The organism is Citrobacter sp. Cpo015 (assembly GCF_030333035.1).
GTDB lineage: Bacteria > Pseudomonadota > Gammaproteobacteria > Enterobacterales > Enterobacteriaceae > Citrobacter > Citrobacter portucalensis.
Window position 1 is genome coordinate 112,270 of sequence record NZ_JAOWGS010000034.1, and the last position, 45,088, is coordinate 157,357.

Sequence of the window (45,088 nt, forward strand, 5' to 3'; positions counted from 1 at the left end):
TTTCCGGTATTATTATCGGCCTGGTGGTCGCGGAAATGTTCACTTTTGTGGTTCGTCGCAATTGGGTCATTAAATTACCTGATAGCGTACCGACGTCCGTATCGCGTTCCTTCTCTGCGCTGATTCCTGGCTTCCTTATCCTCTCCATTATGGGGATCATCGCCTGGGCGCTGAACACCTGGGGTACCAACTTCCACCTGATCATTATGGATTCCATTTCAACGCCGCTGGCATCGTTGGGCAGCGTGGTGGGCTGGGCCTACGTGATTTTTGTTCCGCTGCTGTGGTTCTTCGGTATTCACGGTTCACTGGCGCTGACTGCGCTGGACAGCGGTATCATGACGCCATGGGCGCTGGAAAACATCTCTATCTACCAACAGTTTGGTTCCGTAGACGCCGCGCTGGAAGCCGGTAAGACGTTCCACGTCTGGGCGAAACCGATGCTCGACTCCTATATTTTCCTTGGGGGTAGCGGAGCAACGTTGGGTCTGATTATCGCTATCTTCCTGGCATCGCGTCGTCCTGACTATCGTCAGGTAGCTAAACTGGCACTGCCGTCAGGTCTGTTCCAGATTAACGAACCTATCCTGTTCGGTCTGCCGATCATCATGAACCCGGTGATGTTTATCCCGTTCATTCTGGTACAACCGATTCTGGCGGCGATTACGCTGGCAGCTTACTACTCAGGCATTATTCCACCGATTACCAACATTGCACCGTGGACTATGCCAACCGGTTTGGGCGCGTTCTTTAACACCAACGGTAGCGTCGCTGCTCTGCTGGTCGCGCTGTTCAACCTCGGTATCGCAACGCTGGTTTACCTGCCGTTCGTGGTGGTAGCCAACAAAGCGCAGAACGTTATTGACCAAGAAGAAAGCGAAGAAGATATCGCTAACGCATTAAAATTCTAAATTTAATCCGGCATGGCTTTACGGTCATGCCGGACTGAACCAGAGGAAAAAAGTATGTTGGATATCGAGAATATCGTCGACACGCAGTCAGAAGCAGAAGAACTTGAAGAAGTGGTGATGGGCCTCATCATCAACTCCGGTCAGGCGCGTAGCCTGGCGTACGGGGCACTCAAAATGGCCAAGCAAGGTGATTTTGAGTCGGCCAGGGCCATGATGGACCAGTCTCGTCTGGCGCTGAACGAAGCGCACCTCGTGCAAACGAAATTGATTGAAGGCGATCAGGGTGAAGGTAAAATGAAAGTCAGCCTGGTGCTGGTCCACGCACAGGACCACCTGATGACATCAATGCTGGCGCGTGAGCTGGTGACTGAACTGATTGAGCTTCACGAAAAGCTGAAATAGCGAGGAGTGCATAATGCAGCTACAGATTAACGCACCGGAAATCAAAACCGTTTATGAACAGCAGCTGTTTAATGGCAAAAATTTCCATGTGTTCATCTATAACAAAACTGAGAGCATCAGCGGGCTGCATCAGCATGACTACTATGAGTTTACCCTGGTTTTAACCGGGCGCTATTATCAGGAAATCAACGGTAAACGCGTACTGCTAGAACGTGGAGACTTTGTCTTTATCCCGTTGGGATCGCACCACCAGAGTTTTTATGATTTTGGTGCGACAAGGATCCTTAACGTCGGCATCAGTAAACGTTTTTTTGAACAGCACTATCACCCGCTGCTGCCATTTTGTTTCGTTGCATCGCAGGTCTATCGGGCGAATAACTCGTTTCTTACCTACATTGAAACGGTTATTGCATCACTGAACTTTCGCGAGAGCGGGCTGGATGAATTTGTAGAAGTGGTCACCTTCTATATTATTAATCGGTTACGCCATCATCGCGAAGAGCAGGTGCTGGATGATATTCCGCAGTGGCTTAAAACCACCGTCGAGACCATGCACGACAAACGGCAGTTTAGCGAGAATGCGCTGGAAAATATGGTACACCTGTCCGCGAAATCCCAGGAGTATCTGACCCGCGCAACCCAGCGTTATTACAGCAAAACGCCGATGCAGATTATTAATGAAATCCGCATTAACTTTGCTAAAAAACAGCTGGAAATGACGAACTATTCTGTAACGGATATTGCTTACGAGTCTGGCTACAGTAGTCCAAGCCTGTTTATTAAAACGTTTAAAAAGCTGACGTCATTTACACCGAATAGCTACCGTAAGAAATTAACTGAATTTAATCAGTAGATATTATTTGCCAATAACCCATTTTTTATAGCTTGCCCAAAATAGCGTCGGGACAGCCACGCTATACCTGACAAACGGGTTGAGCATAATACACGTCAGTGTTTTTACACTGAAGGGAGAAAGTATGAGCCAGAAATTAAAAGTCGTCACTATCGGTGGCGGGAGCAGCTACACCCCTGAATTACTTGAAGGCTTTATTAAGCGCTATCATGAATTACCGGTTTCTGAGTTGTGGCTGGTTGATGTCGACGGTGGAAAAGAGAAGCTGGACATTATTTTTGACCTTTGCCAGCGCATGATCGACAAAGCCGGCGTACCGATGAAGTTGCTTAAAACGCTGGACCGCCGTGAAGCACTGAAAGATGCTGATTTCGTTACCACCCAACTGCGCGTAGGGCAACTGAAAGCCCGTGAAAAGGATGAACGCATTCCGCTGAGCCACGGTTATCTGGGACAGGAAACCAACGGTGCGGGTGGGCTGTTCAAAGGTCTACGTACCATTCCGGTTATCTTTGACATTATTAAAGATGTGGAAGAACTGTGCCCGAATGCCTGGGTGATTAACTTTACTAACCCGGCAGGGATGGTGACTGAAGCGGTTTATCGCCACACGAATTTTAAGAAATTCATCGGTGTGTGTAATATTCCTGTCGGCATGAAAATGTTTATTAGCGATGTGCTGGCGCTGAAAGAGAGCGATGATTTATCCATCGATCTGTTCGGTCTGAACCACATGGTCTTTATTAAAGACGTGCTGGTGAACGGTACATCGCGCTTTGATGAACTGCTGGACGGCGTGGCTTCTGGACAACTGAAAGCTTCCACCGTGAAGAACATTTTCGACCTGCCGTTCAGCGAAGGGTTGATTCGTTCGCTGAAGCTGCTGCCGTGCTCGTATTTGCTGTACTACTTTAAGCCAAAAGAGATGCTGGCGATCGAAATGGGCGAGTACTATAAGGGCGGCGCACGTGCCCAGGTAGTACAAAAAGTAGAAAAACAACTGTTTGATCTCTACAAAAATCCTGAGCTAAACGTTAAGCCGAAAGAGCTGGAGCAGCGCGGTGGCGCGTATTACTCCGATGCGGCCTGTGAAGTGATCAACGCCATCTACAACGACAAACAGACCGAGCACTACGTCAACATTCCACATCATGGACATGTTGATAACATTCCTGCGGACTGGGCGGTTGAGATGACCTGCACGCTCGGACGTAACGGTGCTACGCCGCACCCACGTATTACCCATTTTGATGAGAAAGTGCTCGGCCTTATCTACACCATCAAAGGCTTTGAGGTTGCGGCGAGCAATGCGGCATTGAGCGGCGAGCTGAATGATGTGCTGCTGGCGTTAAACCTGAGTCCGCTGGTGCATTCTGACAGCGATGCCGAAATTCTGGCGCGTGAGTTAATTCTGGCACATGAAAAATGGTTGCCAAACTTCGCCGGGTGCATTGAGAAACTCAAAAGCGAACAACACTAACTGAGGTCGGCTATGGAACGCGTACTGATTGTTAATGCGGATGATTTTGGCCTGAGTAAAGGACAAAACTACGGCATTGTTGAAGCCTGTCGTAATGGCGTTGTCACCTCGACAACGGCGCTGGTTAACGGTGCGGCGATTGACCATGCGGTACAGCTGAGTCGCGACATACCTGCACTTGCCGTCGGGATGCATTTTGTTCTGACGCTGGGTAGGCCGTTGACGGCAATGCCGGACCTTACCCGTGACGGATTACTGGGGAAATGGATCTGGCAGATGGCAGAGGAGGACACTTTGCCGCTGGATGAAATTTCTCAGGAGCTGGCCGCGCAGTATCAGCGTTTTATTGACCTGTTCGGGCGGGAGCCGACGCATCTGGATAGCCATCACCATGTGCATATGTTCCCGCAAATTTTCCCTATCGTAGCCGGGTTTGCTGCCCAGAAGGGGATTGCATTGCGTATCGATCGTCAGACCGTGTTCCAGGCGTCTGATTTTCCGGAAACGTTACGTACCTCCCAGGGATTCAGCAGCGAGTTTTACGGCGAAGCGATTTCCGAGGCTCTGTTTTTACAGACGCTGGACGCGTCAGCCGATCGAGGCGAGTCCTCGCTGGAAGTGATGTGTCATCCGGCCTTTATCGATGACATTATTCGTCAAAGTGCCTACTGTTACCCCCGCTTAACTGAGCTCGACGTGCTGACGTCTTCGTCACTGAAATATGCAATTGCGGAGCGCGGTTATCGTCTTGGCAGTTTTCTGAACGTGTAATTCCTGAGTTTGCGGCGCAATCGTGCGCCGCATTTTTTTGCTTGTGGCACAAATAGCACCTGCAACCCGTCTGCGATCCCCGATATAGTCATTCCCTTCATGAATACGCTGTTTTTGCACCGCCCAGTGGCAAAATCGGCTAAGATAGCGGTTTTCTGATTTTTAGAATTTGTCTTTAGTGAAGCAACTGATTATGAAACCTCTTCGCCAACAAAATCGTCCGGTTATCAGCTATGTTCCTCGCGTGGAGCCCGCGCCGCCAGAGCATGCGATTAAAATGGATGCGTTTCGTGACGTATGGATACTACGCGGAAAATATGTCGCTTTTGTCTTAATGGGGGAGGCGTTTCAACGTTCGCCTGCATTTACGGTCCCGGAATCAGCACAGCGCTGGGCTAATCAGGTTCGCCAGGAAAATGAACTAAGGGATTAATGGATATAAAAAAACCGCCGGAGCATGATACTCCGGCGGTTTTTTGTTTTTTAGCTGACAGACTTAGCGATGCGCCAGTTCGGCGTTATCGTCGCTGTCCAGAATCGTTTTATCAGTCTGCTTGAGCCATTGGCTGGTCAGCGTACCGGCAGTCATGGAACCGCTTACGTTCAGCGCGGTACGACCCATATCGATCAGCGGCTCAACGGAGATCAGCAGCGCAACCAGCGTGACCGGCAGACCCATAGCGGGCAGGACGATCAGCGCGGCAAATGTTGCACCGCCACCCACACCCGCAACCCCTGCGGAGCTCACGGTCACGATACCAACCAGCGTGGCAATCCACATTGGGTCCAGTGGGTTGATACCGACGGTCGGTGCAACCATTACTGCCAGCATTGCCGGGTACAGGCCCGCACAACCGTTCTGACCAATCGTGGCACCAAACGAGGCGGCAAATGAGGCGATGGATTCAGGCACGCCCAGACGACGGGTCTGCGCTTCAACGTTCAGCGGAATTGAGGCTGCGCTGGAACGGCTGGTGAAGGCGAACGTCAGCACTGGCCATACCTTGCGGAAGTATTTTAATGGGCTAACGCCGTTCACACCCAGCAGGATCCCGTGTACCACGAACATAATGCCCAGACCGAGATAAGAGGCCACGACGAAGCTACCCAGCTTGATGATGTCCTGCAGGTTGGAACCCGCAACCACTTTGGTCATCAGCGCCAGAACACCGTACGGCGTCAACTGCATCACCAGACGAACCAGTTTCATCACCCAGCTTTGCAGGGTATCGATAGCGACCAGAACGCGCTCGCCTTTTGGTGCATCATCTTTCAGCAGTTTCAGTGCGGCTACACCCAGGAATGCGGCGAAGATAACCACGCTGATAATCGACGTCGGGTTCGCGCCAGTCAGATCGGCAAACGGGTTTTTCGGAATAAACGACAGCACCAGTTGCGGAACGCTGAGGTCAGCCACTTTGCCAACATAGTTGGTTTCAATCGCGTTCAGACGGGCGGTTTCAGCACCACCTTGCACCAGACCTTCGGCGGTCAGGCCGAACAGGTTGGTCACCAGAACCCCTACCAGCGCGGCAATCAGCGTGGTAAACAGCAGCGTTCCGATGGTCAGGAAGCTGATTTTACCTAACTGAGAAGCGTTATGCAGACGAGCAACGGCGCTGAGAATAGACGCAAATACCAGCGGCATAACAATCATCTGCAGCAGTTGGACATAGCCGTTACCGACAATGTTGAACCACTGTACTGAATCTTTAAGAACCTGGCTGTCGGAGCCATAAATGGTGTGCAGGGCAAGGCCGAACACGACACCCATGACCAGACCGACCAGTACTTTTTTGGCCAGACTCCACTGTTTGTGACGGGCTTGCGCCAGCACGAACAGCAGCACTACGAACACGATAATGTTCGCGATTAATGGAAAGTTCATCCCCGTTCTCCTGATCTTATTATGCGTATCACCGTTTAAAGGTGATTCTGTTGGCGCAAGATTAGCAGAACTGTGACTTGCCTCTTATATTCAAATGGAATTGTTTATACCTAAAATGATTTTTTGGCTGATTTATTAGTCAATCTGATGCGTTATGAAACGATTGAACTGCATTTGTAGCGTATTAATCATCTGCGAAGACCAGCGTACCGCGCTGTTCTCTTGTACGGTTTGCGGCATCCAGATTGCCCACGCGAACAGTGCCATACACAGAAACCGCTCCAGTTGATTGCCTTTTTGCGGCACGAGGATGGGCAGACGAAAACGCCAGCGGCAGGGCCAAAGCAGGGGAACGCCTGCTGGGGTCAGCATGTCGGCCAGAATGTGACTAAGATAGCCGAGTACCATACCTTGTAAGGCATCGGCAGGCATTATCCAGGTATCCGGGACTTTCAGGTAGAACGTGGCCAGCAGGGCAAAAACCGCCAGCAGGCTATGTGTAAACCCGCGATGACCAAATGCCCGGGCAATGGGTTTTGATATCCACTTCAGACGCTGCCCCAGCAGAGATTTGGGATGATCGATATCCGGCAGCAGGCACGTTAAAATGGCTGAAGGAACAATATGCCACCAGTCACCCTGCGCAAGAACGGGCGTTAGCTCGGCATTCTTGGCAAATACCGCACAGGCAATAGAAAAAAGAAGGTGGCCTTCCGCCGTCATGATAAAACCCAATAAACTGTCGATTCATACAGTATAGGGGTTTTATACAGTAGGCGGAAGAGGTGACGTTGTAACCCTTTGTCACAAGTGCGCCTTTACCGCGCCAGCCAACCGCCATCCACCGCCAGCGTATAACCATGAATATAGTCAGAGGCGGGACTTGCAAGGAAAACAACCGGGCCTTTTAGATCATCCGGCGTTCCCCAGCGTCCGGCGGGAATACGATCGATAATCTCCTGATTGCGCTCGCTGTCTGCGCGCAGTTGCTGGGTGTTGTTGGTCGCCATATAGCCGGGCGCGATGGCGTTGACATTAATTCCTTTGGCCGCCCATTCATTGGCGAGCAGGCGAGTGATGCCCAGAACGCCGCTTTTTGATGCGGTATAGGAAGGTACACGGATACCCCCCTGAAAAGAGAGCATCGAGGCAATGTTAATGATTTTTCCGCCATTGCCCTGAGCCAGAAACTGGCGCGCCACGGCCTGCGACAGAAAGAAAACGGATTTTAGATTCAGATTCATCACGTCATCCCAATCTTTTTCACTGAAGTCCAGTGCATCCTGACGGCGTATAGTTCCTGCATTGTTGACCAGAATATCGACCCGGCCAAACGCCGATACCGTTTGTGTCACGATGCTGGTGAGAGCATCTTGTTGACTGAGGTCGGCCTGAATGGCCATAAAGCGTCGACCGAAGGCGTTAATTTTCTCTGCGGTTTCATGCGGTATTTTACGATTCACGCCGACTACATCGCAGCCCGCTTCAGCCAGCGCCACTGCCATACCCTGCCCGAGGCCGGTGTCACATCCAGTGACGATGGCGACTTTACCCTCGAGACGAAAAGCTTCCTGAATCATGTTTACCTCAACTATTTATGTCATTAACGCTTGCGCTATAGGGCAAGGATAGGAGAGGTTAAACAGAAATACAATTAAAAATGAAACGGCGTTTTAAAATAGAAATTCTGAAAAGACGGGCAATACGATCATTGCCCGTTACAGGATTAGCCGCGCAGATGAGCGGCTGTGAGTTCGGTGAGCGAGGTTAGTTTGACGTCGGCAAGCACGAAGCGAGGATCGTCCTGATTCTCATGCGCTGGTACGACGATGGAACGCATACGGGCAGCTTTCGAGGCAATCATGCCGTTCACTGAGTCTTCCAGTGCTACGCAGTTTAACGGGTCAATGCCCAGTTTTGCCGCACAATCGAGGTAAACCTGTGGGTGCGGTTTGCTGTAAGGCAGTTTTTCTGCAGAAGCCAGCGCGTCGAAGTCATCGCGCAGATCAAACATGGTCAGCACTTTTTCCAGCATATGTAGCGGCGAGGCGGATGCCAGTCCTACTTTGATTCCCTGAGATTTGCACATTGCCACAGCTTCACGAACGCCTGGCAGCAGCGGTTTTGTCTCTTCAACCAACGCAATGGCCCGGGTAATGATGCGCTCGGTGACTTCCTGACGTGAGGGGCCGTTCCAGGGTTGCTGCGCAAACCACAAATCAACCACCATGTCGATGCGTAAGCCAAGGGTATCGGGAAGTTCATGGCGGCGGGAGATATCAACGCCTAAACTTGCTATCACATCCAGTTCAGCCTGATCCCAAAGCGGTTCAGAATCGACCAGTAACCCATCCATATCGAAAATTGCAGCAAGAATTTGACGCGGGGTTGACATTACAACCTCTCCTTTACGGTGATAAAAGGGATTAGAGCCAGCCTGGACGGACTCTGAGCGTTCATTATGGCTAATTCAGAAGTATACCGCCTTTAAAGATCAGGCGAAAACGGTAATCAACGGGTAAACTTAGGCCAAAATGACACGTCTTAATCAAGGGGAACTCATGACGTATCAACAAGCTGGACGCATTGCCATCTTGAAAAGGCTGGTGGGATGGGTGGTTTTCATTCCCGCGCTGATTTCAACGCTGGTTTCAGTACTGAAGTTTATGTACGCGCACAGCGAAAAGCAGGAAGGGATTAACGCGGTCATGCTCGATTTTGCCCATGTGATGATCGACATGATGCGGGTGAACACACCTTTTCTTAACGTGTTCTGGTATAACTCGCCAACGCCCGATTTTCAAAGTGGGCTGAATCTCGTTTTTTGGCTGATATTCATCCTGATTTTTATCGGCCTGGCGTTGCAGGACTCAGGCGCCAGAATGAGCCGTCAGGCGCGTTTCTTACGCGAAGGCGTAGAGGATCAGCTAATTCTGGAACAGGCAAAGGGCAGTGAAGGATTATCCCGCGAGCAACTTGAGTCGCGAATTGTGGTACCGCACCATACGATCTTCTTACAAATTTTCCCGCTTTATATTCTGCCGGTGATCGTTATCGTGATCGGCTACTTCTTCTTCTCATTGCTGGGCTTTTTGTAAGTGCCACTCTATCGGGCCTGCCACGTTGCGAAACGGCAGGCCTGATAAGCAACACGGTACGTCGTTAAGCCGCCAGTAATCTATCCAGCGCTTTCTGCGCCACAACCAAATGCTGTCCCCCGAACAGAATTGCCCGATTCAGCAGCGTATAGAGCTGGTAGATTGGCTGCCTGTCAAGAAAGTCCAGCGGCAGTGGCGAGACAGACTGGTAACCGTCATAAATTTGCGGCGGCTGATCGGTATGTAACGGCAGCATTGCCAGGTCACACTCTCTGTCCCCCCAGTAGCAGGCAGGATCAAAGATGTACGGACCGTTAGGACCGAGGGCGCAGTTCCCGGACCACAAATCACCGTGCAGGAGAGACGGCTGCGGCTGATGAGAAGAGAGACGTTGCTGAACGTGTTCGACGATGGCGTCAATATTGCCAAACGCTATGCCTTTTTCAGCGGCGAGTTCCAGCTGCCAGCCTATACGCTGCTCGGCGAAAAAGGTTGACCAGCGACGTTGCCAGGTATTTGGCTGCGGCGTGGTAGAGAGCGCGTTATCGAAGTCGAGACCAAACTGAGGCTGGTCGCTCCATTCGTGCAAATGCGCAAGCTGTTGACCGAGGATAAACGCGTTATGCGCATCAAGCGGACGGGGAGGGAGGAAATCCATCACCAGAAAGCTGTAATCTCTGTCTGCGCCTACTGCCCAGACTTTCGGTACAGATACAGTTTGACTGCGGGAAAGTAGCTCCAGCTGATCGGCTTCTGCCGTAAAGCCGGTTAACAGCTCTCTTTCATCGCATTTGACGAAAAAATCTCGCCCCGCATAGCGTAAATGCCATGCGGCGTGGATCTCTCCGCCGGGCAGTTCATTACGCAGTTCGATTTCGCCTTCACCTAATTGCTCGCTTAAAAGACGACTGATAGCCTGCCACATGATGTCTCTCCCCATGTTGTCTGCCAGATCATAAGGTTAGCGCAAGAATGCGGTTAAAAAACACGAACTGACGCACACCACGGACGCGTCATCGCTGGAAAGGCACTTAATGTTTGTCGTTCTTCTTCACCCCGTACCGTTGTGGAGACACCTGACTGCACATGATTCACTTCTTTGTAATCACGTGATTTTTTAGCATAGACGTATAACCCCCATGCCGACAGTTTTACCGGAACATCCCCCTTCTGTTAAAAGGGGGACGGTGCCATTACTGCGCAAGGTATGCATATATTTTTTGCGTATCGTCCAAAGCGCACAGACGCGTACCCTGATTCAGGGTTGCTGCGCTACCGGCGGCGACACCGTAACGGACAATATCCTCAAAAGGCGCGTTCTCTGCCAGTTTAAGCGTCATGGCTCCGACCATACTGTCGCCCGCGCCTACGGTACTTTGACTTTTCACCGGTGGCGGAACCACCTGAACGCAGGTATCGCGATCTACACCCAGCGCCCCTTGCGGCCCAAGCGATACCACAACGCGGTGCGCTTTTCCGCTTTGCACGATTTCCTGCGCGGCCTTGCGCACATCATCGGGCTGTGTCAGTTCGCGGTTTACCAGCGCACTCAGTTCTTTGAGGTTGGGTTTGACCAGTTCGATATTGCCGATGGCTAACGCCGCCGTCAGTGCTTCGCCTGAACTGTCGACAATACAGCGGATCCCCTGTTTTTGTGCGGTGGTAATGAGTCGGGTCAACTTCTCAAGCTGTACGCCGGGCGGCAAACTGCCGCTGATGACCAGCAGCGCACCAGACTCAATTTCCAGCACCTGATCCTGAAGTTGGTAGAACTCGTCATCGGTCAGCGCAGCGCCTGGCATGACAAAACGATATTGTTCGCCGCTGGACTCCACGTGGACATGAAGATTTTGTCGGGTCCAGTCTTTGGCTTCGACGGTAGATACGGGAACATTTTCGTCGGCGAGCAATGCAACAAGATGCTCTCCGGTTGCTCCCCCCGCGGGGAAAATCGCCGTTGCGGTTCCGCCAAGATGGGCAATTGCGCGAGCGACGTTGATACCGCCGCCGCCGGGTTCAAAAACCGGCGAGGTACAACGAAGCTTACCTTCCGGGTAAATTTGCGGGGTGATTGTTGCGCTATCGAGAGAGGGCGCAAGTGTTAACGTATAGATACGTACCATCTTTACCTCCTGTTAGGCTGAACTCAGTCTGGCACTTAACCTCCCGAAAGTGAAGTAATTAACAACATGATTTTTCATATCTTTATTTAAAATTATCGTCATAAAGATATATAAATAAAATAAAGGTTTAGGAACGCTCTTATTCAAAAAATGAAATAAGAATTTATTGCTATGTTATTCGAGTCTTTTTATAATTTGTTACCTTTCAAGGGTCTTTTGTCATTGATCCATATGAAAGTTTCCGAGACCGTAATGGTCTCTTTTTTTGTTGTACGGACTCTTAATAAATGAAGCTTTTGAAGACAGTGCCCGCAGCATTACTGCTGACGGGAGGCCTGCTTGCGTCAATGCATGCTGTAGCCGATGATTCCGTTTTTACTGTCATGGATGACCCTTCCAGCGCGAAAAAACCCTTTGAAGGTAACCTGAACGCGGGATATCTCGCCCAGTCAGGCAACACAAAAAGTTCTTCTTTAACCGCAGATACCACCATGACCTGGTACGGCCAAACGACGGCATGGTCTCTGTGGGGAAATGCCAGCAATACCTCCTCAAATGATGAGCGTTCATCGGAGAAATATGCCGTAGGTGGCCGTAGTCGTTACAACATGACCGACTATGACTATCTCTTTGGACAAGCAAGCTGGTTGACCGACCGCTACAACGGCTACCGCGAGCGTGACGTGCTGACCGCGGGTTATGGTCGTCAGTTCCTCAACGGACCTGTGCACAGCTTCCGTTTCGAATTCGGTCCTGGCGTGCGCTATGACGAGCACACGGATGGCACCACCGAAACGCAGCCGTTGGGCTATGCGTCCGGGGCTTATGCATGGCAGATGACGGACAATACCAAGTTTACTCAGGGTGTGTCGGTATTCGGCGCTGACGATACCACGCTCAACTCTGAAACCGCCCTGAACGTTGCCATCAACGAGCACTTTGGGTTAAAGGTGGCTTACAACGTGACCTGGAACTCTGAACCGCCGGCAACAGCGCCGGAACATACCGATCGCCGCACGACAGTTTCCCTCGGCTATAGGATGTAGTGACAAGCCGGGTCAAATAAATGACCTGGCTTTCCTAAATTAACGTTAAGTTTAATTAATATTTAATTTGCGTTTTATTTTTTTATCTGGCCATAACTCGCTATTTTCAGACAAATTCGATTAATCGATAAATAAACGAAACCGGAACAGTGGGTGAGCGTCATTTAGCCCCAGATCATCGCAGCCCAGCGCAGCATTAACATGGCCGCACAAATAACGAGCAGAATCACAACCATCTTCCAGTGTTTCTTCGCAAAGCGATTTGTGGGCATTGTTTTTTTCCTGCTCAGGTTAGATGACTTTGTGCAAGTGTAACAAAGACGGTTGGGTGTCAGTGAATTGATTTACATCATAGAGCGCGCGTTGATTGTTGCTTTGATCGACCCGTAATGCCGTGTACACTGTCAAGCGGTGTTATCAAAAAGCGGGTGTAGGTCCAGTGTGGTCTTTAAGGCAACCAGTGACATATTTCGCAGAGTGAAGCGGGAATCAGCCCACACCTTTTTGATAATTTTAAATATTGAATCTTTGTATGTGATCTTACGTGTGGGTCACCACTGCAAATAAGGATATAACATGCCTGTTATTACTCTTCCTGATGGCAGCCAACGCCATTACGACCACGCTGTAAGCCCCATGGATGTTGCGCTGGACATCGGTCCAGGTCTGGCGAAAGCCACTATTGCTGGCCGTGTTGACGGTGAGCTGGTAGATGCTTCCGATCTGATTGAGCATGATGCGAAGCTCTCCATCATCACCGCGAAGGATGAAGAAGGTCTGGAGATCATTCGTCACTCCTGTGCGCACCTGTTAGGGCACGCGATCAAACAACTCTGGCCGCACACCAAAATGGCGATCGGACCGGTTGTTGATAACGGTTTTTACTACGATATCGATCTTGACCGTACGTTAACCCAGGAAGACGTCGACGCGCTCGAGAAGCGGATGCACGAGCTCGCTGAGAAAAACTACGATGTCATTAAGAAGAAAGTCAGCTGGTACGAAGCGCGTGAAACCTTCGTGAAGCGTGGCGAGACCTATAAAGTCTCCATTCTTGATGAAAACATTGCCCATGATGACAAGCCAGGCTTGTACCATCATGAAGAATATGTCGATATGTGCCGTGGCCCGCACGTGCCGAACATGCGTTTCTGCCATCACTTCAAACTGATGAAGACCGCAGGGGCATACTGGCGTGGCGACAGCAATAACAAGATGCTGCAGCGTATTTATGGTACTGCATGGGCAGATAAAAAAGCCCTGAATGCCTACCTGCAACGTCTGGAAGAAGCGGCCAAACGCGATCACCGTAAAATCGGTAAACAGCTTGACCTGTATCATATGCAGGAAGAAGCACCGGGTATGGTGTTCTGGCACAACGATGGCTGGACTATCTTCCGTGAACTGGAAGTATTCGTTCGTTCAAAACTGAAAGAATACCAGTATCAGGAAGTGAAAGGTCCGTTCATGATGGACCGTGTGCTGTGGGAAAAAACAGGTCACTGGGATAACTACAAAGATGCAATGTTCACCACCTCTTCTGAGAACCGTGAATACTGCATTAAGCCAATGAACTGCCCAGGCCACGTGCAGATCTTTAATCAGGGTCTGAAATCCTATCGCGATCTGCCGCTGCGTATGGCTGAGTTTGGTAGCTGCCACCGTAATGAACCGTCAGGTGCGCTGCATGGCCTGATGCGTGTTCGTGGCTTCACTCAAGATGATGCACATATCTTCTGTACTGAAGAGCAGATTCGTGATGAAGTTAACGCGTGCATTCGTATGGTCTACGATATGTACAGCACCTTTGGCTTCGAGAAAATCGTCGTCAAACTGTCCACTCGCCCCGAAAAACGTATCGGTAGTGATGAAATGTGGGACCGTGCTGAAGCTGACCTGGCCGTTGCGCTGGAAGAAAACAACATCCCGTTTGAGTTCCAACTGGGTGAGGGCGCGTTCTACGGTCCGAAAATTGAATTTACCCTGTATGACTGCCTCGATCGTGCATGGCAGTGCGGTACTGTACAGCTGGACTTCTCCCTGCCGTCCCGTTTAAGCGCCTCTTACGTTGGCGAAAACAACGAGCGTCAGGTTCCGGTTATGATTCACCGTGCAATTCTTGGGTCGATGGAACGTTTCATCGGTATCCTGACCGAAGAGTTCGCTGGCTTCTTCCCGACCTGGCTCGCGCCGGTTCAGGTTGTGGTCATGAACATCACCGATTCTCAGTCTGAATACGTTAACGAATTAACGCAGAAACTACAAAATGCTGGTATTCGTGTAAAAGCAGACTTGAGAAATGAGAAGATTGGCTTTAAAATCCGCGAGCACACTTTACGTCGTGTCCCTTACATGTTGGTCTGTGGCGACAAAGAGGTAGAAGCAGGCAAAGTTGCCGTGCGCACCCGTCGTGGCAAAGACTTGGGCAGCCTGGACGTAAATGAAGTGATTGAGAAGCTGCAACAAGAGATTCGCAGCCGCAGTCTTCAACAACTGGAGGAATAAGGTATTAAAGGCGGAAAACGAGTTCAAACGGCACGTCCGAATCGTATCAATGGCGAGATTCGCGCCCTGGAAGTTCGCTTAACAGGTCTGGAAGGCGAAGCTTTGGGTATTGTGAGTCTGAGAGAAGCGATCGAAAAAGCTGAAGAAGCTGGAGTAGATTTAGTTGAAATCAGCCCTAACGCCGAACCGCCAGTTTGTCGTATTATGGACTACGGCAAGTTCCTTTATGAAAAGAGTAAGTCTTCTAAGGAACAGAAGAAAAAGCAAAAAGTTATCCAGGTTAAGGAAATTAAATTCCGTCCTGGCACCGACGATGGCGATTACCAGGTAAAACTCCGCAGCCTGGTACGCTTTCTGGAAGATGGCGATAAGGCTAAGATCACGCTGCGTTTTCGCGGTCGTGAGATGGCCCACCAACAGATTGGTATGGAAGTGCTCAACCGCGTCCGTGACGATCTGAGTGAACTGGCAGTAGTCGAATCCTTCCCTACGAAGATCGAAGGCCGCCAGATGATCATGGTGCTCGCTCCTAAGAAGAAACAGTAAGGCCTTCAAGTAGCAATGTCTGTGGAGCCTACGGGTTCCACAGCCGTTGTTCGCCTACGTTTCGTTTATTAACAATGCGAAGTGGAAGTTATTAAAATGCCAAAAATTAAGACCGTACGCGGTGCTGCTAAGCGTTTCAAAAAAACCGGTGGTGGTGGATTTAAGCGTAAGCACGCAAACCTGCGTCATATTCTGACCAAAAAATCTACTAAGCGTAAACGTCACCTGCGTCCAAAAGGCCTCGTGTCTAAAGGCGATCTGGGTCTGGTTATCGCGTGCCTGCCGTACGCATAAGCCGTTAACGTTTAATTCATTTTTTTACTAAGAATATAGATACAGGAGAGCACATATGGCTCGCGTAAAACGTGGTGTAGTTGCCCGTGCACGTCACAAGAAAATTTTGAAACAAGCTAAAGGCTACTACGGTGCGCGTTCTCGCGTATACCGCGTTGCCTTCCAGGCTGTTATCAAAGCTGGTCAGTACGCTTATCGTGACCGTCGTCAGAAAAAGCGTCAGTTCCGTCAACTGTGGATTGCGCGTATCAACGCAGCAGCACGTCAGAACGGTATTTCTTACAGCAAATTCATCAACGGCCTGAAAAAAGCCTCTGTTGAAATCGACCGTAAGATCCTGGCTGACATCGCAGTATTCGACAAAGTAGCGTTCACCGCTCTGGTCGAAAAAGCGAAAGCAGCTCTGGCATAAGCCGGTGAAAAGAGGGAGCCTGGCTCCCTCTCTTTTATTTGTAGTGCAATCAATTAGTTGACAATTTATCCGTAAGCCTTTTCAATAAAGGTTGTCCGGTTTTTACCACACAAGGTAACGCAAGCATGAATGCTGCTATTTTCCGCTTCTTCTTTTACTTTAGCACCTGAACTCAGGAGGCTTGCGCGTGAAAGAAGAAACGGAAAACAGCGCCTAAAAGCCTCCCTGGTGGAGGCTTTTTTTATACGCGTCATCCTTCAAGTTGTCTCTGTATTGGCTGCATTCGCTCTTTGGCCGCGTTGATACAACTTGAATGATTTTGCGTATATACGAGCGACTAGTGAATATCGCAACATAACGAGGAAAACCATGTCACATCTCGCAGAGCTGGTTGCCAGTGCAACGGCCGCCATTAACCAGGCTTCAGATGTTGCCGCGTTAGACAATGTCCGCGTCGAATATTTGGGCAAGAAAGGGCACCTGACCCTTCAGATGACAACCCTGCGCGAACTGCCGCCAGAAGAGCGCCCGGCAGCAGGTGCGGTGATTAACGAAGCCAAAGAGCAGGTACAGCAAGCGCTGAACGCGCGTAAGGCCGAATTAGAAAGTGCTGCGCTGAATGCTCGTCTGGCTGAAGAAACGATCGATATTTCCCTTCCTGGGCGTCGTATCGAAAACGGCGGTCTGCACCCGGTGACGCGTACAATCGACAGGATTGAAAGTTTCTTCGGTGAGCTGGGCTTTACCGTGGCGACCGGTCCGGAAATCGAAGATGACTATCATAACTTCGATGCGCTCAACATTCCTGGCCATCACCCGGCGCGCGCTGACCACGACACTTTCTGGTTTGACGCGACGCGTCTGCTGCGCACACAGACTTCCGGCGTGCAGATCCGCACCATGAAAGAAAAACAGCCGCCGATCCGTATTATCGCCCCGGGCCGCGTATATCGTAACGATTACGATCAGACTCACACCCCAATGTTCCACCAGATGGAAGGGCTGATTGTTGATACCAACATCAACTTCACCAACCTGAAAGGCACGCTGCACGATTTCCTGCGCAACTTCTTTGAAGAAGACCTGCAGGTTCGTTTTCGTCCTTCCTACTTCCCGTTCACTGAGCCATCTGCGGAAGTTGACGTGATGGGCAAAAACGGCAAATGGCTGGAAGTGCTGGGCTGCGGGATGGTTCACCCGAACGTGTTGCGTAATGTTGGCATCGATCCGGAAATCTATTCCGGCTTTGCATTCGGTATGGGTATGGAGCGTCTTACTATGCTGCGTTACGGCGTTACCGATCTGCGTTCTTTCTTCGAAAACGATCTGCGTTTCCTCAAACAGTTTAAATAAAGGCAGGATAAAACAATGAAATTCAGTGAACTGTGGTTACGCGAATGGGTAAATCCGGCGATTGATAGCGATGCGCTGTCAAACCAAATCACGATGGCGGGTCTTGAAGTTGACGGTGTGGAACCTGTTTCCGGCGCGTTCAATGGCGTTGTGGTAGGTGAAGTGGTTGAATGTGGCCAGCACCCGAACGCTGACAAACTGCGCGTCACCAAAGTGAATGTAGGCGGCGACCGCCTGCTGGATATCGTCTGCGGTGCGCCAAACTGCCGTCAGGGGTTGAAAGTGGCTGTGGCAACCGTTGGTGCCGTTCTGCCGGGCGATTTCAAAATTAAAACCGCGAAACTGCGCGGTGAACCATCTGAAGGCATGCTGTGCTCGTTCTCCGAGCTGGGTATTTCCGACGATCATAACGGGATTATCGAACTGCCTGCCGATGCGCCAATTGGCACCGATATCCGTGAATACCTGAAGCTTGACGACAACACCATCGAAATCAGCGTCACGCCGAACCGCGCCGACTGCTTAGGCATCATCGGTGTGGCGCGTGATGTTGCTGTACTGAACAAAGCCCCGCTGGTTGAGCCGGAAATCGCGCCAGTAGCCGCGACCATTAGCGACGTCCTGCCGATTCAGGTCGAAGCCGTGGAAGCCTGCCCACGCTATCTGGGCCGCGTGGTGAAAGGCATCAATGTTAAAGCGCCGACCCCGCTGTGGATGAAAGAAAAACTGCGTCGTTGCGGTATTCGTTCTATCGATGCCGTGGTTGACGTGACTAACTATGTGCTGCTCGAACTGGGCCAGCCGATGCACGCATTCGACAAAGACCGCATTGAAGGCGGAATTGTTGTTCGTATGGCAAAAGAGGGTGAGACCCTGGTATTGCTGGACGGCAGCGAAGCGAAGCTGAATGCAGATACGCTGGTGATTGCGGACCACAACAAAGCGCTGGCGATGGGCGGCATCTTTGGTGGCGAACATTCCGGCGTTAATGATGAAACACAAAACGTCCTGCTGGAATGTGCATTCTTCAGCCCGCTGTCTATTACCGGTCGCGCGCGCCGTCACGGTCTGCACACCGATGCATCTCACCGCTATGAGCGTGGTGTCGATCCTGCGCTGCAACATAAGGCCATGGAACGTGCAACGCGCCTGCTGATTGATATCTGCGGCGGTGAAGCGGGCCCAGTCATTGACGTGACGAACGAAGCCACGCTGCCAAAACGCGCAACCATTACGCTTCGTCGTAGCAAACTGGATCGTCTGATCGGACACCATATTGCCGATGAGCAGGTGAGTGACATTCTGCGTCGTCTGGGTTGTGACGTGACGGAAGGGCAGGATGAGTGGAAAGCGGTCGCGCCGAGCTGGCGTTTCGATATGGAAATCGAAGAAGACCTGGTCGAAGAAGTCGCCCGCGTATACGGTTATGACAATATCCCGAACACGCCGATTCAGGCGGGTCTTATCATGGGTACGCATCGTGAAGCGGATTTGTCGCTGAAACGTGTAAAAACCATGCTGAATGACAAAGGCTACCAGGAAGTCATTACCTATAGCTTCGTCGACCCGAAAGTCCAGTCGCTGCTGCACCCGGGTGAAGAAGCGCTGCTGCTGCCAAGCCCAATCTCTATTGATATGTCGGCAATGCGTTTGTCCCTGTGGACCGGCTTGCTGTCTACGGTAGTGTATAACCAGAATCGTCAGCAGAACCGCGTACGTATTTTCGAAACGGGTTTACGTTTCGTGCCAGATACGCAGGCCAACCTCGGGATCCGTCAGGATCTGATGCTGGCTGGCGTGATCTGCGGTAACCGTCATGATGAACACTGGAGTCTGGCAAAAGAGACCGTTGATTTCTATGATCTGAAAGGCGATCTGGAAGCGGTTCTCGACCTGACAGGCAAACTGGCAGACATTCAGTTCAAAGCTGAAGCGAATCCAGCACTGCATCCGGGTCAGTCTGCGGCGATTTATCTGAAAGGTGAACGTATTGGTTTCATTGGGGTTGTTCATCCTGAACTGGAACGTAAACTGGATCTGAACGGTCGCACTCTGGTGTTTGAACTGGAGTGGAATAAGCTCGCAGACCGCGTGGTGCCTCAGGCGCGTGAAGTTTCTCGCTTCCCAGCGAACCGTCGCGATATCGCAGTCGTTGTGGCAGAAAACGTTCCCGCTGCGGATATTTTATCCGAGTGTAAGAAAGTTGGCGTAAATCAGGTAGTTGGCGTAAACTTATTTGACGTGTACCGCGGTAAGGGTGTTGCGGAGGGCTATAAGAGCCTCGCTATCAGCCTGATCCTTCAGGATACCAGCCGTACACTTGAAGAAGAGGAGATTGCCGCTACCGTCGCCAAATGTGTAGAGGCATTAAAAGAGCGATTCCAGGCATCATTGAGGGATTGAACCTATGGCGCTTACAAAAGCTGAAATGTCAGAATATCTGTTTGATAAGCTTGGGCTTAGCAAGCGGGATGCCAAAGAACTGGTCGAGCTGTTTTTCGAAGAGATCCGTCGTGCTCTGGAAAATGGTGAGCAGGTAAAACTCTCTGGTTTTGGTAACTTCGATCTGCGTGATAAGAATCAACGTCCGGGCCGTAACCCGAAAACGGGCGAAGATATTCCCATTACAGCACGGCGCGTGGTGACCTTCAGACCCGGACAGAAGTTAAAAAGCCGGGTTGAAAACGCAACGCCCAAAGAAGAGTGATTTAACGATACGCAGAGTATGACGCGTATAACTAAAAAGGCCGCTATGCGGCCTTTTTCCTTTTCACTACCGAATCAGCACCGTAGAATCACCTCCATCTCTTTTCAGCAGAATGGAAAACATGCTGACTTTCGCCCATCAACAACAGCGTCGAAACGTGCGCTGGATACTGTCACTGTCAGTACTGATGCTACTGGCAACGATTCTAAGCTTGTGCGCAGGAGAACAATGGATCGCTCCCGGCGACTGGTTCAGCGCCCGCGGCGATCTGTTCGTCTGGCAAATTCGACTTCCCCGTACCCTTGCCGTTTTGCTGGTAGGCGCTGCATTGGCCTTATCTGGCGCAGTGATGCAAGCTCTGTTTGAAAACCCGCTCGCAGAGCCTGGATTACTGGGCGTATCTAACGGCGCGGGAGTCGGGCTTATCGCGGCGGTGTTGCTGGGGCAGGGGCAACTCCCTGGCTGGGCGTTGGGCCTTTGCGCCATTGCCGGAGCGCTGATTATCACGCTTATTCTGCTACGTTTCGCCCGTCGACATCTGTCTACCAGCCGCCTGCTGCTGGCGGGGGTGGCGCTGGGGATTATCTGTAGCGCGCTGATGACATGGGCTATCTACTTCTCTACCTCGTTTGATTTACGTCAGCTGATGTACTGGATGATGGGGGGCTTCGGTGGCGTAGACTGGCATCAGGCCTGGCTCATGGTGGCGTTGATTCCGGTGCTGGTGTGGATCTGCTGTCAGTCGCAGCCGATGAATATGCTGGCGTTAGGAGAAACTTCTGCGCGTCAGCTAGGACTGCCATTATGGTTCTGGCGCAACCTGCTGGTGGTTGCCACAGGCTGGATGGTTGGCGTGAGCGTGGCTCTGGCAGGGGCGATTGGTTTTATTGGGCTTGTGATCCCGCATATTTTGCGACTGTGCGGCCTCACCGATCACCGTGTTTTACTGCCAGGTTGTGCGTTGGCTGGCGCAATCGCATTATTGTTTGCTGATGTTGTCGCGCGTTTGGTGCTGGCCTCGGCTGAGTTACCTATCGGCGTGGTAACGGCCACCATGGGTGCACCGGTATTTATCTGGCTATTGTTAAAAGCCGCGCGCTAGAACGCGTTGGTTCGGTCTATGATTAAAAACTGAAAATCCACCTGTTGTTCTGGAGATGCTATGCAAAACACTATCCTCGATACAGAAGTGACGACCATCGACGGCGAGGTTACCTCACTGCAGCCGTATTCCGGGAATGTGCTGTTAATCGTCAACGTTGCTTCAAAATGTGGACTGACGCCGCAGTATGAGCAACTGGAAAATCTGCAGAAAGCCTGGCACCAACAGGGCTTCAGCGTTCTTGGTTTCCCTTGCAATCAGTTTCTGGGCCAGGAGCCGGGCAGCGAAGAGGAAATAAAAACGTACTGCAGCACCACATGGGGCGTAACTTTCCCGATGTTCAGCAAAATTGACGTCAACGGCGAGGGACGCCATCCGCTGTATCAGAAGCTGATTGATGCCGCGCCAACGGCCGTTGCGCCTGCGGATAGTGGGTTCTACGAGCGAATGGCGAGCAAAGGTCGTGCGCCGCTCTACCCGGACGATATCCTGTGGAATTTCGAGAAGTTTTTAGTGGGTCGCGATGGAAAAGTGCTGCAACGATTCTCACCGGATATGACGCCTGAGGATCCCATCCTGGTGCAAACCATCAAGCAGGCGCTGGCAAACTAATGTCTCGATTGATGCAGCTACAGGACGTCGCGGAATCGACCCGTCTCGGGCCGCTTTCTGGTGAGATCAAAGCAGGAGAGATCTTGCATTTAGTGGGACCAAACGGTGCCGGAAAAAGTACGCTGTTGGCGCGTATGGCGGGTCTGACAAACGGAGAGGGCAGTATCACTTTTGGTGATATGCCGTTGGAGGAATGGCCGGCCGCCAGGCTGGCGCAATATCGCGCCTATCTCGCGCAACAGCAAAATCCGCCGTTTGCCATGCCGGTCTGGCATTTTCTGACGCTGCATCAACCCGACAAAGCACGCACCGATCTGTTACAGGAGATCGCCGATGCGCTCGGCCTGGGAGATAAACTGGGGCGCGGCGTGAACCAACTCTCCGGCGGTGAGTGGCAGCGTGTGCGCCTGGCTGCGGTTATCCTGCAGATTTGCCCACAAGCGAATCCATTAGGTCAGCTTTTACTGCTGGATGAGCCGATGAACAGTCTGGACGTCGCGCAACAAAACGCACTGGACCGCTTGTTGAGTCAGCTGTGTTTGCAGGGCATAGCGATTGTGATGAGTAGCCACGACCTTAATCACACCTTACGCCATGCGCATAAAGCCTGGCTACTCAAACGCGGGAAACTGCTTGCCAGTGGTTCACGAGATGCGGTGCTGACGCCGGCCAATCTGTCTGCGGCCTATGGCGTCAACTTCCGACGTTTGGATATTGAAGGGCACAGAATGCTCATATCAACCACTTAAGTGAAATGGGTTCTTGAAAATCATATAATTTCCACGCTAAATTGGCATAAAAATAAAATTCAGAGGATTCGTACTGAATGCGCTTTTGGCTACTTTTCATCACAGCATTGTTTTTGGCGGGTTGCAGCAGCCATCGTGCACCTGCGCCAAATGCCCGCTTGTCGGATTCTATTGCCGTTATCGCCGGTCTTAATGATCAGCTACAAACCTGGCATGGCACACCCTATCGTTATGGCGGTATGAGCCGTAGTGGGGTGGATTGTTCTGGATTTGTTTTGATGACGATGCGCGATAAATTCGACCTGCAACTCCCGCGCGATACGCGTACGCAATCAAAGATTGGTACCGAAATTGATAAAGACGATTTGCTGCCCGGCGATCTGGTTTTCTTTAAAACCGGGTCTGGGGAAAGCGGTCTGCATGTTGGTATTTACGATACCAATAATCAATTTATTCATGCTTCAACCAGTCGTGGCGTGATGCGCTCGTCTCTGGATAACGTTTACTGGCGTAAAAACTTTTGGCAGGCACGACGTATTTAATCCCCCGCAACCCCGAGGCTGCCATCGAGTGCGCAGCCTCAACATCACCATTTGAAAGTTAACTTTTATTTCTGCTTTTGGTTAGACAATACCCCTGAACATTAAGAGCGTATCTTGCTAAAAATATGATTTATTCCGAGATATTAAAAAGTGCAAAGCTGGATATTCGCTTATAATCAGGATAAGCTAAAAAAAAGGATTCGATTTACCGGCTAAAAAGGGAAAAATGAAAGGGCCTCTACTTGCATCAGCAGTAACGTATTTCTCCATCCTTTGCTACAGGATGCCGGATAACACCCATGCAGCGGGGCTGGCACGATGATTGTTTCACTGGATAATCTTTACCATTCTGAGTTCTCTTTTCTTCCTGCGAGAAGCGAAAAAGGCGATCTTGAATTCGTCGATATCATCACCAGTTTCGCCAGTGCGCATGGGGATGTGCGTATACCCACCGAGCTGGTCCTACCTCGGATGTCAGACGACGAACAATGTCGTTTATTTGTAGAAAAACTAGAATTAATCGAAACGTGCCAACATTTTTTTATTCAGCGAAAAGTATCCGCCTGGATTAATTTAACGCCATCAGTTGCTAATACTTTATTATCAGATACTGAACTTGCTTCACAAGTTGAACGATTTTCATTTCTGGAGCTGACTATTAATGAAAGCTATCCGGAGTTAAACAAAGGTAAAGATAATCCAATATTGGCCGCACTTGCTGCGCGATTTCCATTAGTCCTGACAAACTATGGTTCTGGCGGTATATCAACCCGGGCAATTTTTGACGGCCTGTTCAAACGCGTCGTGCTGGATAAAAACTTTGTTCAACAAAGGATTGCACATATTTCGTTTGAACCATTTATGCGGGCTATTCTGGCGCAACTATCGCCCAGCTGTGAGTCAATAATCATTAGCGGAATTGATACACAAGAGATGCTGGAGCGCGTCTTACCTGTGGGATTCAGTGCCATGCAGGGAGGATTGTGGCCTGCGGTGCCTCCGGCGCAGATAATTTCGCTCGCTAGGATATAACCCTTTTATTTGCTGGTGTTTAACAGGCTATTAACAGTCTACACTAGAGGCAGGAGGCCCTATGACCCTGTCTTTTACCACTCGCTGGCGTGATGAACTACCAGCAACCTATACCGCGCTTTCACCCACCCCTCTGAAAAACGCGCGCCTTATCTGGCATAACGATGCGCTGGCGGAGCAATTAGCCATTCCTGCGGCGCTATTTGATATTCCGACTGGTGCAGGCGTTTGGGGCGGCGAATCGTTGCTTCCCGGGATGTCGCCTTTAGCCCAGGTTTATAGTGGGCATCAGTTCGGCGTCTGGGCTGGTCAGCTTGGCGACGGACGAGGGATCCTGCTGGGCGAACAACAGCTCGCGGATGGTTCAACGTTTGACTGGCACCTGAAAGGCGCCGGACTCACACCGTATTCCCGCATGGGTGATGGGCGTGCCGTGCTGCGCTCGACCATTCGTGAAAGCCTGGCCAGTGAAGCGATGTACTACCTGGGAATACCGACCACGCGGGCATTGTCGATTGTCACCAGTGACACGCCGGTTTATCGCGAAACGGTAGAAGCAGGGGCGATGCTCATTCGCGTGGCGCAAAGCCATATGCGGTTTGGCCATTTTGAGCATTTTTACTATCGCCGAGAGCCGGAAAAAGTGCGCGAGTTGGCTGACTTTGCGATTCGCCATTACTGGCCGCAATGGCAGGAAGAAGCCGATAAGTATCAGCTGTGGTTTAACGATGTTGTCACGCGTACTGCGACGTTAATCGCTGACTGGCAGGCGGTAGGATTTGCACATGGTGTTATGAACACGGACAACATGTCGATTCTGGGTCTGACGATGGATTACGGTCCATTCGGTTTTCTTGATGATTACGTGCCTGATTATATCTGCAACCACTCTGACAACCAGGGGCGATACAGTTTCGATAACCAACCGGCTGCCGCGTTGTGGAACCTGCAACGTCTGGCGCAAACCCTGTCGCCGTTTATCCAGGTCGAGGCGCTAAATGATGCGCTGGACAGTTACCAGCTGGCGCTATTAACTCGCTATGGTCAGCGGATGCGGCAAAAGCTCGGCTTCTTTAGCGAGCAGAAAGACGATAACGAACTGCTTAGCGAACTGTTTAGCCTGATGGCGCGAGAAAGAAGCGACTATACGCGAACGTTTCGCATGCTCAGCGAAACGGAGCAGCACAGTGCGCAATCTCCGTTGCGCGATGAGTTTATCGACCGCGCAGCATTTGACGACTGGTTCACGCGGTATCGCTCGCGCCTTCAGCAAGACAATATTGCCGATGCAGTCAGACAAACACAGATGAAGGCGGTAAATCCGGCGATGGTATTACGTAACTGGCTGGCGCAACGGGCGATTAGCCAGGCAGAGCAGGGGGATTACGCCGAACTGCACCGGTTGCACCAGGCTTTGCGTACCCCGTTTGCCGATCGCGATGATGACTATGCCAGCCGTCCACCTGACTGGGGCAAACGGCTGGAAGTGAGTTGTTCAAGCTAAGGGGCCAGAAATACCTGCGGGGAGGCGTTGGCCGGATGCTGGCCAACGTGTACCTGAGCACCGTACCAGCGCTTCAGATCATCGGCCTGTAACACAGTTTCCGGTGTTCCCTGCGACACCAGCCTGCCGTTGTGCAGCAGCACTATTCTGTCTGCCCACAGTGCGGCGAGGTTCAGATCGTGAAGCACAATGCACACATGCAGCTCACCCGAAGCGGTTAGCGTTTTTAGCATGCGCAACAGATGCTGCTGGTGGTAAAGATCCAGCGCGGAGGTCGGTTCATCAAGGAATAACCAACCGCGAGGCGCACCGTCGCACCAGAGTTGCGCCAGCGCACGGGCTAACTGCACTCGCTGTTGCTCGCCGCCGGAAAGCGCGGCGTATTGCCGGCCTGCCAGAGGCGTACATCCGGTCATCTCCATTACCTGTGCAATAAGCTCAGGTTCCGGTCGTTGGGTCCAGGGCGCGCGACCCATCGCGATGACGGCCTCTACCGGCCAGTCAAATCCCAGTTGCGTTTGCTGACGCATTACCGCCCGGTGTCGCGACAGCATTTGGGTAGGCCACTCCTCCAGCGGTTTGCCCGCCAGCACACAGCGCCCGGTAGCCGGTTTCAGAAAACCGGTCAGCAAGCGTAGCAGAGTGGATTTCCCCGCACCGTTTGGGCCGATGAGCGCCACCAGTTCACCTTTTGTAAGGGCGAGTGATACGTCGTCGATCACCGCTCTGCCAGCTACGTGATAGTGAAGCCCTTCAGCGATGAAATGTTCAGCCATGCGGTCCTCGCTGACGAAAAATAAGCCATAAAAACCACGGTGCGCCGAGAAGACTGGTCAACAGACCGACCGGCATCTCCGCAGGCGCAACCGCCGTACGGGCCAGTGTGTCGGCAATCAGCAATAAAAACGCGCCCGCCAGCACGGAACCCGGAATAACGGCCCGATGGTCTGAGCCAAGCCACATACGTATTAAATGTGGGATGACCAACCCGATAAAGCCAATCACGCCGCTTACCGCCACGGCTGAGGCAACCAGTAGTGCGCTACAAAGCAGCAAAATACGCTGGATTGTACGCACATCAACGCCGAGATAATGCGCCTCTTCCTCACCCAGTTGCAGAAGATTCAGCGCCGGAGCAAGTCGCCAGATGATCAGCACTGTCGGGATTGTCAGTGAAGTAACAGCCAACAGTGTGGACCACTGCGCGGCCCCCAGACTTCCCATTCCCCATAGCGACAGCTGGCGCAGTTGCGCATCATTACTGACCCACGACAAAACGCCAACCGCCGCCCCACAGAGCGCGTTAATGGCAATGCCGACCAGCAGCAGGCGTGAGAGTGAACCGTCGCGCTGTTGGCTAAGGATAAAAATCACTACGGTTGCCGCCAGCGCGCCGAAAAAAGCGGCCAGCATTGGAGCATACAACATCAGCAGCGCGGGCAAGGAGACAGGCAGCACCACCCACAGGGCCACAGCGCAGGCGGCGCCGCTGCTTATTCCCAGTAATCCAGGGTCTGCAAGTGGATTGCGAAACAGCCCCTGCATCACGCAGCCCGCGAGCGCCAGAGAGCCGCCAATCACCAGCGCCAGCAGGACGCGGGGCAGACGAATCGTGAGCCAGATTTGACGCAGTGCCTCATCGCCATCACGCCAGAGCAGACTTACCGGCAGGCGCAACGCGCCAAAACCGGTAGCCAGAACCGTCATTACAACCAGCATCAATGCCAACATCCACAATGAACAGGTGATCCGCCGGGACATCAGGGCAATTGCTCCGCTTTAGCACGAAGCTGCAAAATAGCCTGTGGCGTGCGAACGCTGAAGCCCAACAGCGCCATATCGTCAACCTGCAATACCTGTTTATTCCTTCCGGCAGGTGTTTGCGCAAGTCCCGGTAGCGCCCACAGGTTTGCCTCGCCACCCATCGCCTTAACACCTTCTTGTGAAATCACTACCAGATCGGGCTGGCTGGCAATGATGCCTTCTTGTGACAGCGGCTGATAGCGATTAACGCCCTGCATCGCGTTGCGTAGACCTGCGGCACGAATCGCCGCATCGGCTCCGGTTTGCTGGCCCGCCGCCATCGCGGTCATCCCGCCATGATTGAGAATAAACAGCACACGTTTATTAAGTTCAGATGACGGGAGCGTCGCCAGTTCCTGACGTAACGTTGCGCGCAGCGTTTCGCCGTCGGCCTCCCGATGAGTAGCCTCGGCGATAACCCGAACTTTTTCATCAATCGCGTTAAGATCGTTGCTTGCTGGGATCGTGACAACCCTGACGTTGCTCTGCTCGAGCTGTTTTAACACCAGAGAAGGCTGCGCCTGCGCGCTGGCAAGGACCAGCGTAGGGCGTGTGGCAAGGATCCCCTCGGCGTTGAGCTGGCGCAAATAACCAACATCAGGTAACGCGGTTGCCGCAGCAGGCCATTGGCTGGTGCTGTCTCTCGCCACAAGGGAGGGTTGTGCTCCCAGTGCGTATACGATCTCGGTGACATCGCCACCGAGGACAACAACTCGTTCCTCGGGCGCAGCCAGTGCGGCGAAGGGCAGCAGCACGATCAGGGCCAGCAGTTTTTTCATGCGGCCAGTCCTTTCGGCGTTAGCGCGTCAATCTGTGTGCGCCATTGCGTCTGTTCCGGCTCGCCTTCCGTACGTTGACCATACAGTTGTGCGATTTGCGTACCGTCGGCAGCAAACAGTTCCAGACTGGTGACGTGGCCATCGACGGTCGGTTTGCGCGTCACCCACGTTTCGGCCACGCTCTCTTCCAGCAGATGCAGGGTAAAGGTTGGGTTGAAGATGTTTAGCCAGCCTTTCATCGGTACCAGTTTTTCAATCACGCCGGTAAAAATCTGTACACAGCCGCGATTACCCACAAAAACCATAATTTCGTTGCCATCCTGACGCGCGGTGTCGAGTAACTGCGCCAGTGCACTATTAGAAACCTTACAGGCCAGATCGTCGCCTACCAGATTAAATGCCTGTTGGCGGGTGAGTTCATGGCGTTTCAGCAGACCGAAGAACTGGTGGACATCGGTCATCGCTCGCCACTCTTGATCAACGGTCTGCGCATCGACCGTGACGGCGGCAGGCGCGGAATTGTTGGCGGGTTGCAGTGCCAGCGGCGGGTTTTCTGCAAAGATGAAACGGGTCAGCAACGCTGCCCATTCCTCAACGAGGGTATTTTGCGTGGTATAGACCTTCAGCAGCGCATCACCCTGATGGTCGAAGAACTGAATGCTCTGACGCTCACCATGGGCGGTTGTTTCGCTGATATGAAAGGTGCTGGCCCACTGACTCAGGAACAGACGCAGATCGAGGGCGCGCGGATTGAGAACCAGCCCAGCATGACCGTTGAGGTGCTGATTGGTAAAAGCACCTACCTGCTCATGTACTGCGTATTCATTGCGGCAAATACATTTGGTTTCGCCAACTGCTTCCAGTGCGCTGAGAATTTCACGCACTTCGCCACGTAAGCGCCAGGCATCGTGACCGACGCGTGCAAAGGTCAGTTCGGCTTCGCTAATATTCATCAACCCCGCAATATCACGTGCGTATTTGCCAGGATTTTCTTTCTTCAGTTCCAGCCAGCGTGTGTAATGATTCATTGTCTCTTCCTTCCAGATTGCGGCCCCGGCGAACCGGGGAAAAGTGATTACCACTGATAACTCACGAAAATTTTGCCATTACGACCATCCTGCGGAATGCCTTGCGGCGACCAGTACTCTTTGTCGAAGGCGTTGCCCAGTACCAGCGTGGTGGTCATGCCTTTCAGCGCTTGTTGGCCCTGATAGCTGACGTAGAAATCGTTTACCGCATAGCCGGGCTGTTTAGCGTAGGTGCTGCTGATATGCGTTGAACGGTCAGCAAATGTCCCTATCCAGCCGACAGAGAAACCGCTGTGCGCAACCGGCACATTCAGTTTGCTGGTGACGGTGTCTGGGTTAATGCTTGAAATGTATTCGCCGGTGTCAGTATCTTTTCCGCGTGTGCGGTTATAGGCCATGTCGAGGCTGAACAGATCGGTGGAATATTTCGCCATCACATCCCAGCCCCAGATTTTGGCGTTGGGTACGTTATAGGACATGGTTGTCGCAGCGGCGAAATCGACGCTGGTGGAGATGTAATCTTTCGCTTTGGTGTCGAAATAGCTGGCTTTAAATTCGAGCGCGTCGCTCGCCATCAGAAGATCGTCAAAGCGCAGGCCAAATCCGTATTCCTGTGTTTCGTTGGTTTCCGGGCGCAGGTTAGGGTTTGGCACCCAGTAGTTGGTGTAAAAACGACCAATCGAAAAGTGTTTCGCATCGTTATACATCTCGCCCATAGTCGGGGCACGGAAAGCCTGAGCGTATGAACCGAACAGCATCAGCCAGTCAGTTGGCGCAACCGTTAATCCGGCGCGGGACGACCATTTATCGGCATCGACATCGTCATAACCGTCGCTGCTGCCGCGATAAGAGTCATAACGGGTACCGCCCAGCAGCGTAACCGGCAGGTCGCGCAGGGTGATTTCATCCTGGAGCCAGCCGGAGCTGAAATCGATCTTAGCCTCCGGGAAACCAGTTGTTGCTCCTCCCGGTTGTTGTTCCTGACGATAGTATTCACCGCCGTAGGTCAACAGGTGAGATGCAAAAGAGTCGGTAAACAGGCGGCTGCGGTTGTCGATCTTCCCGCCTTTGGTGGTTTGCTTGCGAAATTCGCCAGTGTTATCTGCGTTCTGAGCATTAATGCGCGCTTCGGACCAGTAGATACGGGCGTCAGCGTTCAGCCAGTCATTGTCTGCCGGAGCGAGCGAGTAGGTCAGTTGCGCATCACGCTGGATCGTTGAACGGTTGGTCATCGGGTTGCTGGCATCCACCGCGCTGGTCTGCGGGTTTTTAGGTTCCCGGGCGTCATTGTTGTAGTAACGCAGCGAACCGGCCAGCGTCTGGGCGCTGTCAATTTTCCAGCTACCTTTGGCCAGCATATTGTTAATTGCTTCGTCATTCGGCGCAGTAGTACCGTCACTCTGGCGTAAATCACCGCGATCGCGGCTGGACCAGGCAAGCAGTCCGTCCAGCGTATCGGTACGGCCATACGTGCTGGCGCCCATGCCGAGACTGTGATCGCCGGTCGCCGCGGTACCGAACACGCGATAACCACTGTTTTTCCCGACTTCCAGTAGATCTTTGGCATCTGCAGTGTCATAGGCGATCACGCCGCCTAGCGCGCCGCTACCGTACAGTAGTGCGGAAGGGCCACGCACGACTTCGATGCGTTTGATAAGCGCCGGGTCGAGGAAGGTACTGTTCAGGTGTCCGGTGTCGGTTCCCTGACGAACGCCGTCAACCAGTACCAGAACGCCGCGTCGATCGTAGCCGCGCAGATTCACGTCCTGGCCGTTGGTACGGCCCGTACCGTCAAGGGTCAGGCCTGGAACCTTACGTAACAGGTCGGCAGCCGAGCTGGCGGTTTGGTTTTCTGGGGCGGTGGCGTCAATGACGCTGACCATCATTGGCGCTTCAAAGGCGCTACGGGCATTGCCGGTGGCGGTAACGGTCATATCCTCGACCGCCGCCCAGGCGACGGCGGGCAGGTTACTGATAATCGCCAGCGCCAACAGCGATGGGCGCAGGGAAGCGGTGTGCAGGTAAGGCATAGCAACTCTCCATTAGGAAATCGAAAAGCGCTGGCTGCCTGGGTATGACCTGGGTGGCTGGCGAAATGTGTTGTTTATTTAGTCAGAATGAGTTTTCCGGCTTGTGTCTGGCGCAGCAGGTAGTGCTGACCATCATGTTCTATGATCACGCGTCCTTCGTTACCAAGCAGGGTTTTACTGTCAATTCGTCGCTCGTTTGGCGCGACGAAAGGCGGTGTTTTGTCTTTTGCGGGCGTTGCCGTTGTGTTATCCATACGTGACATAGTGTTTAAAAATAACAATCAATGTAACAATGATAATCATTATCATCAAACTACAAATTTGCGGCAAGCGTTTTTGTGAAATAATTGTGACGAGAACGTTTTTTGCGCAATAAGCAAGGGGAAAACAAGGGATTAGCGCCGGGCAAGCTGATATTGCCCGGCGAACAGCATTAAAAACGGCTATCAACCGCAGAGGCGAGTTTTTCAACCAACAGTTCAGTATCTTCCCAGTTCAGGCACGGGTCGGTAATGGACTGACCGTAAACCAGCGGCTGGCCGCTAACGATTTTTTGCGTACCTTCACGCAGGAAACTCTCCGCCATAATCCCGGCAATCGCCGTCGAACCATTGCGAATTTGCTGGCATACATCATCACAAACGTCCAACTGACGGCGATGCTGCTTCTGGCAATTGCCGTGGCTAAAATCGACTACCAGATGCTCAGGCAGAGAAAATTCGTGCAGGGTATCGCAGGCGGCGGCAATATCTTCAGCATAATAATTCGGCTTTTTACCGCCACGCATGATGATATGCCCGTAAGGGTTACCGCTGGTCTGGTAAATGGTCATCTGACCGGTTTTATCCGGCGAGAGGAACATGTGACTGGCGCGGGAGGCGCGAATCGCATCGACGGCGATGCGCGTGTTGCCATCCGTTCCGTTCTTAAAGCCAACCGGGCAGGAGAGCGCGGAGGCCATTTCACGATGGATCTGACTTTCGGTGGTGCGCGCGCCAATAGCTCCCCAACTGATTAAATCAGCAATAAACTGGCCGGTCACCATGTCGAGGAATTCAGTCGCCGTGGGGACGCCCAGTTCGTTGACCTGCAACAGCAGTTTTCGCGCCAGTTCAATACCGTGGTTCACACGATAACTGCCATTCAAATCCGGGTCGGAAATCAGGCCTTTCCAGCCTACGACGGTGCGTGGTTTTTCAAAATAGGTACGCATCACGATTTCCAGACGCGCCTGGTGCTTAGTGCGCAGCGCCTGTAACCGTGTCGCGTATTCCATCGCGGCATCAAGATCGTGAATCGAGCAGGGACCTACGATCACCAGTAAACGGGGGTCTTCACCATTTAAAATTTTTTCTATCCGACGTCGGGAGTCCGTAACATGACGGGCGACGGAGGACGAAACAGGATGCCGTTGCGCAAGCTCTGCTGGAGTGACCAGGTTGTCAATACGCGCAGTACGGAGTTCATCGGTTCTGTTCATTACTTGTCTCAGAAATTTGTTGCTTCAACGGCAGGACTACCGGGAAGTGATGTACATCACAATATCACACTCATCCTGCCTGGTGGCGAGCATAATAACAAAAAATCGAACCAATGCACTAGCATTCTAGTACATGCGGCGATTCAGTCCCATGATATCGAGGATCTTGGTAGCAATCTCTTCTACCGAATAATTGGTACTGTTCAGCCAGGGGATCTGGTTTTTCCGATAAAGCGCTTCCACCTCAGCAACTTCCATACGGCACTGACGCAGCGAGGCGTAACGGCTGTTCTCACGGCGTTCTTCGCGGATGGCCGCCAGGCGCTCAGGGTCGATAGTCAGACCGAACAGCTTATGCTGCAACGGCTTCAGGGAAGTGGGCAGCACCAGATTATCCATATCATCGGCAATAAAGGGGTAGTTGGCCGCGCGGATACCAAACTGCATGGCCAGATACAAACTGGTCGGGGTTTTGCCGCAACGGGAAACGCCGAGCAGGATCACCTGCGCCTGATCGAGGTTGCGCAACGAAATACCGTCGTCGTGGGCGAGGGTGTAGTCAATGGCAGCAATGCGCGCGTCGTACTTGTTGAGGTTACCGGGATTCAGACCGTGCGTGCGGTGGGCGATAGGCGTAGGGTCGAGTTTCATCTCGTGCTGCAGTGGGGCAACCAATGCCTGCACGATATCCTGACAAAACCCTTCGCTTTGCAGAATGATCGAGCGAATTTCCGGCAGGACGATGGAGTAAAACACTAAAGGGCGCACGCCAGTTTGTTGGTAGATAGCGTCAATCTGGTCTTTAACCGCGCGCGCACGACTCTCATTTTCCACAAACGGCAGCGTAATACTGCTGATCGTGACCGGAAATTGCGACATCACCGCGTGACCCAATACCTCGGCGGTGATGGCCGTACCATCAGAAATATAAAATACGTGACGATCAACAGCATTATCCATTTTGCTCATCCTGGGGCAGATATAATTCTCTGAAAGCATAAATTAAAATTCGCCAGAAGCGAATATTGCGGCATCTATTTTATAAAATGAAACGGTATTTTTATATTTAATGAAAAGTACATTTCATTTTTCGGAACAAATGTTTATACCGGTCATTTTTGTGGTGATCCCGTGTGGCTCGCGGGTTTGCGCAAATGCGGAAACAATCTGAAAAAATAAAAAATAAAGTTGCTTGAACGATTCACCGTTTTTTTCGCCGGAGTAAATATGCCAAGATAATTACGCAAAATTGAGTTTCCTAACCTCGTTCATATATAAGGATTGTTCGATGTCCAACAATGGCTCGTCACCGCTGGTGCTTTGGTATAACCAACTCGGCATGAATGATGTAGACAGAGTTGGAGGCAAAAATGCCTCCCTGGGTGAAATGATTACTAACCTTTCAGGTATGGGTGTTTCCGTACCGAATGGTTTTGCAACGACCGCCGATGCGTTTAACCAGTTTCTGGACCAGAGCGGTGTAAACCAGCGCATTTATGAGCTGCTGGATAAAACGGATATCGACGATGTCACTGAGCTTGCGAAAGCCGGGGCACAGATCCGCCAGTGGATTATCGACACTCCTTTCCAGCCCGAACTGGAAAATGCCGTCCGCGATGCCTACGCGCAGCTGTCAGCGGACGATGCCAATGCCTCTTTTGCCGTGCGTTCTTCCGCTACCGCAGAAGATATGCCAGATGCGTCATTTGCCGGTCAGCAGGAAACCTTCCTCAACGTCCAGGGATTTGATGCCGTACTGGTTGCCATCAAACACGTATTTGCCTCGCTGTTTAACGACCGCGCGATCTCTTATCGTGTTCACCAGGGCTATGACCACCGTGGCGTCGCACTTTCTGCTGGCGTTCAGCGGATGGTGCGTTCTGACCTCGCGTCCTCAGGCGTAATGTTCTCCATCGATACCGAATCCGGTTTCGACCAGGTTGTCTTTATCACGTCCGCCTGGGGCTTGGGCGAAATGGTCGTGCAGGGCGCCGTTAACCCGGATGAATTCTACGTGCACAAACCGACCCTGGCGGCTAACCGTCCGGCGATCGTCCGTCGCACAATGGGATCGAAAAAAATCCGCATGATTTACGCGCCGACCCAGGAACACGGTAAGCAGGTGACCATTGAAGATGTCCCGCAGGAACAACGCGACATTTTCTCCCTGACTAACGAAGAAGTGCAGGAACTGGCCAAGCAAGCGGTGCAGATCGAGAAGCACTACGGTCGTCCAATGGACATCGAATGGGCGAAAGACGGCCATACCGGCAAGCTGTTCATTGTTCAGGCGCGTCCAGAAACCGTGCGCTCTCGCGGTCAGGTGATGGAGCGTTATACGCTGCATGCTCAGGGTAAAATTATTGCTGAAGGTCGCGCCATCGGCCACCGCATTGGCGCGGGTCCGGTCAAAGTCATTCATGACATCAGCGAAATGAACCGCATCGAACCAGGCGACGTACTGGTTACCGACATGACCGACCCGGACTGGGAACCGATCATGAAGAAAGCGGCAGCAATTGTCACTAACCGTGGCGGTCGTACCTGTCACGCGGCAATCATTGCCCGTGAACTGGGGATCCCGGCCGTGGTTGGCTGTGGCGATGCGACCGAGCGCATGAAAGATGGTGAGAAGGTAACTGTCTCCTGTGCCGAAGGTGACACCGGTTATGTTTACGCTGACATGCTCGATTTTAGCGTAAAGAGTTCCAGCGTGGAGACCATGCCGGATCTGCCGTTGAAGGTGATGATGAACGTCGGTAACCCGGACCGGGCTTTCGACTTTGCCTGTCTGCCAAACGAAGGCGTCGGCCTGGCGCGTCTGGAATTTATCATCAACCGCATGATTGGCGTACACCCGCGTGCGCTGCTGGAGTTCGATGACCAGACGCCTGAGCTGCAAAATGAAATCCGCGCCATGATGAAAGGTTTCGATTCTCCGCGTGAATTCTATGTCGGTCGTCTGATGGAAGGGATCGCGACGCTGGGTGCGGCGTTTTATCCAAAACGCGTCATCGTGCGTATGTCTGACTTTAAGTCCAACGAATATGCCAACCTGGTCGGCGGTGAGCGTTATGAACCGCATGAAGAGAACCCGATGCTGGGCTTCCGTGGGGCGGGCCGTTATGTTGCCGACAGCTTCCGCGACTGCTTCGCGCTGGAATGCGACGCAGTAAAACGTGTCCGTAACGACATGGGCCTGACTAACGTTGAAGTGATGGTACCGTTTGTACGTACCGTTGCCCAGGCGAAAGCGGTGGTGGAAGAGCTGGCACGCCAGGGGCTGAAACGCGGCGAGAACGGACTGAAGATCATCATGATGTGTGAGATCCCGTCTAACGCCTTGCTGGCCGAGCAGTTCCTCGAGTACTTCGACGGCTTCTCCATCGGCTCAAACGACATGACGCAGCTGGCGCTGGGTCTGGATCGTGACTCTGGTGTGGTTTCTGAACTGTTTGATGAGCGTAACGACGCGGTGAAAGCGCTGCTGTCGATGGCGATTCGTGCAGCCAAGAAACAGGGTAAATACGTGGGTATTTGCGGCCAGGGACCTTCTGACCACGAAGACTTCGCGGCCTGGCTGATGGAAGAGGGGATCGACAGCCTGTCGCTGAACCCGGACACCGTCGTACAAACCTGGCTGAGTCTGGCGGAACTGAACAAGTAATATCATGCCTTATCCGGCCTATTCAACGTAGGCCGGATAAGATGCGTGAGCATCGCCATCCGGCGCTTTATCCTGTAATACTCTCCACGCTCAAACGCTGAATAATATCCTGACGAAGCTGGTATTTTTGTACTTTACCGGACGCCGTGCGCGGTAATTTCTCCACGATCACAATGTGCTCAGGGTATTTATACTTTGCCACCCGCTTGCGGCTAAAAAAGGCCACCACTGATTCCAGCGACAACGAATGATGCGGGGGTTTTAGGACCACGTAAGCACACGACCTTTCACCTAAGCGTTCGTCCGGCATCGCGACAACACAGGCATCGTGAATGCGAGGATGCTGCAATAAAATATCCTCAACTTCGCGGCTGCTGATGTTTTCTCCACCGCGGACAATGATATCTTTTTTCCGTCCGGTGATTTTGATGTACCCCGCATCGTCCATTCGGCATAAGTCGCCGCTGTAATACCAACCGTCTTGATCCAGCGCGCGGGCGGTAAGTTCGGGTTCATCGAGGTAGCCCATAAACACATTGGGACCACGCGAAGCTTCTTCACCTTCTACCCCCGCGGGCAACGTATTGCGTGCTTCGTCGACCACTTTAATTTCGACGCCTGCAGCAGCATATCCGTCGGTATTCATCATGCGAGAAAGCGAATCATCGAGATTGACCAGCGCATGCGGTGAACTCTCTGTCGAGCCATAAATGCTTAATAATTTTATGCCGAGCTGCTGGCAGTCACGGGCAATCTTCTGTGGAATGGTTGTGCCCCCACATAAGAAAAAGCGTAGCGATGAGAGATCGCGTGGTCGTTTTTCCATGCTACACAACATGTCGTAGACGAAGGGCGTTGCGCCGAGCACACAGGTACAGCGTTGTTGCTCCAGCAGTTCAAGACAGGCGGTTGGGGTGAAAATATCTAACAATACGCTGCGTGCGCCGATTAAAAACGGTGCAGTAACGCCATGCAGAAAACCGGTAGCGTGTCCCAGTGGTGCGGGCATCAAAAACACATCCTGCCAGGTGAGATTGAGGCGGGCACAGTAGGCGCGCTCGCTGGCAAGGATGTTGTTGTGGGTCAGCATTACGCCTTTTGGCATTCCCTCGGTACCGGAGGTAAACAACACTGCCGCCAGTTCATCGGCGTGAACATTAATCGTCTGGGTTAAAGGCGGAGCTAAAAGCAATTGACTGAGCGCCAGCGAGGTCGTTGCCGGAGCTAGTTTATCCACGGCAACGATCTGTTGCAGATGCGGCAACTGGTTTTGTAAGGGGAGGATCAGATCGACCGGTCGGGTCTGTTTAAACAGCGTCGGTGCGAAAAAAATCTTCGCTTTGCACTTATTTAGCACCCATACCAGCTCTGCTTCACGCCACGCTGGCAGCAACGGTACGGAAACGGCCCCGATTTTCAGGCAGGCCAGGTAGATAATCGTAAACTCGCACCAGCCCGGTAACTGGAAGGCAATGCGATCGCCGGGTTGAATACCGCAGGCTAAAAACCAGGTTGCCAGACTGCTGGCCGCGCTGTCGAGTGCAGCATAGGTGTATGAAGCGCCATGGTTATCAACCACGGCGATTTTATCTGGCATGGCTCTGGCTGTTTGGTTCCAGTAATCGCCAAGCGAAGCATCTCCCCATAAACCCTGTTGCCGCCAGACTTCGCGGCGTTCGGCGTTAAACGTTAGTGTGATACTCATGAAGTTATTCCCAGGATGATTTCGGCATACATCTGACCGGATGGCCGGCGTGGCCGATCCGGTGTACTACAGGCAAAATCCATTAGCCGTAGCGAAAATCAACGCCAAATGTTCCGACCGGATATTCCCATTGGTCGAGGAGCGTGTCGCCGCACAGTACTCGACACGTTCCGCACTCCAGGCAACCAGCAGAATCAAAATGAATGTTTCCACTCTCATCCTGCTTATACAGCCCGGCGGGGCAGGCTTTCAGCAGCTTGCGAAATTCATTAAGGTCTGGATGTTCGGCCAGGATAATGTGCGGGTGGCCTTCATCGACATTGAATTTATTGACGCCCAGTTTGACGTCAACGTTAACGGTATTGTCCTGATTCATAGTGCAGTTGCCCCCTTGATACCGTCTTTCAGTAAGTTCATCAGCCCGATTTGTTTTGCGTGGGACATAATCATCTTGCGAACCGGTTGATTTGGACGTCCGTCAACGGTGAACATATCGCTCATGATGTCGGCCACCATACGCGGATACTGAGTGAACAGCCGTGGGTTTTCCATTAACGCCGGGATCTTGCGAAAATGCTGTAAATCACGCATCACACAGCCCTGTTCGAGCGCGCGCTTGTAGTCCATCAGGCTGCTGGCAGAGAAATCCTGGCGTTCTTTTGCTGCAATAGCTGTTTGGGCAGCGGCTTCTGCGGAAGCGATGGCCAAATCCATACCTCGCACCGTGAAACCCAGGTTCAAACAGAAACCGGCGGCATCGCCCACGATCATCACACCGTCATCGACCAGCTTTGGAACCATTGCCAGACCGCCTTCCGGCACCATATGCGCGGAATATTCCAGTAGTTCTCCACCGGCAATCAATGGCCGAATAGTTGGATGTTGCTTAAAGTCTTCCAGCATTTGTGGAATGCTTTTTGTGGCATGGGCAATATCCCCCAGACCACACACCAGACCCAGAGAGATGGAGTCCTGGTTGGTATACAAAAATCCGCCTCCCATCAACCCATCAGACGGTGAGCCCGCAAACAACCAGGCCGCGCCTTCATTACCTGAAAGATTGAAGCGATCTGCAATGACCGCTGGAGGTAAGCCGATCAGCTCTTTTACGCCAACGGCATAGTGATGTGCAGAAGAGGGCGGAACCATCCCCAGGGAACGCCCCAGCATAGAGTTGACGCCATCGGCAAGGATGACAATATTGGCTTCCAGGATATCGTCACCGGCCTGAACTCCGGTAACCTTATTACCTTCGCGGATCAGGGCATCGACGCGCACGCCGGGGATGAACTGCACGCCAGCTTGTTCCGCCTTATCCATTAGCCATGGGTCAAGTCTGTTGCGCAAAACGGTATACGAATCCTGCGTTGGTGCGTCAGCTTTTTCACGATGGAAATCGAGAGTGACGGCGCTTTCTTCGGTCAGAAAGGAGATTTTTTCGCGGGTGACTTTACGCTCGAGCGGCGCTTCCTGCGCGAACCCCGGCATGATGCGCTCAAGACTATGTGCATAGAGTCTTCCGCCGGTCATATTTTTACTACCAGCACTGTTACCGCGCTCGATGACCAGTACGTCCAGTCCGGCCTGAGCCATCACGTAGCCTGCAACCGTACCCGCCACGCCAGCACCGACCACAATGGCATCAAATTTTTCATCTGACATGCTTTATGCTCCCTTCCCGCTGCGAGGGCAGCGGGATATGTGCGTTAAATGTGGGGGTTAGCGGCTGAGATGCTCGATAAGAGCCGGAACGACTTTGTAGATGTCGCCGACCAGTCCGTAATCGGCGTAATTGAAAATAGGGGCTTTCTTATCTTTGTTGATGGCAACAATGACTTTCGCGCCGTTACCGCCAACCATATGCTGAATTTGTCCCGAAATGCCGAGGGTGAGGTAAAGGTCCGATTTCAGTAACACGCCAGAAACACCGATGTAGCGTTCGCGTTCCATCCAGTTTTCGCCTTCGGCAATCGGTCGTGAACAACCCACTTCTGCACCCAGTACAGATGCCAACTGGTGCACCATCTCCAGATCGTTTTGCGCAACCAGGCCGCGGCCCACACCCACCACACGTTTGGCTTTGCTGAGATCCACGCTGCTTACGGATTTGGCGCGACGTTCCTGGCACATAATTTCATGGTGCGGTGCGATGTAAGGTGCAGAGACAACAGGGCAGGTATGTGAAGCATTAGCCTCTACCGGTTCAAGTACACCTGGGGCAAGGGTGATAATTGCCTGAGTTGTTTTGATTTTTTCTTTGCCGAATGCCAGGCCACCGTACATACGGTGTTCTGCGAACAGTGAGCCATCATCAAGCGTTACCGACGTGGCGTCATTTACCATCGCTGCATTGAGCTGAATACTTAACCGCGCACCAAGGGATTTAGCGCGTTTAGTCGCTGGCATCAGCAATAGTCCGGTATGTTCTTGTATCAGGGCGGCGATGGTCTCGGCGAAATTTTCAACACGCTGTAAACCAGACGTTGTTTCAAGCACGACAATCTCATCGGCACCCAGAGGTTTAACCTGATTGGCCTGTTCGTTGCCTTGTACAATAAGGTGTACCTGTTCACCCCACAGGCGTGCGCCGGCCATTAATTCTGCATAGCGTTCTACGTTATCGCTGAACACCCATACGTTAGCTAATTTACTCATGATAATTTCTCTCTGTTGGGCTTAGTTCAGGGCTTTTTTCAGATGCTCAGCCAGCTCGGCGATGGCTTCTGCTGAGTCATTTTCCAGAATGATGTGCTTACGTTCTGTTTGTGGCGGAACGGTGAGGCTCACCAGTTCTGCTAACGGTGAGGCAGGTGTCCAGCCAATATCGCTGGCTTGCCACGGTGTGACTGGTTTTTTACCTGCGCCCAGAATGGCTTTCATCGAGGGAATACGCGGCGTGTTGATATCCGAGGTTACGCACAGCACGGCGGGGAGCGACAGTTCAATCACTTCAACTTCGTCTTCCAGCGTACGTTCAACCACAATGCGATCGCCGTTACGTTGGATGTTGCTGACGGCGTTAATCACCGGAAGTTGTAAGAGTTCGCCAACCAGTAAGCCAACCTGCTGGGCGTAGATGTCTCCAGACCCTTCGCCGAACAGCATCAGGTCGAATTCAATGTTTTTGGCCGCGCAGGCCAGCGCCTGAGCCGTGTCTCGCGGTAATGAATGCTCCAGTTGGGGATCCTGCACCATAAACAAACTGTCCGGCCCGCGGGACAGTACGTCTTTACGCACTTTGGAGTTTTGCAGTAGCGAGCCGCCAACCGTTAAGGCGACAATTTCATCACCTTCCGCACTAAGTTGCGTCGCGGCCTCTATTGCATTCAAATCAAACTGACTGATTTTGGCATCGGCCCGGTCAAAGTTAAGCGAACGTTCTGGGGTAACAACAATGTCCTGTTCTTCAGGCACCAACTTAAAGCAGGTTATTAGTTTCATGGCATCTCCAGTGATTCTCGTGTGGATGATGACGGGGAGTGACATCATCAACAGTAGGGAAAATTGACTGAAAATAGTGTGCGGCAGAGGGAGACTGTTTTCGACGGGGCAATCTGTTTTCATTCCCAACAATCTTGCAAAAAAAAGGACTTTAGGAATGCTGAGTTTATGAACGTAAAGACGACGTCGGGTGTTAAAGTGATAAATATGGAAATAAAATCGAGACGTTTTTTTGAGAAATGGATCATATTTTTATCCGTTTCTGCATGCACTTTGTTTCTGGTGTGTAAATTATTATTGCTGACTTAATAACATTTACACTTTCCTGTTATTTTAAAATAAAAACAATTTGCGTGAGCAGCGTGCTGAAGTTGGAGGTGTCATCTTGCAGACGAGGCAAATAATTTTGTTTCGCCTGGACAGAATAACGTTGTATAACGTCTTCATCGTTTTTACTTTTCGATATTAATTATCCGCAAAATTACTGCCTTTCGGTGGAGGTTGTCATGTATCAACGCTGTTTTGATAATGCCATGGAGACCCTTTTTGAACAGGGAAAAACCCCGAGATTTTCGCGATTCGTCATCAGTGATGATCCTAACTGGGAGTCGGGTCATCATGTTCATGACAATGAAACAGAGCTTATCTATGTAAAAAAGGGTGTCGCAAGACTAATTATCGACTCTTCGCTGTATGTCGCACATGCGGGTGACATCGTAGTGATAGAACAAGGGCGGTTACATGCGGTTGCTTCCGATAGCAGCGCACCTGCAACCACTTACACCTGTGCGCTCTACGGCTTTCGTTTTAACGACTGGCAGGAGAACCAACTCTTGCAGATGCACTCGTGTCCGGTTATTAACGTCAGCCAGGGCAAAGAGGTTATTAAAAGTATCTTTAATGAACTGAGTGTTATGATCCCGCAGAGCAAGAATAACCTGACGTCTTCCGCTTATGACGCCTTCGCTTATGCATTAACCGTTTTATATTACGAAAACTTTAAAAATGCTTATCGTTCTGAGCAGGGATATATTAAAAAAGATATCTTAATTAAAGATGTGTTGGTTTATTTAAATAACAACTTTCGAGAGAAAATTACGCTGGAACAGTTGTCTAAGAAATTTCGTGCCAGCGTGAGCTATATCTGTCACGAGTTTACTAAGGAGTATCGTATTTCGCCGATTAATTATGTGATTCAGCGGCGAATGACAGAGGCAAAATTTGCCCTGACGAATACGGAGTCCTCGTTGGCAGAAATTTCCTGGCGGGTAGGGTATGAAAATGTCGATCACTTTGCCAAACTCTTTCAGCGGCATGTGGGTTGTACCCCCAGCGATTATCGTAAGCAGTTTAAAAATAACCTTGTAGAACAGGAATGTTTGATGCCAGAAATATGATTCACCTGGCACGTGCCGGATAACGCATTTGCGCTATCCGGCAAGCATTACTGCTTACTTATTCTGATAATCTTTCAGGATTTGGCGACCCGCGACGTAAATCATGATTTCATCTGTACCACCGCCAATGCGTTCACAGCGGACATCACGCCAGAAGCGGGAAACGCGTGCTTCGTCGGTGTAACCCAGCCCACCCATAATCTGAATGGCGTCATCAATCACTTCCATTGCAGTACGTGCACAATACAGTTTTGCCAGCGCTGCACTGGTGCGCAGAGACTGTTCCTGATCGGCCTGCCAGGCGACTTTTAACACCATATTGCGCATGTTATCGATTTTAATCGCCATCAGCGCCAGTTTTTCCTGGATCATCTGATTGTGACCAATTGGCTTACCGAATGCGATGCGCTGGTTGGCGTAACGGGCGGCATCTTCGAAGGCGCATTCAGCAAAACCGGTACTGCGCGCAGCGTTGATCAAACGTTCCATTTCGAAGTTGTACATGACGTTGAGGAAACCCATGCCTTCCTCTCCGACCATATCGCTTTCGTCCACTTCGACGTCATCAAGATAAACTTCGCAGGTGCTGAGCATATGCCAGCCGATTTTATGCAGCGGATTAACCTTAATGCCGGGTTTTTTCGAATCGACCCACCACAGCGTAAAGGCTTTTTTCGGATCTTTTGGCTCCGGATCGCGGGCCAGTACCAGCATATAGGGATACTCTTTCGCGCCGGTGATAAAGGTTTTCTGCCCGTTGAGATAGACCTTACCGTTTTTGCGAGTGTAGCTGGTGGTCGCGCTGTTGTTGTCGGAGCCAGCTCCCGGTTCGGTTAATGCCAGCGCATACGCTGGATCGCCCGTTTCCATGGTGCTTTCTGCGGTCTTACGCAGCTGTTCAGCGGATCCAAAACGACGCATACTGTGAATGCACTGACCGTTAGTGATCAAAAAAGCGGGTGCGCCGCATTTTGAAACTTCCATCAGCGCCAGCATCTGTGTGACGTAATCTGCCGGGATGCCACCAAACTCTTCCGGAACGCCCAGCATCGAAATACCGGGTAATGACTCCAACTTATTGATAGTGTTTTATGTTCAGATAATGCCCGATGACTTTGTCATGCAGCTCCACCGATTTTGAGAACGACAGCGACTTCCGTCCCAGCCGTGCCAGGTGCTGCCTCAGATTCAGGTTATGCCGCTCAATTCGCTGCGTATATCGCTTGCTGATTACGTGCAGCTTTCCCTTCAGGCGGGATTCATACAGCGGCCAGCCATCCGTCATCCATATCACCACGTCAAAGGGTGACAGCAGGCTCATAAGACGCCCCAGCGTCGCCATAGTGCGTTCACCGAATACGTGCGCAACAACCGTCTTCCGGAGCCTGTCATACGCGTAAAACAGCCAGCGCTGGCGCGATTTAGCCCCGACGTATCCCCACTGTTCGTCCATTTCCGCGCAGACGATGACGTCACTGCCCGGCTGTATGCGCGAGGTTACCGACTGCGGCCTGAGTTTTTTAAATGGCGGAAAATCGTGTTGAGGCCAACGCCCATAATGCGGGCGGTTGCCCGGCATCCAACGCCATTCATGGCCATATCAATGATTTTCTGGTGCGTACCGGGTTGAGAAGCGGTGTAAGTGAACTGCAGTTGCCATGTTTTACGGCAGTGAGAGCAGAGATAGCGCTGATGTCCGGCGGTGCTTTTGCCGTTACGCACCACCCCGTCAGTAGCTGAACAGGAGGGACAGCTGATAGAAACAGAAGCCACTGGAGCACCTCAAAAACACCATCATACACTAAATCAGTAAGTTGGCAGCATCACC

The 45,088-nt window shown here is 51.9% G+C and carries 45 protein-coding genes, 1 pseudogene and 1 other annotated feature (1 of these 47 cut by a window edge); of the genes and pseudogenes, 24 read left to right on the plus strand and 22 right to left on the minus strand.

Annotated features, from left to right (window positions below; all coding sequences use genetic code 11):
• The 6 genes from chbC to cedA form a co-directional block, all read left to right on the plus strand.
• Nucleotides 1–911, plus strand: partial view of a PTS N,N'-diacetylchitobiose transporter subunit IIC gene (chbC, locus tag OGY67_RS13780; protein ID WP_286574064.1) — the 3' portion only. The gene continues 448 nt to the left of window position 1, outside the view; only the last 911 of its 1,359 coding nucleotides appear in the window; its start codon lies beyond the left edge, outside the window; it ends in the stop codon at nucleotides 909–911.
• A 54-nt stretch (nucleotides 912–965) separates the two neighbouring features.
• Nucleotides 966–1,313: a PTS N,N'-diacetylchitobiose transporter subunit IIA gene (chbA, locus tag OGY67_RS13785; protein ID WP_048214339.1), complete on the plus strand. Its 348-nt coding sequence runs from the start codon at nucleotides 966–968 to the stop codon at nucleotides 1,311–1,313.
• A 10-nt stretch (nucleotides 1,314–1,323) separates the two neighbouring features.
• Nucleotides 1,324–2,166 (plus strand): transcriptional regulator ChbR, encoded by an 843-nt coding sequence (gene chbR, locus OGY67_RS13790; protein ID WP_085951046.1) that lies wholly within the window; start codon nucleotides 1,324–1,326, stop codon nucleotides 2,164–2,166.
• 124 nt (nucleotides 2,167–2,290) lie between these two features.
• Complete coding sequence (locus tag OGY67_RS13795) at nucleotides 2,291–3,646, plus strand: 6-phospho-beta-glucosidase (protein WP_048235511.1); 1,356 nt, start codon at nucleotides 2,291–2,293, stop codon at nucleotides 3,644–3,646.
• Between the two features lie 12 nt (nucleotides 3,647–3,658).
• A complete protein-coding gene (chbG, locus tag OGY67_RS13800; protein ID WP_191226097.1) occupies nucleotides 3,659–4,417 on the plus strand; it encodes a chitin disaccharide deacetylase in 759 nt (252 codons plus the stop codon).
• 169 nt (nucleotides 4,418–4,586) lie between these two features.
• Nucleotides 4,587–4,850 carry a cell division activator CedA gene (gene cedA, locus OGY67_RS13805; protein ID WP_008784569.1) on the plus strand — a complete coding sequence of 88 codons (264 nt, stop codon included), beginning with the start codon at nucleotides 4,587–4,589 and terminating at the stop codon, nucleotides 4,848–4,850.
• A 63-nt stretch (nucleotides 4,851–4,913) separates the two neighbouring features.
• Here the strand turns inward: cedA and tcyP are convergent, their stop codons facing one another.
• The 4 genes from tcyP to hxpB all read right to left on the minus strand — a co-directional run bounded on the left by tcyP (nucleotide 4,914) and on the right by hxpB (nucleotide 8,700).
• Nucleotides 4,914–6,305, minus strand: a complete 1,392-nt coding sequence (gene tcyP, locus OGY67_RS13810; RefSeq protein WP_006684833.1) for a cystine/sulfocysteine:cation symporter — start codon at nucleotides 6,303–6,305, stop codon at nucleotides 4,914–4,916.
• Nucleotides 6,306–6,440: 135 nt separating this feature from the next.
• Nucleotides 6,441–7,040, minus strand: coding sequence for a metal-dependent hydrolase (locus tag OGY67_RS13815; protein WP_286574065.1), 600 nt, complete (start codon nucleotides 7,038–7,040; stop codon nucleotides 6,441–6,443).
• 83 nt (nucleotides 7,041–7,123) lie between these two features.
• Nucleotides 7,124–7,885 carry a 2-dehydro-3-deoxy-D-gluconate 5-dehydrogenase KduD gene (gene kduD / locus OGY67_RS13820; protein WP_204191768.1) on the minus strand — a complete coding sequence of 254 codons (762 nt, stop codon included), beginning with the start codon at nucleotides 7,883–7,885 and terminating at the stop codon, nucleotides 7,124–7,126.
• Nucleotides 7,886–8,031: 146 nt separating this feature from the next.
• A complete protein-coding gene (hxpB, locus tag OGY67_RS13825) occupies nucleotides 8,032–8,700 on the minus strand; it encodes a hexitol phosphatase HxpB (RefSeq protein WP_213752547.1) in 669 nt (222 codons plus the stop codon).
• 166 nt (nucleotides 8,701–8,866) lie between these two features.
• Here hxpB and OGY67_RS13830 point away from each other — a divergent pair, with 166 nt between their 5' ends.
• Complete coding sequence (locus OGY67_RS13830; protein WP_008784573.1) at nucleotides 8,867–9,403, plus strand: YniB family protein; 537 nt, start codon at nucleotides 8,867–8,869, stop codon at nucleotides 9,401–9,403.
• A 64-nt stretch (nucleotides 9,404–9,467) separates the two neighbouring features.
• Here OGY67_RS13830 and OGY67_RS13835 read toward each other — a convergent pair whose 3' ends face one another.
• Together OGY67_RS13835 and pfkB are read right to left on the minus strand one after the other, a co-directional pair.
• Nucleotides 9,468–10,328, minus strand: coding sequence for a fructosamine kinase family protein (locus OGY67_RS13835; protein WP_003030598.1), 861 nt, complete (start codon nucleotides 10,326–10,328; stop codon nucleotides 9,468–9,470).
• A 268-nt stretch (nucleotides 10,329–10,596) separates the two neighbouring features.
• On the minus strand, nucleotides 10,597–11,526 hold the full coding sequence (gene pfkB, locus OGY67_RS13840; protein ID WP_079933929.1) for a 6-phosphofructokinase II: 930 nt from the start codon (nucleotides 11,524–11,526) through the stop codon (nucleotides 10,597–10,599).
• A gap of 287 nt (nucleotides 11,527–11,813) precedes the next feature.
• Here pfkB and OGY67_RS13845 point away from each other — a divergent pair, with 287 nt between their 5' ends.
• Nucleotides 11,814–12,572, plus strand: a complete 759-nt coding sequence (locus tag OGY67_RS13845) for a DUF481 domain-containing protein (protein ID WP_003832568.1) — start codon at nucleotides 11,814–11,816, stop codon at nucleotides 12,570–12,572.
• 164 nt (nucleotides 12,573–12,736) lie between these two features.
• On the opposite strand, the gene yniD is transcribed toward OGY67_RS13845, so the two are convergent.
• Nucleotides 12,737–12,844: a small membrane protein YniD gene (yniD, locus tag OGY67_RS13850; RefSeq protein WP_003030590.1), complete on the minus strand. Its 108-nt coding sequence runs from the start codon at nucleotides 12,842–12,844 to the stop codon at nucleotides 12,737–12,739.
• 304 nt (nucleotides 12,845–13,148) lie between these two features.
• On the opposite strand from yniD, the gene thrS reads away from it, so the two are divergent.
• The 14 genes from thrS (at nucleotide 13,149) to selO (ending at nucleotide 25,930) form a co-directional block, all read left to right on the plus strand.
• A complete protein-coding gene (gene thrS / locus OGY67_RS13855; RefSeq protein ID WP_003832572.1) occupies nucleotides 13,149–15,077 on the plus strand; it encodes a threonine--tRNA ligase in 1,929 nt (642 codons plus the stop codon).
• Nucleotides 15,078–15,080: 3 nt separating this feature from the next.
• Complete coding sequence (infC, locus tag OGY67_RS13860; protein ID WP_048997935.1) at nucleotides 15,081–15,623, plus strand: translation initiation factor IF-3; 543 nt, start codon at nucleotides 15,081–15,083, stop codon at nucleotides 15,621–15,623.
• Between the two features lie 96 nt (nucleotides 15,624–15,719).
• Nucleotides 15,720–15,917: a 50S ribosomal protein L35 gene (rpmI, locus tag OGY67_RS13865; RefSeq protein ID WP_003030583.1), complete on the plus strand. Its 198-nt coding sequence runs from the start codon at nucleotides 15,720–15,722 to the stop codon at nucleotides 15,915–15,917.
• A 55-nt stretch (nucleotides 15,918–15,972) separates the two neighbouring features.
• Entirely contained in the window at nucleotides 15,973–16,329 is a 357-nt protein-coding gene (gene rplT / locus OGY67_RS13870; RefSeq protein WP_003030578.1) for a 50S ribosomal protein L20, read from the plus strand.
• A 120-nt stretch (nucleotides 16,330–16,449) separates the two neighbouring features.
• Nucleotides 16,450–16,574 (plus strand) — a sequence feature (Phe leader region).
• Nucleotides 16,455–16,499 carry a pheST operon leader peptide PheM gene (gene pheM / locus OGY67_RS13875; protein ID WP_001386830.1) on the plus strand — a complete coding sequence of 15 codons (45 nt, stop codon included), beginning with the start codon at nucleotides 16,455–16,457 and terminating at the stop codon, nucleotides 16,497–16,499. It overlaps the preceding feature by 45 nt.
• 124 nt (nucleotides 16,575–16,698) lie before the next feature.
• Entirely contained in the window at nucleotides 16,699–17,682 is a 984-nt protein-coding gene (pheS, locus tag OGY67_RS13880; RefSeq protein ID WP_003832580.1) for a phenylalanine--tRNA ligase subunit alpha, read from the plus strand.
• Nucleotides 17,683–17,697: 15 nt separating this feature from the next.
• Nucleotides 17,698–20,085, plus strand: coding sequence for a phenylalanine--tRNA ligase subunit beta (pheT, locus tag OGY67_RS13885; protein WP_286574066.1), 2,388 nt, complete (start codon nucleotides 17,698–17,700; stop codon nucleotides 20,083–20,085).
• A 4-nt stretch (nucleotides 20,086–20,089) separates the two neighbouring features.
• Nucleotides 20,090–20,389, plus strand: coding sequence for an integration host factor subunit alpha (gene ihfA / locus OGY67_RS13890; RefSeq protein ID WP_003030571.1), 300 nt, complete (start codon nucleotides 20,090–20,092; stop codon nucleotides 20,387–20,389).
• Nucleotides 20,390–20,510: 121 nt separating this feature from the next.
• Entirely contained in the window at nucleotides 20,511–21,491 is a 981-nt protein-coding gene (btuC, locus tag OGY67_RS13895) for a vitamin B12 ABC transporter permease BtuC (RefSeq protein ID WP_003832584.1), read from the plus strand.
• Between the two features lie 60 nt (nucleotides 21,492–21,551).
• Complete coding sequence (locus tag OGY67_RS13900) at nucleotides 21,552–22,103, plus strand: glutathione peroxidase (RefSeq protein ID WP_003832585.1); 552 nt, start codon at nucleotides 21,552–21,554, stop codon at nucleotides 22,101–22,103.
• Entirely contained in the window at nucleotides 22,103–22,852 is a 750-nt protein-coding gene (btuD, locus tag OGY67_RS13905; protein ID WP_008784579.1) for a vitamin B12 ABC transporter ATP-binding protein BtuD, read from the plus strand. The genes OGY67_RS13900 and btuD overlap by 1 nt, the downstream gene beginning before the upstream one ends.
• 77 nt (nucleotides 22,853–22,929) lie before the next feature.
• Nucleotides 22,930–23,394: an NlpC/P60 family protein gene (locus OGY67_RS13910; protein ID WP_003832591.1), complete on the plus strand. Its 465-nt coding sequence runs from the start codon at nucleotides 22,930–22,932 to the stop codon at nucleotides 23,392–23,394.
• 318 nt (nucleotides 23,395–23,712) lie between these two features.
• Nucleotides 23,713–24,426, plus strand: a complete 714-nt coding sequence (locus OGY67_RS13915; RefSeq protein ID WP_286574067.1) for an EAL domain-containing protein — start codon at nucleotides 23,713–23,715, stop codon at nucleotides 24,424–24,426.
• 61 nt (nucleotides 24,427–24,487) lie between these two features.
• Nucleotides 24,488–25,930 (plus strand): protein adenylyltransferase SelO, encoded by a 1,443-nt coding sequence (selO, locus tag OGY67_RS13920; RefSeq protein ID WP_267454241.1) that lies wholly within the window; start codon nucleotides 24,488–24,490, stop codon nucleotides 25,928–25,930.
• Here selO and OGY67_RS13925 read toward each other — a convergent pair.
• The 8 genes from OGY67_RS13925 to ppsR all read right to left on the minus strand — a co-directional run bounded on the left by OGY67_RS13925 (nucleotide 25,927) and on the right by ppsR (nucleotide 34,010).
• Nucleotides 25,927–26,706, minus strand: a complete 780-nt coding sequence (locus OGY67_RS13925) for a heme ABC transporter ATP-binding protein (RefSeq protein ID WP_153753236.1) — start codon at nucleotides 26,704–26,706, stop codon at nucleotides 25,927–25,929. The genes selO and OGY67_RS13925 overlap by 4 nt on opposite strands.
• Nucleotides 26,699–27,691: a FecCD family ABC transporter permease gene (locus OGY67_RS13930; protein WP_003832595.1), complete on the minus strand. Its 993-nt coding sequence runs from the start codon at nucleotides 27,689–27,691 to the stop codon at nucleotides 26,699–26,701. Before OGY67_RS13930 ends, OGY67_RS13925 begins: the two co-directional genes overlap by 8 nt.
• On the minus strand, nucleotides 27,691–28,512 hold the full coding sequence (locus OGY67_RS13935) for a heme/hemin ABC transporter substrate-binding protein (RefSeq protein WP_234692326.1): 822 nt from the start codon (nucleotides 28,510–28,512) through the stop codon (nucleotides 27,691–27,693). The genes OGY67_RS13930 and OGY67_RS13935 overlap by 1 nt, the downstream gene beginning before the upstream one ends.
• Complete coding sequence (chuS, locus tag OGY67_RS13940) at nucleotides 28,509–29,540, minus strand: hemin-degrading factor (RefSeq protein ID WP_234692325.1); 1,032 nt, start codon at nucleotides 29,538–29,540, stop codon at nucleotides 28,509–28,511. The genes OGY67_RS13935 and chuS overlap by 4 nt, the downstream gene beginning before the upstream one ends.
• Nucleotides 29,541–29,587: 47 nt before the next feature.
• Nucleotides 29,588–31,570: a TonB-dependent hemoglobin/transferrin/lactoferrin family receptor gene (locus OGY67_RS13945; RefSeq protein WP_286574068.1), complete on the minus strand. Its 1,983-nt coding sequence runs from the start codon at nucleotides 31,568–31,570 to the stop codon at nucleotides 29,588–29,590.
• Between the two features lie 74 nt (nucleotides 31,571–31,644).
• Entirely contained in the window at nucleotides 31,645–31,833 is a 189-nt protein-coding gene (hemP, locus tag OGY67_RS13950) for a hemin uptake protein HemP (RefSeq protein WP_125363165.1), read from the minus strand.
• Nucleotides 31,834–32,003: 170 nt separating this feature from the next.
• Nucleotides 32,004–33,050: a 3-deoxy-7-phosphoheptulonate synthase AroH gene (aroH, locus tag OGY67_RS13955; protein ID WP_003030555.1), complete on the minus strand. Its 1,047-nt coding sequence runs from the start codon at nucleotides 33,048–33,050 to the stop codon at nucleotides 32,004–32,006.
• 126 nt (nucleotides 33,051–33,176) lie between these two features.
• The gene (gene ppsR / locus OGY67_RS13960) at nucleotides 33,177–34,010 is read right to left on the minus strand and encodes a posphoenolpyruvate synthetase regulatory kinase/phosphorylase PpsR (protein WP_003832602.1); all 834 of its coding nucleotides are present in this window, start codon (nucleotides 34,008–34,010) and stop codon (nucleotides 33,177–33,179) included.
• A gap of 328 nt (nucleotides 34,011–34,338) precedes the next feature.
• On the opposite strand from ppsR, the gene ppsA reads away from it, so the two are divergent.
• Nucleotides 34,339–36,717 (plus strand): phosphoenolpyruvate synthase, encoded by a 2,379-nt coding sequence (gene ppsA / locus OGY67_RS13965; RefSeq protein WP_234692323.1) that lies wholly within the window; start codon nucleotides 34,339–34,341, stop codon nucleotides 36,715–36,717.
• A gap of 67 nt (nucleotides 36,718–36,784) precedes the next feature.
• On the opposite strand, the gene fadK is transcribed toward ppsA, so the two are convergent.
• The 5 genes from fadK to OGY67_RS13990 all read right to left on the minus strand — a co-directional run bounded on the left by fadK (nucleotide 36,785) and on the right by OGY67_RS13990 (nucleotide 41,863).
• On the minus strand, nucleotides 36,785–38,422 hold the full coding sequence (gene fadK / locus OGY67_RS13970; RefSeq protein WP_071446893.1) for a medium-chain fatty-acid--CoA ligase: 1,638 nt from the start codon (nucleotides 38,420–38,422) through the stop codon (nucleotides 36,785–36,787).
• An 82-nt stretch (nucleotides 38,423–38,504) separates the two neighbouring features.
• Entirely contained in the window at nucleotides 38,505–38,798 is a 294-nt protein-coding gene (locus tag OGY67_RS13975; RefSeq protein ID WP_286574069.1) for a ferredoxin family protein, read from the minus strand.
• On the minus strand, nucleotides 38,795–40,084 hold the full coding sequence (locus OGY67_RS13980) for an FAD-dependent oxidoreductase (protein WP_032943174.1): 1,290 nt from the start codon (nucleotides 40,082–40,084) through the stop codon (nucleotides 38,795–38,797). Before OGY67_RS13980 ends, OGY67_RS13975 begins: the two co-directional genes overlap by 4 nt.
• 57 nt (nucleotides 40,085–40,141) lie before the next feature.
• Nucleotides 40,142–41,077 carry an electron transfer flavoprotein subunit alpha gene (locus tag OGY67_RS13985; RefSeq protein ID WP_057067844.1) on the minus strand — a complete coding sequence of 312 codons (936 nt, stop codon included), beginning with the start codon at nucleotides 41,075–41,077 and terminating at the stop codon, nucleotides 40,142–40,144.
• Between the two features lie 21 nt (nucleotides 41,078–41,098).
• Nucleotides 41,099–41,863 (minus strand): electron transfer flavoprotein, encoded by a 765-nt coding sequence (locus tag OGY67_RS13990; protein ID WP_020996442.1) that lies wholly within the window; start codon nucleotides 41,861–41,863, stop codon nucleotides 41,099–41,101.
• A gap of 506 nt (nucleotides 41,864–42,369) precedes the next feature.
• Here OGY67_RS13990 and OGY67_RS13995 point away from each other — a divergent pair.
• Complete coding sequence (locus tag OGY67_RS13995; protein ID WP_008784594.1) at nucleotides 42,370–43,260, plus strand: AraC family transcriptional regulator; 891 nt, start codon at nucleotides 42,370–42,372, stop codon at nucleotides 43,258–43,260.
• A 54-nt stretch (nucleotides 43,261–43,314) separates the two neighbouring features.
• On the opposite strand, the pseudogene OGY67_RS14000 reads toward OGY67_RS13995, so the two are convergent.
• Nucleotides 43,315–44,319, minus strand: a pseudogene (locus OGY67_RS14000) (acyl-CoA dehydrogenase); the annotation flags it as partial.
• A gap of 16 nt (nucleotides 44,320–44,335) precedes the next feature.
• A protein-coding gene (locus tag OGY67_RS14005; protein ID WP_095033700.1) for an IS1-like element IS1B family transposase occupies nucleotides 44,336–45,033 on the minus strand; the annotation gives its coding sequence in 2 pieces (ribosomal slippage) (nucleotides 44,336–44,784 and nucleotides 44,784–45,033; 699 coding nt in all).
• Nucleotides 45,034–45,088: the final 55 nt, after the last annotated feature.

What these genes read in the sequence shown, in the direction of transcription:
- chbA (WP_048214339.1), top strand. Translation starts at nt 966, where the DNA reads ATGTTGGATATCGAGAATATCGTCGACACGCAGTCAGAAGCAGAAGAA.
- OGY67_RS13795 (WP_048235511.1), top strand. Translation starts at nt 2,291, where the DNA reads ATGAGCCAGAAATTAAAAGTCGTCACTATCGGTGGCGGGAGCAGCTAC.
- chbG (WP_191226097.1), top strand. Translation starts at nt 3,659, where the DNA reads ATGGAACGCGTACTGATTGTTAATGCGGATGATTTTGGCCTGAGTAAA.
- tcyP (WP_006684833.1), bottom strand. Translation starts at nt 6,305, where the DNA reads ATGAACTTTCCATTAATCGCGAACATTATCGTGTTCGTAGTGCTGCTG.
- kduD (WP_204191768.1), bottom strand. Translation starts at nt 7,885, where the DNA reads ATGATTCAGGAAGCTTTTCGTCTCGAGGGTAAAGTCGCCATCGTCACT.
- hxpB (WP_213752547.1), bottom strand. Translation starts at nt 8,700, where the DNA reads ATGTCAACCCCGCGTCAAATTCTTGCTGCAATTTTCGATATGGATGGG.
- OGY67_RS13830 (WP_008784573.1), top strand. Translation starts at nt 8,867, where the DNA reads ATGACGTATCAACAAGCTGGACGCATTGCCATCTTGAAAAGGCTGGTG.
- OGY67_RS13835 (WP_003030598.1), bottom strand. Translation starts at nt 10,328, where the DNA reads ATGTGGCAGGCTATCAGTCGTCTTTTAAGCGAGCAATTAGGTGAAGGC.
- pfkB (WP_079933929.1), bottom strand. Translation starts at nt 11,526, where the DNA reads ATGGTACGTATCTATACGTTAACACTTGCGCCCTCTCTCGATAGCGCA.
- OGY67_RS13845 (WP_003832568.1), top strand. Translation starts at nt 11,814, where the DNA reads ATGAAGCTTTTGAAGACAGTGCCCGCAGCATTACTGCTGACGGGAGGC.
- yniD (WP_003030590.1), bottom strand. Translation starts at nt 12,844, where the DNA reads ATGCCCACAAATCGCTTTGCGAAGAAACACTGGAAGATGGTTGTGATT.
- thrS (WP_003832572.1), top strand. Translation starts at nt 13,149, where the DNA reads ATGCCTGTTATTACTCTTCCTGATGGCAGCCAACGCCATTACGACCAC.
- rpmI (WP_003030583.1), top strand. Translation starts at nt 15,720, where the DNA reads ATGCCAAAAATTAAGACCGTACGCGGTGCTGCTAAGCGTTTCAAAAAA.
- rplT (WP_003030578.1), top strand. Translation starts at nt 15,973, where the DNA reads ATGGCTCGCGTAAAACGTGGTGTAGTTGCCCGTGCACGTCACAAGAAA.
- pheS (WP_003832580.1), top strand. Translation starts at nt 16,699, where the DNA reads ATGTCACATCTCGCAGAGCTGGTTGCCAGTGCAACGGCCGCCATTAAC.
- pheT (WP_286574066.1), top strand. Translation starts at nt 17,698, where the DNA reads ATGAAATTCAGTGAACTGTGGTTACGCGAATGGGTAAATCCGGCGATT.
- ihfA (WP_003030571.1), top strand. Translation starts at nt 20,090, where the DNA reads ATGGCGCTTACAAAAGCTGAAATGTCAGAATATCTGTTTGATAAGCTT.
- btuC (WP_003832584.1), top strand. Translation starts at nt 20,511, where the DNA reads ATGCTGACTTTCGCCCATCAACAACAGCGTCGAAACGTGCGCTGGATA.
- OGY67_RS13900 (WP_003832585.1), top strand. Translation starts at nt 21,552, where the DNA reads ATGCAAAACACTATCCTCGATACAGAAGTGACGACCATCGACGGCGAG.
- btuD (WP_008784579.1), top strand. Translation starts at nt 22,103, where the DNA reads ATGTCTCGATTGATGCAGCTACAGGACGTCGCGGAATCGACCCGTCTC.
- OGY67_RS13910 (WP_003832591.1), top strand. Translation starts at nt 22,930, where the DNA reads ATGCGCTTTTGGCTACTTTTCATCACAGCATTGTTTTTGGCGGGTTGC.
- OGY67_RS13915 (WP_286574067.1), top strand. Translation starts at nt 23,713, where the DNA reads ATGATTGTTTCACTGGATAATCTTTACCATTCTGAGTTCTCTTTTCTT.
- selO (WP_267454241.1), top strand. Translation starts at nt 24,488, where the DNA reads ATGACCCTGTCTTTTACCACTCGCTGGCGTGATGAACTACCAGCAACC.
- OGY67_RS13925 (WP_153753236.1), bottom strand. Translation starts at nt 26,706, where the DNA reads ATGGCTGAACATTTCATCGCTGAAGGGCTTCACTATCACGTAGCTGGC.
- OGY67_RS13930 (WP_003832595.1), bottom strand. Translation starts at nt 27,691, where the DNA reads ATGTCCCGGCGGATCACCTGTTCATTGTGGATGTTGGCATTGATGCTG.
- OGY67_RS13935 (WP_234692326.1), bottom strand. Translation starts at nt 28,512, where the DNA reads ATGAAAAAACTGCTGGCCCTGATCGTGCTGCTGCCCTTCGCCGCACTG.
- chuS (WP_234692325.1), bottom strand. Translation starts at nt 29,540, where the DNA reads ATGAATCATTACACACGCTGGCTGGAACTGAAGAAAGAAAATCCTGGC.
- OGY67_RS13945 (WP_286574068.1), bottom strand. Translation starts at nt 31,570, where the DNA reads ATGCCTTACCTGCACACCGCTTCCCTGCGCCCATCGCTGTTGGCGCTG.
- hemP (WP_125363165.1), bottom strand. Translation starts at nt 31,833, where the DNA reads ATGTCACGTATGGATAACACAACGGCAACGCCCGCAAAAGACAAAACA.
- aroH (WP_003030555.1), bottom strand. Translation starts at nt 33,050, where the DNA reads ATGAACAGAACCGATGAACTCCGTACTGCGCGTATTGACAACCTGGTC.
- ppsR (WP_003832602.1), bottom strand. Translation starts at nt 34,010, where the DNA reads ATGGATAATGCTGTTGATCGTCACGTATTTTATATTTCTGATGGTACG.
- ppsA (WP_234692323.1), top strand. Translation starts at nt 34,339, where the DNA reads ATGTCCAACAATGGCTCGTCACCGCTGGTGCTTTGGTATAACCAACTC.
- fadK (WP_071446893.1), bottom strand. Translation starts at nt 38,422, where the DNA reads ATGAGTATCACACTAACGTTTAACGCCGAACGCCGCGAAGTCTGGCGG.
- OGY67_RS13975 (WP_286574069.1), bottom strand. Translation starts at nt 38,798, where the DNA reads ATGAATCAGGACAATACCGTTAACGTTGACGTCAAACTGGGCGTCAAT.
- OGY67_RS13980 (WP_032943174.1), bottom strand. Translation starts at nt 40,084, where the DNA reads ATGTCAGATGAAAAATTTGATGCCATTGTGGTCGGTGCTGGCGTGGCG.
- OGY67_RS13985 (WP_057067844.1), bottom strand. Translation starts at nt 41,077, where the DNA reads ATGAGTAAATTAGCTAACGTATGGGTGTTCAGCGATAACGTAGAACGC.
- OGY67_RS13990 (WP_020996442.1), bottom strand. Translation starts at nt 41,863, where the DNA reads ATGAAACTAATAACCTGCTTTAAGTTGGTGCCTGAAGAACAGGACATT.
- OGY67_RS13995 (WP_008784594.1), top strand. Translation starts at nt 42,370, where the DNA reads ATGTATCAACGCTGTTTTGATAATGCCATGGAGACCCTTTTTGAACAG.